This window comes from Sphingomonas flavalba (genome assembly GCF_047553045.1).
Lineage (GTDB): Bacteria > Pseudomonadota > Alphaproteobacteria > Sphingomonadales > Sphingomonadaceae > Sphingomonas_L > Sphingomonas_L flavalba_A.
On sequence record NZ_CP180208.1, the window covers coordinates 958732 to 1012672 of the forward strand.

Annotated in this window: 64 protein-coding genes and 1 tRNA gene (2 of these 65 running past the window's edge); 44 read left to right on the top strand and 21 right to left on the bottom strand. The window is 66.4% G+C overall.

Translation table 11 applies throughout. From position 1 onward, the window contains the following. The 5 genes in view from ACMT1E_RS04365 to ACMT1E_RS04385 are tightly spaced (at most 48 nt apart) and all read right to left on the bottom strand, a layout consistent with a single transcriptional unit that may run on beyond the window. Positions 1-71, bottom strand: the start of a protein-coding gene (locus ACMT1E_RS04365; protein WP_414902469.1) for a portal protein. 1618 nt of this gene lie to the left of the window's left edge; the window shows 71 of its 1689 coding nt (coding positions 1-71); it begins with the start codon at positions 69-71; its stop codon lies off the left edge, out of view. A gap of 22 nt (positions 72-93) precedes the next feature. Continuing rightward, positions 94-897, bottom strand: a complete 804-nt coding sequence (locus tag ACMT1E_RS04370) for a hypothetical protein (RefSeq protein WP_414902470.1) — start codon at positions 895-897, stop codon at positions 94-96. Between the two features lie 20 nt (positions 898-917). Next, positions 918-1145: a hypothetical protein gene (locus tag ACMT1E_RS04375; RefSeq protein WP_414902471.1), complete on the bottom strand. Its 228-nt coding sequence runs from the start codon at positions 1143-1145 to the stop codon at positions 918-920. Continuing rightward, on the bottom strand, positions 1145-2704 hold the full coding sequence (locus tag ACMT1E_RS04380) for a hypothetical protein (RefSeq protein WP_414902472.1): 1560 nt from the start codon (positions 2702-2704) through the stop codon (positions 1145-1147). The genes ACMT1E_RS04375 and ACMT1E_RS04380 overlap by 1 nt, the downstream gene beginning before the upstream one ends. Positions 2705-2752: 48 nt before the next feature. Continuing rightward, positions 2753-3508: a hypothetical protein gene (locus ACMT1E_RS04385; protein WP_414902473.1), complete on the bottom strand. Its 756-nt coding sequence runs from the start codon at positions 3506-3508 to the stop codon at positions 2753-2755. A gap of 1273 nt (positions 3509-4781) precedes the next feature. On the opposite strand from ACMT1E_RS04385, the gene ACMT1E_RS04390 reads away from it, so the two are divergent. Both ACMT1E_RS04390 and ACMT1E_RS04395 read left to right on the top strand, forming a co-directional pair. Continuing rightward, positions 4782-5315, top strand: coding sequence for a hypothetical protein (locus ACMT1E_RS04390; protein WP_414902474.1), 534 nt, complete (start codon positions 4782-4784; stop codon positions 5313-5315). Continuing rightward, positions 5312-5740: a hypothetical protein gene (locus tag ACMT1E_RS04395; protein ID WP_414902475.1), complete on the top strand. Its 429-nt coding sequence runs from the start codon at positions 5312-5314 to the stop codon at positions 5738-5740. Before ACMT1E_RS04390 ends, ACMT1E_RS04395 begins: the two co-directional genes overlap by 4 nt. A 36-nt stretch (positions 5741-5776) precedes the next feature. On the opposite strand, the gene ACMT1E_RS04400 is transcribed toward ACMT1E_RS04395, so the two are convergent. The 4 genes from ACMT1E_RS04400 to ACMT1E_RS04415 all read right to left on the bottom strand — a co-directional run bounded on the left by ACMT1E_RS04400 (position 5777) and on the right by ACMT1E_RS04415 (position 9724). After that, the gene (locus ACMT1E_RS04400; protein ID WP_414902476.1) at positions 5777-7672 is read right to left on the bottom strand and encodes a hypothetical protein; all 1896 of its coding nucleotides are present in this window, start codon (positions 7670-7672) and stop codon (positions 5777-5779) included. Then, positions 7669-8253: an NAD(P)-dependent oxidoreductase gene (locus tag ACMT1E_RS04405; protein ID WP_414902477.1), complete on the bottom strand. Its 585-nt coding sequence runs from the start codon at positions 8251-8253 to the stop codon at positions 7669-7671. Before ACMT1E_RS04405 ends, ACMT1E_RS04400 begins: the two co-directional genes overlap by 4 nt. Beyond that, on the bottom strand, positions 8250-9350 hold the full coding sequence (locus tag ACMT1E_RS04410) for a toprim domain-containing protein (protein WP_414902478.1): 1101 nt from the start codon (positions 9348-9350) through the stop codon (positions 8250-8252). Before ACMT1E_RS04410 ends, ACMT1E_RS04405 begins: the two co-directional genes overlap by 4 nt. 65 nt (positions 9351-9415) lie before the next feature. Further along, positions 9416-9724, bottom strand: a complete 309-nt coding sequence (locus tag ACMT1E_RS04415; protein ID WP_414902479.1) for a hypothetical protein — start codon at positions 9722-9724, stop codon at positions 9416-9418. Positions 9725-9831: 107 nt separating this feature from the next. Between ACMT1E_RS04415 and ACMT1E_RS04420 the strand changes: the two genes are divergently transcribed. The 18 genes from ACMT1E_RS04420 (at position 9832) to ACMT1E_RS04505 (ending at position 17666) form a co-directional block, all read left to right on the top strand. Beyond that, positions 9832-10182, top strand: coding sequence for a helix-turn-helix domain-containing protein (locus tag ACMT1E_RS04420; RefSeq protein WP_414902480.1), 351 nt, complete (start codon positions 9832-9834; stop codon positions 10180-10182). A gap of 171 nt (positions 10183-10353) precedes the next feature. Further along, the gene (locus ACMT1E_RS04425) at positions 10354-10755 is read left to right on the top strand and encodes a hypothetical protein (protein ID WP_414902481.1); all 402 of its coding nucleotides are present in this window, start codon (positions 10354-10356) and stop codon (positions 10753-10755) included. Continuing rightward, positions 10752-10904, top strand: coding sequence for a hypothetical protein (locus tag ACMT1E_RS04430; protein ID WP_414902482.1), 153 nt, complete (start codon positions 10752-10754; stop codon positions 10902-10904). Before ACMT1E_RS04425 ends, ACMT1E_RS04430 begins: the two co-directional genes overlap by 4 nt. Next, positions 10901-11353 (top strand): hypothetical protein, encoded by a 453-nt coding sequence (locus tag ACMT1E_RS04435; RefSeq protein WP_414902483.1) that lies wholly within the window; start codon positions 10901-10903, stop codon positions 11351-11353. Before ACMT1E_RS04430 ends, ACMT1E_RS04435 begins: the two co-directional genes overlap by 4 nt. Then, entirely contained in the window at positions 11350-11565 is a 216-nt protein-coding gene (locus ACMT1E_RS04440; RefSeq protein ID WP_414902484.1) for a hypothetical protein, read from the top strand. The genes ACMT1E_RS04435 and ACMT1E_RS04440 overlap by 4 nt, the downstream gene beginning before the upstream one ends. An 8-nt stretch (positions 11566-11573) precedes the next feature. Next, positions 11574-12164, top strand: coding sequence for a hypothetical protein (locus tag ACMT1E_RS04445; RefSeq protein ID WP_414902485.1), 591 nt, complete (start codon positions 11574-11576; stop codon positions 12162-12164). Beyond that, positions 12164-12442: a hypothetical protein gene (locus tag ACMT1E_RS04450; RefSeq protein WP_414902486.1), complete on the top strand. Its 279-nt coding sequence runs from the start codon at positions 12164-12166 to the stop codon at positions 12440-12442. Before ACMT1E_RS04445 ends, ACMT1E_RS04450 begins: the two co-directional genes overlap by 1 nt. A 268-nt stretch (positions 12443-12710) precedes the next feature. Continuing rightward, the gene (locus tag ACMT1E_RS04455; protein WP_414902487.1) at positions 12711-12971 is read left to right on the top strand and encodes a hypothetical protein; all 261 of its coding nucleotides are present in this window, start codon (positions 12711-12713) and stop codon (positions 12969-12971) included. Beyond that, entirely contained in the window at positions 12968-13801 is an 834-nt protein-coding gene (locus ACMT1E_RS04460; RefSeq protein WP_414902488.1) for a phosphoadenosine phosphosulfate reductase family protein, read from the top strand. The genes ACMT1E_RS04455 and ACMT1E_RS04460 overlap by 4 nt, the downstream gene beginning before the upstream one ends. Beyond that, a complete protein-coding gene (locus tag ACMT1E_RS04465) occupies positions 13798-14001 on the top strand; it encodes a hypothetical protein (protein WP_414902489.1) in 204 nt (67 codons plus the stop codon). Before ACMT1E_RS04460 ends, ACMT1E_RS04465 begins: the two co-directional genes overlap by 4 nt. Continuing rightward, on the top strand, positions 13994-14464 hold the full coding sequence (locus ACMT1E_RS04470; RefSeq protein ID WP_414902490.1) for a hypothetical protein: 471 nt from the start codon (positions 13994-13996) through the stop codon (positions 14462-14464). The genes ACMT1E_RS04465 and ACMT1E_RS04470 overlap by 8 nt, the downstream gene beginning before the upstream one ends. Beyond that, positions 14457-14666, top strand: coding sequence for a hypothetical protein (locus tag ACMT1E_RS04475; RefSeq protein ID WP_414902491.1), 210 nt, complete (start codon positions 14457-14459; stop codon positions 14664-14666). The genes ACMT1E_RS04470 and ACMT1E_RS04475 overlap by 8 nt, the downstream gene beginning before the upstream one ends. Next, a complete protein-coding gene (locus ACMT1E_RS04480; protein ID WP_414902492.1) occupies positions 14659-15030 on the top strand; it encodes a hypothetical protein in 372 nt (123 codons plus the stop codon). The genes ACMT1E_RS04475 and ACMT1E_RS04480 overlap by 8 nt, the downstream gene beginning before the upstream one ends. Next, positions 15027-15350, top strand: coding sequence for a hypothetical protein (locus ACMT1E_RS04485; protein ID WP_414902493.1), 324 nt, complete (start codon positions 15027-15029; stop codon positions 15348-15350). The genes ACMT1E_RS04480 and ACMT1E_RS04485 overlap by 4 nt, the downstream gene beginning before the upstream one ends. Further along, positions 15347-15685 (top strand): hypothetical protein, encoded by a 339-nt coding sequence (locus ACMT1E_RS04490; RefSeq protein ID WP_414902494.1) that lies wholly within the window; start codon positions 15347-15349, stop codon positions 15683-15685. The genes ACMT1E_RS04485 and ACMT1E_RS04490 overlap by 4 nt, the downstream gene beginning before the upstream one ends. Next, positions 15682-15936 (top strand): hypothetical protein, encoded by a 255-nt coding sequence (locus ACMT1E_RS04495; protein WP_414902495.1) that lies wholly within the window; start codon positions 15682-15684, stop codon positions 15934-15936. Before ACMT1E_RS04490 ends, ACMT1E_RS04495 begins: the two co-directional genes overlap by 4 nt. Positions 15937-16250: 314 nt before the next feature. After that, positions 16251-17489 (top strand): hypothetical protein, encoded by a 1239-nt coding sequence (locus ACMT1E_RS04500; RefSeq protein ID WP_414902496.1) that lies wholly within the window; start codon positions 16251-16253, stop codon positions 17487-17489. Between the two features lie 103 nt (positions 17490-17592). After that, a tRNA-Gln gene (locus tag ACMT1E_RS04505) sits at positions 17593-17666 on the top strand. Between the two features lie 64 nt (positions 17667-17730). Here ACMT1E_RS04505 and ACMT1E_RS04510 read toward each other — a convergent pair. From ACMT1E_RS04510 to ACMT1E_RS04535, 6 genes are all read right to left on the bottom strand, one after another. Then, positions 17731-18627 (bottom strand): YdiY family protein, encoded by an 897-nt coding sequence (locus tag ACMT1E_RS04510; protein ID WP_414902497.1) that lies wholly within the window; start codon positions 18625-18627, stop codon positions 17731-17733. A gap of 109 nt (positions 18628-18736) precedes the next feature. Then, positions 18737-19210 carry an RNA pyrophosphohydrolase gene (locus ACMT1E_RS04515; protein WP_414902498.1) on the bottom strand — a complete coding sequence of 158 codons (474 nt, stop codon included), beginning with the start codon at positions 19208-19210 and terminating at the stop codon, positions 18737-18739. Between the two features lie 11 nt (positions 19211-19221). Further along, on the bottom strand, positions 19222-20322 hold the full coding sequence (gene ychF / locus ACMT1E_RS04520; RefSeq protein ID WP_414902499.1) for a redox-regulated ATPase YchF: 1101 nt from the start codon (positions 20320-20322) through the stop codon (positions 19222-19224). An 86-nt stretch (positions 20323-20408) separates the two neighbouring features. Then, a complete protein-coding gene (locus tag ACMT1E_RS04525; RefSeq protein WP_414902500.1) occupies positions 20409-20930 on the bottom strand; it encodes a hypothetical protein in 522 nt (173 codons plus the stop codon). Between the two features lie 43 nt (positions 20931-20973). Then, positions 20974-21543: an aminoacyl-tRNA hydrolase gene (pth, locus tag ACMT1E_RS04530; RefSeq protein WP_414902501.1), complete on the bottom strand. Its 570-nt coding sequence runs from the start codon at positions 21541-21543 to the stop codon at positions 20974-20976. Positions 21544-21606: 63 nt separating this feature from the next. Further along, complete coding sequence (locus tag ACMT1E_RS04535; RefSeq protein WP_414902502.1) at positions 21607-22257, bottom strand: 50S ribosomal protein L25/general stress protein Ctc; 651 nt, start codon at positions 22255-22257, stop codon at positions 21607-21609. 255 nt (positions 22258-22512) lie between these two features. Between ACMT1E_RS04535 and rpsB the strand changes: the two genes are divergently transcribed. The 13 genes from rpsB to ACMT1E_RS04600 all read left to right on the top strand — a co-directional run bounded on the left by rpsB (position 22513) and on the right by ACMT1E_RS04600 (position 35050). After that, the gene (gene rpsB, locus ACMT1E_RS04540; protein ID WP_414902503.1) at positions 22513-23358 is read left to right on the top strand and encodes a 30S ribosomal protein S2; all 846 of its coding nucleotides are present in this window, start codon (positions 22513-22515) and stop codon (positions 23356-23358) included. 115 nt (positions 23359-23473) lie between these two features. Further along, entirely contained in the window at positions 23474-24403 is a 930-nt protein-coding gene (gene tsf / locus ACMT1E_RS04545) for a translation elongation factor Ts (protein WP_414902504.1), read from the top strand. 126 nt (positions 24404-24529) lie between these two features. Further along, the gene (gene pyrH / locus ACMT1E_RS04550) at positions 24530-25258 is read left to right on the top strand and encodes a UMP kinase (RefSeq protein ID WP_414902505.1); all 729 of its coding nucleotides are present in this window, start codon (positions 24530-24532) and stop codon (positions 25256-25258) included. 4 nt (positions 25259-25262) lie between these two features. Next, the gene (gene frr / locus ACMT1E_RS04555) at positions 25263-25820 is read left to right on the top strand and encodes a ribosome recycling factor (protein ID WP_414902506.1); all 558 of its coding nucleotides are present in this window, start codon (positions 25263-25265) and stop codon (positions 25818-25820) included. Positions 25821-25894: 74 nt separating this feature from the next. Continuing rightward, positions 25895-26563: an isoprenyl transferase gene (locus ACMT1E_RS04560; protein ID WP_414903271.1), complete on the top strand. Its 669-nt coding sequence runs from the start codon at positions 25895-25897 to the stop codon at positions 26561-26563. After that, the gene (locus ACMT1E_RS04565) at positions 26560-27345 is read left to right on the top strand and encodes a phosphatidate cytidylyltransferase (RefSeq protein ID WP_414902507.1); all 786 of its coding nucleotides are present in this window, start codon (positions 26560-26562) and stop codon (positions 27343-27345) included. The genes ACMT1E_RS04560 and ACMT1E_RS04565 overlap by 4 nt, the downstream gene beginning before the upstream one ends. Then, positions 27342-28505 carry a 1-deoxy-D-xylulose-5-phosphate reductoisomerase gene (locus ACMT1E_RS04570; RefSeq protein WP_414902508.1) on the top strand — a complete coding sequence of 388 codons (1164 nt, stop codon included), beginning with the start codon at positions 27342-27344 and terminating at the stop codon, positions 28503-28505. Before ACMT1E_RS04565 ends, ACMT1E_RS04570 begins: the two co-directional genes overlap by 4 nt. Next, on the top strand, positions 28502-29635 hold the full coding sequence (gene rseP / locus ACMT1E_RS04575) for an RIP metalloprotease RseP (protein WP_414902509.1): 1134 nt from the start codon (positions 28502-28504) through the stop codon (positions 29633-29635). The genes ACMT1E_RS04570 and rseP overlap by 4 nt, the downstream gene beginning before the upstream one ends. 62 nt (positions 29636-29697) lie before the next feature. Beyond that, on the top strand, positions 29698-32346 hold the full coding sequence (gene bamA, locus ACMT1E_RS04580) for an outer membrane protein assembly factor BamA (RefSeq protein ID WP_414902510.1): 2649 nt from the start codon (positions 29698-29700) through the stop codon (positions 32344-32346). Beyond that, the gene (locus ACMT1E_RS04585; protein WP_414902511.1) at positions 32346-32963 is read left to right on the top strand and encodes an OmpH family outer membrane protein; all 618 of its coding nucleotides are present in this window, start codon (positions 32346-32348) and stop codon (positions 32961-32963) included. Before bamA ends, ACMT1E_RS04585 begins: the two co-directional genes overlap by 1 nt. Next, positions 32960-33436 (top strand): 3-hydroxyacyl-ACP dehydratase FabZ, encoded by a 477-nt coding sequence (fabZ, locus tag ACMT1E_RS04590; RefSeq protein WP_414902512.1) that lies wholly within the window; start codon positions 32960-32962, stop codon positions 33434-33436. Before ACMT1E_RS04585 ends, fabZ begins: the two co-directional genes overlap by 4 nt. A gap of 85 nt (positions 33437-33521) precedes the next feature. Further along, on the top strand, positions 33522-33752 hold the full coding sequence (rpmE, locus tag ACMT1E_RS04595) for a 50S ribosomal protein L31 (protein WP_414902513.1): 231 nt from the start codon (positions 33522-33524) through the stop codon (positions 33750-33752). A 5-nt stretch (positions 33753-33757) separates the two neighbouring features. Then, a complete protein-coding gene (locus ACMT1E_RS04600) occupies positions 33758-35050 on the top strand; it encodes a M20/M25/M40 family metallo-hydrolase (protein ID WP_414902514.1) in 1293 nt (430 codons plus the stop codon). 18 nt (positions 35051-35068) lie between these two features. On the opposite strand, the gene ACMT1E_RS04605 is transcribed toward ACMT1E_RS04600, so the two are convergent. The 6 genes from ACMT1E_RS04605 to ACMT1E_RS04630 are packed head-to-tail and all read right to left on the bottom strand — an operon-like array spanning position 35069 to position 41147. After that, positions 35069-36325 carry an adenosylmethionine--8-amino-7-oxononanoate transaminase gene (locus ACMT1E_RS04605; protein WP_414902515.1) on the bottom strand — a complete coding sequence of 419 codons (1257 nt, stop codon included), beginning with the start codon at positions 36323-36325 and terminating at the stop codon, positions 35069-35071. Beyond that, positions 36322-36951: a dethiobiotin synthase gene (gene bioD, locus ACMT1E_RS04610; protein WP_414902516.1), complete on the bottom strand. Its 630-nt coding sequence runs from the start codon at positions 36949-36951 to the stop codon at positions 36322-36324. The genes ACMT1E_RS04605 and bioD overlap by 4 nt, the downstream gene beginning before the upstream one ends. Further along, positions 36948-38072, bottom strand: a complete 1125-nt coding sequence (locus ACMT1E_RS04615) for an 8-amino-7-oxononanoate synthase (RefSeq protein ID WP_414902517.1) — start codon at positions 38070-38072, stop codon at positions 36948-36950. Before ACMT1E_RS04615 ends, bioD begins: the two co-directional genes overlap by 4 nt. 59 nt (positions 38073-38131) lie before the next feature. Then, complete coding sequence (locus ACMT1E_RS04620; protein ID WP_414902518.1) at positions 38132-39316, bottom strand: pyridoxal phosphate-dependent aminotransferase; 1185 nt, start codon at positions 39314-39316, stop codon at positions 38132-38134. Then, positions 39316-40077, bottom strand: a complete 762-nt coding sequence (locus ACMT1E_RS04625) for an HpcH/HpaI aldolase family protein (protein ID WP_414902519.1) — start codon at positions 40075-40077, stop codon at positions 39316-39318. The genes ACMT1E_RS04620 and ACMT1E_RS04625 overlap by 1 nt, the downstream gene beginning before the upstream one ends. Next, entirely contained in the window at positions 40074-41147 is a 1074-nt protein-coding gene (locus tag ACMT1E_RS04630) for an LLM class flavin-dependent oxidoreductase (RefSeq protein ID WP_414902520.1), read from the bottom strand. The genes ACMT1E_RS04625 and ACMT1E_RS04630 overlap by 4 nt, the downstream gene beginning before the upstream one ends. A 201-nt stretch (positions 41148-41348) precedes the next feature. On the opposite strand from ACMT1E_RS04630, the gene ACMT1E_RS04635 reads away from it, so the two are divergent. The 11 genes from ACMT1E_RS04635 to ACMT1E_RS04685 all read left to right on the top strand — a co-directional run. After that, positions 41349-42731 (top strand): amino acid permease, encoded by a 1383-nt coding sequence (locus tag ACMT1E_RS04635; RefSeq protein WP_414902521.1) that lies wholly within the window; start codon positions 41349-41351, stop codon positions 42729-42731. 34 nt (positions 42732-42765) lie between these two features. After that, positions 42766-43923, top strand: coding sequence for an aminotransferase class V-fold PLP-dependent enzyme (locus tag ACMT1E_RS04640; RefSeq protein ID WP_414902522.1), 1158 nt, complete (start codon positions 42766-42768; stop codon positions 43921-43923). Between the two features lie 17 nt (positions 43924-43940). Beyond that, complete coding sequence (locus ACMT1E_RS04645; protein ID WP_414902523.1) at positions 43941-44918, top strand: ornithine cyclodeaminase family protein; 978 nt, start codon at positions 43941-43943, stop codon at positions 44916-44918. A gap of 79 nt (positions 44919-44997) precedes the next feature. Continuing rightward, the gene (locus tag ACMT1E_RS04650; RefSeq protein ID WP_414902524.1) at positions 44998-45480 is read left to right on the top strand and encodes a MarR family winged helix-turn-helix transcriptional regulator; all 483 of its coding nucleotides are present in this window, start codon (positions 44998-45000) and stop codon (positions 45478-45480) included. Between the two features lie 115 nt (positions 45481-45595). Then, positions 45596-46024, top strand: coding sequence for a VOC family protein (locus tag ACMT1E_RS04655; RefSeq protein WP_414902525.1), 429 nt, complete (start codon positions 45596-45598; stop codon positions 46022-46024). A 258-nt stretch (positions 46025-46282) separates the two neighbouring features. Further along, positions 46283-47098, top strand: a complete 816-nt coding sequence (locus tag ACMT1E_RS04660; RefSeq protein WP_414902526.1) for a PEPxxWA-CTERM sorting domain-containing protein — start codon at positions 46283-46285, stop codon at positions 47096-47098. A 120-nt stretch (positions 47099-47218) separates the two neighbouring features. Then, a complete protein-coding gene (gene argS / locus ACMT1E_RS04665) occupies positions 47219-48949 on the top strand; it encodes an arginine--tRNA ligase (RefSeq protein WP_414902527.1) in 1731 nt (576 codons plus the stop codon). Further along, positions 48949-49746: an SPOR domain-containing protein gene (locus ACMT1E_RS04670; RefSeq protein WP_414902528.1), complete on the top strand. Its 798-nt coding sequence runs from the start codon at positions 48949-48951 to the stop codon at positions 49744-49746. The genes argS and ACMT1E_RS04670 overlap by 1 nt, the downstream gene beginning before the upstream one ends. Positions 49747-49753: 7 nt before the next feature. Then, positions 49754-50761 (top strand): beta-N-acetylhexosaminidase, encoded by a 1008-nt coding sequence (gene nagZ / locus ACMT1E_RS04675; protein WP_414902529.1) that lies wholly within the window; start codon positions 49754-49756, stop codon positions 50759-50761. Between the two features lie 339 nt (positions 50762-51100). After that, the gene (locus ACMT1E_RS04680; protein WP_414902530.1) at positions 51101-52531 is read left to right on the top strand and encodes a TolC family protein; all 1431 of its coding nucleotides are present in this window, start codon (positions 51101-51103) and stop codon (positions 52529-52531) included. Continuing rightward, positions 52528-53941, top strand: partial view of an ATP-binding cassette domain-containing protein gene (locus tag ACMT1E_RS04685; protein WP_414902531.1) — the 5' portion only. It continues 689 nt past the right edge of the window; only the first 1414 of its 2103 coding nucleotides appear in the window; the start codon lies at positions 52528-52530; the stop codon falls past the right edge of the window. Before ACMT1E_RS04680 ends, ACMT1E_RS04685 begins: the two co-directional genes overlap by 4 nt.

Below are 53941 nucleotides of genomic sequence, written 5' to 3' on the forward strand. Positions count from 1 at the left end.
CGCGCGGTTTCCATCACCCCCTGCCGCCGCAGCAGGTCGTCGGCATTGCTGGTATCCGGCAACATGGTCATCGCCCGCGCCCCCGTTCGTCGGTCAGAAGATCAGGTGCCCGCCGGGCAGAAACGCCCGCCGCCCACCGCCGGCGCGCAAGCCACCGGAAATCGCGCATCGAACGCCGATCCCGTCGCCGCCGATCAGCCAGACCTCATCGATGTTGGCGTAGGGCTGGTCCCCGTTCAGATGCACCGGCTTGTCGTAAACCACGCGCCCGTTGTTGACGGACACGTCGCCGGCATCGATCGGAATGGGGCCGATCCACGGTACGAATGCACCGTCCTCGGCAAAACGCAGCCGGGCTTCGCCGCTCCAGGCGATCTCGGCTGCGACAACCGCACAGCCGCTGTTCGCGACCTGATAGTCCAGCGCAGCCTGCTCGCGCGCCCGCATCTCCGCTTCCTCCCTCGCTTTGGTCGCCGCCTTCTCCGCTTTGGCGCGCTTCTTGGCGGCGGCGTCCGCCTCCGCCTGATCGGCCAGGCTGGTCACGGCGTCCGCAGCACCCACCTTCTCGCCGCCGGCCGCCGCCAGTTCCCTGGCATGGAGAGCCGCCTGCTCCTGCACGAACGTGTCCAGCGCGCCCGGCAGGGCGGCGGCGACCGCCTTGCCGACGGCAGCGTCCAATTCTTCATGCGTGACAAAGGGCAAGCCGCCCGGCCAGCCCCCAGCGCCAGGAACCCCTTCGCCGTCCGCCCTATCGCTGGCATCGCCCACCGCCTTCACGTCATCGCAATCGATTTTCGCGACCGGATCGCCCGCAACGCCGCTATTTTCCGTGGTTTCGTCCGCCGCTGATTTCGCAGTCTGCGCAATTTTCGCCGGCTTTACCGCTGTCTTGGTCATGGTCCGTCTCCTTCTTCCGGTCACTGCCCGAGCAGCGTTTTCGCGCCAGGCGTCACCGCCTCCGCTCCGCCGCCGGTCAATTCATTGGCTCCGGCGCCCCGCCGGCGCCGCAGTTCATCGTCGCGCATCGCCGCTTCCGCGGCGGCATTACGGGTCGCCGGCATCGTCTGGGCCACCGGCTTCGGCTTGTTGAAAGCGCCGGCCAATGCCAGCACGGGCGACAGTGCGATTTTCGCGATATTGCTCATTATCTCACGCTCCCGGAAAAGTATCCCTGGCCATATTCAACCTTGCTGCGCGCCTTGCGCCGGTCATGGCGCGCATCCATGTCAAGTGTCGGGTTTCCACGTTTCTTGAAGCCGCAAATCAAATACTGCCCGGCATCGTGGACATGACTGAAATCATTCTTTTCCGGTTCGTCGCGCCACCGTCCGCCGCCGCTTGAAAGCTTGGTGCGCTGGATGACATATCCGTTGTTGAAGCCCCGTCGGAAATGACGGCAGGCAGGGGACACCAGCAGCCCCGGTTTCGATCCGACATTTCGTGTCAGGCAACCGCGCACCGCTTCCAGCCGGGGCGTCAATCGGTTGCCCTTGACCGGCGAAGGTTTGACCCGCTGGCCAAAGGCGCGGCCGAACGCCTGCGCCCAGCTCAGATCCTCTTCGTCCCCGCCATAGAACATTGCCGGATCGCCCCAGACCTCGCCCACCCGCGCGCGCGGCCACTGTGCGTCCATGAACGCGCGGGCCTCGCGTCCGAACGATGTCGGGCCAAGCTTCGCCAGCGACTTGCTGTCGTCGGCGTTGAACACGACAAGCTCGCCGATCACCCGAACCTGGCCGTCGTCGGCCTGCTGACCGAACAGGATTGCCGGGGTGCTGCCCCCGTCGACGCCCAGGCTGATCGGCACGCCCGGGATCGGCTTCAACGCCTCCGCCGCGACATGGAACCTGTCGTTGAATTCCGGGTAGACAGGCTGGCCGTTGTTGACCGCGCCGAATTCATTGTCGACGAACCGCCGGACCTCGTTGTCCGACATGCCGATCATCATGCGGTCGTAATAGCCCTTGGGCAGGTTATCGATATTTTCGGCTTCCGGCGTCCGGCCGCCCGGCTGTCGGTGGAATTCGATGCCGAACAGCGGGCCGTAGGCTTCGCGCAGCAGGGTCAACTGTTCCGGCGGAATATCCAGCCGCTTTTCGACCAGCAGGTCATAGGTCCAGTTGTCGACATCGGGCGCGTTCATGTCGGCGATGATGCCGCTCCACGCGCACCCGCCGTCTTTCGCCATCGGATAGCGCCCGACGCGGGGCAGGCCGTATTTCAGCACCTGCATGTCCAGCGTGTCGACCTCGTTCAGCCACAGCAGGGTCAGCGCCATGCCCTTGAAAACCTGTTCGGCCTTCAGGTCGCCCAGCGCGCGGAACAGCATCTCGATCTCGACGGCGCCGAAATTGGGGATGTCGATCAGCAGGCGATGCGTTTTCGTCTCGCCGTTGTAATTCGCCTTGGTTTTCGGAAACCACGCGAACCAGTCGGCCATCACGTTGGTTTCAAGCTGGGAATAGGTCGCGCGGATCACGCACACCCGGCAGCGGCGGATGCCGTCGGGACCGGCATTCTGCCACATCGCGGCGTTGACGATCTTCTGGAAGCACGACGTCGTCTTGCCGGACCCATATGGCCCCATGATCGTCGATATGAACGTCCGGTCGCGGCGGAAGCGATCGGCGACCGGCCCGACCGGCAACATCGTCACCGCCCGCGCCTCGCCGGCCGCTTCGTCAAGGTCGTCGATCGCCGTCACCGCGTCACCTGGCCGCTGGCCAGCGGCGAACAGGGCAGGGGGCGCCGGTCAGTCATTGACGCCATCGTCGTCGGCGTCGTCCGGCCCGGCGCCCTCGATCAGTTTCATGCCCTCGAAATCGATCGATTCCAGGCCGCCTTGCGTTACCGCGTCCTGCAACGCCTTCGGGTCCATGCCGGCGGGGGCGTTCAGGCCGGGGACCAGCAGCACCATGTCGGCCTTGCCGGTGACGCTCACCGCCACCGGCTGCTTGCCGTGGACATATTCCGCCGTCGCCCGCGCGGCCTGCACCTGCAGCGCCAGCGCCCTGACCGCCAGGTCGCCCGGCGTAGACCGCAGAACTTTCGCGATATCGCTCAGCCGGTCGACCAGCCGCTCGACCGCTTCCAGTTTCTTTCCGCTCGCTACGCCCGCTTCAGCCATCTGCGCGACGTGTTGCTCAACCTGGTCGGCCAGGGTCAGCAGCCGTTCCTCGCGCTCAGCCGCGTCGTCGGCCAACCGCAACAGCTCGACGACCTGGTCGAGCGGCATCGCGTAGACGCTGGCCATGAACATGACCGGGTCGCCGTGATTATGGGTAATCAGCTTGGCGAGCTTCTCGTTGCGCTTGTTGCCGGCGCCGCGGGGCCGACCGCGCCGTGCCTCGCCACGGCGGACGAGCTGGAACACGTTGGACGGCAGCCGCCCGGTTTTCGGATCGCGCAACAGGTCAAGCTGGGTGGCATCGGCATCCGCCCCCAGCACCGCGCCGCCTTCCGTGGCACCACGAAATGCTTGTTCCAGGCTGCTAGGCGCGGTTGACATCGACCACCCCCGCCGCATAGCCTCGCGACCCTCGCCCAGACGTCGAAAGCCGACGATGCACCCCGACCCGTTCGCCAGCATTGGATTCAGCGCCAACCGCAACCGCGGCTAGGTCCCTGCGCCGATCGTGGCTTCCCCGCGCCCCCGACCCCATACGGCCTCGAAAATTTTCGCGACCTGGCATCTTCAGGCAGGTGGTCGATGCCGGCCGGCCGGGGCGCTCTGAACCGTTTTCGTGGATTTCAGGTCGCCCGCGCGCGACCATCATCCGGACGATCGCCGCGCGAAAGGGGGGATGCCCCCCCGGCCCGGCGACCGCCCCGCCGGCCGGCCCCGCTGCCCGATCGAGGCACCTGGCACCCCCCGTCCTCAAATTTGAGATTAGACGACTGGCCCCCTGAATCGACGCATTTCCGGGCCTTACAGCCATCCCATGCGACGCCCGCCATGCGACGACGCCCGCGCAGCCCTCGCTAAACCGTTGATTTTCCGTCGCCGACCTCGAGCAGCCGGATCCGCCACCGCCGCCCAACTCGCCACGATCGCGGCGCCACCGCCGCCCAGCCAGGACCGCCGCCCCCCGCGCCAAAAAGGCCCGTCCCGGCGGCGCCAGCGGATATCCACCCCTTATTAAATTCGCAGGATGCTGATCGGATCGGCTCATAGGTCGCCGGATTTAGCATTATGCTGAACATCGGGCTAGTCGCGCCCCTTTAATTCCGTAGGTTCCGCGCAATTCCCTGCATCATCGATCCAGCGGGAATTATTATAGGCATGCATATCAGTTACTTAATGAAGTATCGTTCGCATATGTTCTGCAAAGTTCCCATAATGCCCTAAATCGCCTCGCGCGTGTGGCGCGCGCGTATGCGCACCCCCGAAGCTTCCCCTAGAACACGGAATTTTGGGAACCGCCCAAAAAACCCACAGTTTTCCGCCATTTTATGACGTTCCCCCGAGGGAACTCACCGTTCCGCAAGGAACTCCCCCGACCCATTCCCACCAGCAGATTAAAGGCCCATTCCTGCTCGCGCGAAATGGGTCAGGGTAAGATGGTCGGGAGCATGTGGAGGGAGATGCGGAAAGCGGCCGCACCGGCTCGGCTGCGCCGCGCCTGGCCGCTTGGGTGGGGCGTCAGCATGTTACTGTTCGCCGGGCGGTGGGTCAGGGAGAGGAAAGCAGCCACTTGCCACCCGCGCGAATGTCCTATATAGGACATGTATCGGCAAGGGATCGACCCGGCCGAACGCAAGGGCAAGGAGGCCCGGCAGGCATGATAATCGACACCTACAAAACCGCAGAAACTATCGCCCGTCAGCTCCGCGCCGCCGGCTTTCAGGTCGCGCGCGACGGATCGAACCTGTCGAGCAGCCAGTACGTCACCGCGTCGATGCACGATGCCGACGACGAAGCGATCGTCGAGCCTTACAAGATCCGCGTCTCCGATCACGATCTGCCGCCGTCATACGGGTCGGCGGACTATGATGTCGGCCCGCACAGCCTGGCCTGCTCGGACTGGACGCGCGTCGTCGTCCGGCTGTGCGAGATGGCTGGCGTGGCGGTGCCGGCCGCCACGCGCGGCGTTATCACCCGTGAAGCCAACAAGGCCGCCGAAGCCCGCCGCCGCGCGGCGGAAGCTGCCGCATGTTTCGCGCCGATCGCGGCGGCGCTGGAAGCGCGCCGGACGTGGGTCGATGCCGAGCTGGAGCGCATCGGCCTTTCGCACCTGACCGGCGTGCAGCGCAAGAAAGCGCGTTACGCGGCCGGCCAGCGCTATGACGCGCAGTTCAGCGAAGCATGCGCATGACTCGCGAAGAATTTATCTCAAACGGTGTCGCCTGGCATGGGTCGGCTGTCGGCTGGCAGTCAGCCCTAGCGCGCACGCTCGACGTTGATGCGCGCACGATTCGGCGCGCGGTCAAGGATGGCCCGACCGACAATCTCGCCCGCAGGCTACTCGGCCTGCTCGGCGATGGCGCGCCGGTGCGCGTGCCGGCGGAATGGATATGCGGCGATGGCAGCGACGGGCGCGAATATCTGGTTCACACGATGTCGCCGCGCTTTCTGTGTCTCGTCCTGTCAGAGGATGAATATGACGCGTTCGAGCCGCAGAGCGACGGCGATTATCAGGTCGATGAGCAGTGGTTGTGCGCCTTCCACTGGATCGACCGGCGGCCGGACAATCTCGCGCAATGGATGGGGCGCGCGGCCGACGCGCTGGAGGCTTTCTAGCAGTGTGGGAGCTTATCCATGCCAGGCGCCCGCGCCCTAGCCGCCAGATACCGCCAGCACATGCGCCTCGCGCCGCACCTCGTCCAGGTCGACCACCTCGCCGACGGGCACGATCGTGCAGCCCTCTGGCGATCCCAGGCCCAGATTGACCTTCTTGTTGCCGAACGCCCCGGGCAGCAGCGCCAGCGCCTGCATCCACACCCCGTTCTGCCACATCGATCCGGCGTAGATTTCCTGCACCGCCTTGTTGTTCTTGGCGGCGACGGCCAAGTAAATCTGCTGGTCGGCCATGTAAGCGGCCAATAATCCGGCGCGGCCGGCTTCGTGGCCCGGTTTGACATGCACAAGCTTCATCCCGTGCATCGCCAGCTTGCTTCTGGCCTCGCTGCGCTCCGTCCGGTTGATGATGTCGATCAACGCGCGCCCGACCCAGCGCGCCACATTTTCCTGCATTTCGCCGCCCCGTGCAGGCAGGCGATGCGACGCCAGGTGCCGCACGCACCGCTCGCTGGTGTCCTCCGCCTCCGCGCGCGCCCGGTCGATCGCCGGGGCGATCCGCTTGATCGCCGCCGCGCAGCGATATTCGTCCTCGTTCAGGTCGATGCGGTCGGGCGCGCTGTCATGCGTCAGCAGGTCGCCACAGGCCAGCAGCGTGCCGTACGTGTCCTGTTCGCGCCCGGAATAGCCCTGGCGCAGCATCTCCATCTGGTAGGCGTCCAGCGTCGCGTCATAGCGATGCCATTGCTCGACCAGCCGCCGGCGCAGCATCGCGCCCCAGCTCTTGATCTCGGCGGGCAGGGTGAGGGGAGGGGTCTTCGGCGGGAACTTGGTCAGATGCAGGATCGCCATCCGGTTTCGGTCCTGCGACGGCAGCTCATGGTGGTGGATCGAGGAGAACAGGAAGCAGCTCCGCGCGACGAACTGGCGCGATTCGTGGTTCTGCGTCCCGCGCAATGACGAGCTGCCGCTATAGGCCAGCCGCGCCAGCTTGACGATCTTGGTATGCACGTCGCTATTGCCGTCGTCCGGCTCGATTTCGTCGAACATCACCGCCAGCGTGTCCTGGTTGAGCAGCTGGCGCACGCCGGCCTCCGTGGCGTCCTCTGTCGCGATCGCCCAGTCGCCCATCAGGTCGCGCAACATGCGCTGCAGCGATGTCTTGCCGGCGCCGGAAGGGCCGGTGATCCATAAATGCGGGCGATTGCGCAGCGCCCCGCCCAGCGACGCCGCGCCCAGCCAGCACAGCATCAGATAGGCGTCGATGGCGCCGTTCTTCCACCGCCATGTTTCCAGCCGGTCGAGCAATTCATCGACCAGCGCGGCCGGCGCCGCGGCGTCCGCCGGCTTCTCCAGCGCCGGCAGGTTGGGGTAGACATAGCGGCCGAGAAGACCGGGCCGATGCCAGCTCGGCTGGGGCCGCTTGCGCCCGCGCACGCCGGGCTTGCCGCCGACCAGCATGCCGGATCCGCAATGCAGGACGATCTCGCCGTCATCGCCCCGGTGCGCGCCTCGGCCCCGCTCGCGGCCTATCGGGTCGAACAGCCCGCGCTTGGCGCAGGCAATAATCATCGCGCGCTGAACTTCCTTCTGGTTGAACCCGTCGATGATCCATTCTTTTTCTTTGGTCCGCTTGTCGGTGACTTCCTTGTGCTGCGGAAATCGGTTTTCCAGCCAGCGTATCTTTTCGCCGAACAGGGCGATGACTTCGCCCTTGCGGAATTCGGTGCCCAGCTCGATCAGCTGGGATGCGTGGTCGAGAAAGAAATAACGCTGCTTGAGATAGCCGAGTGGCGAAACCGGGCAATCCGTGCCCAGATCGGCCTCGTCATAGCCGTCGGCCGGCGCCGGCGCCGCGTCCCCGCGCAGGTCGGGCGCATCGCGCGGCGCCGAAGCGGCGGCGGCGATGTCGGCGATCGGGTCGGGGCCGGTCATGCGGCTTTCCAGTCGAGGAAGCCGAGCGTCGGCGCGCCGCTATGACCATGTTCCCACACGAACCACGCGAATGCGATGACGCCGTGCCCGTCGCCTTCCTCCTGCAATCGCCCGCGCTGCATCGGCACCCGCCGGGACATCACCCAGACGCGCGCCAGCGGCGTGTTGGGAAACCAGCGGCCCCGATCGACGCCTTCCAGGAAGGCAAGGCGCAGGAAAAGCGCGACCTTGCCGGTGGTCAGCTGCAACGCGCGGTCGGCAAATTCGACCGCCCATCGAAAGGGCGGGTTGGTGCAGATATTCGGCGCGATCGGGTTCCATTCCATCAGGAAGTCTCTGCCGCCTTCGCCATAGCCCCGGTCGATCAGGTCGGTGCTGACTACCTGATAGCCCGATGCTTCCAGAACCTTGCTCATATCGCCGGTGCCGCACGCCGGCTCCCATATCGCACCGTCGAATGTTTCGACGCGGAGCAGTGCCTGTGTCGCGCCCGGATGGGTCGGGTAAAAATCGTCCGGGTGCCGGGCGACCGGGTCGTCGGTTTGTGCCGCGGCATATGCGCTGCCGCCCCGCCGGCTCACTTCCGCTTCCCCATCAGCAGATCGTTGAAGTCCTTGTAACCGTCCGGCGGGAACATCAGCTGCACCTTGCGTCCGGCCTCCTGTTGCCGCGCCACCGCCCGCTCCAGCGCGTTGACCGCCTTGCTGTTCAGCGGGTCGTTCTGGCCGATCAGCACCACCGGCCCGGCTTGCTCAGGCACCACCAGCCCGCCGATATTGGCCAGCGCCACCCCGGCGACGATTCGGGCGTCCGGCTTGGCCATCGCCACCGACAGCCCGTCCTCTATCCCCTCGCTGATATAGATCGGGGTGCCGGCGTCGATCTCGCGCAGCGTCTTGCGGCACGCGCCCTTCCAGAGCGGAATGCATCCGCCCTGGTAATAGCCCATCGACAGCTTCGCGTCGGCGACGGCCGCCTTGGTCACCACGCCCTGCCGCGCCGCATGGTCCCAGCCGGAAATGTCCAGATAGGTCCGGTGGACGCCCATCAGCGACCCGTCCAGCGCCATGATGCAGGCGACCATCGCCGGAAATTTGCCGCCGCGTTCGCGACACCACACGTCGGGGCGGTACCGCAGCGCCCCCGGCACCCTGCCGAGCTGGGCGAAGTCGATGCCCCGGCCGCGCAGATAGGCCTCCGCCGGCGTGCGGTGGAGGCCGATCGCACCGCGCCACAACGCATAAGCGCGCGACCGCATCTTCGCCTTCTCGGCCTCTGCCGCGGCATCCGCCTTCGCGTCGGCCTCGCGCGCTTCGCGCCGCACCCGCTCGATGCGGGCGGGATCGGCATCGTCCAGCCCCAGGAACGACTTGGCCCAGGCGATCGCCTTGCCCAGGTCGCCGCCATACTCGCGCAGCGCGACCAGGCTCAGCATGTCGCCGCTATAATCGGCGCTGCCCTGATCGGCGCCAAAGTCCGTCCACAGCCCGATCCGGCCGCGCCCGACATTGACCTTCAGCGAATATTTGCCGGTTTTCACATCGTCGATGCTCGACGTCTCCCAGAACCCGCCGGCCCGCCGCCCATGCGGCAACAGCCGCGGCGCCAGCGTCGCCGCCCGCTCGTTCAGCATCGCGGCGATTTCGCGCACGCTGATGTCGGCCTGCCCCCGCGCCACGGCTCAGCCGCTCATGGCCGGATGGTGCCGCACCCGAAAGGGGAAACGGAGGCGGCGCAAGCACGTCATTGCCCCACCGCCATCCGCGGCGGATCGCGGTCGTCGGTGCAGCGCAGATTGGGCAGGTTGTGGAAATGGTCGGGGCGCACCTGGCCGCGCGTGAAGATATACAGCCGCTCCATGTTCACCATGTCCGGCCGCCGGTGCCCCGGCTCGTCAGGGTACATTTCCCAGCCGCGCCAGGTCTGGAACGACACGCCGAACGCGGCGGCGGCATCGGCCACCCGCCAGGCGCGGGAAGCGCCGGTTTGCGTGTCTTCCAGCCGCTGGGTCAGCCGCCAGAGCTTCAGGGGGTGGGTGCGTCGCTGTGCCATGCTGGGACGATTAAGCAAATAGCTTAACCGATTGCAAGGCTGGACGGTCGAAAATTCAGCAGATACGCTAAAGACCTATGAGCGCGGTGATTTTACATTTCGTCGCTATGGCCGACCTACCCAATCGCATCCGCGAGCAGCGGCGCGCGCTCCACTGGAAGCAGCAGGACCTGGCGGAGCGCGTCAATTGCTCGATCGCCCAGATCAGCGATCTGGAACGCGGCGCCCGCGAACTGTCCTATGCCTGGATGGTCCGCATCGCCCGCGCGCTCGATGTTGAGCCGGCCGACCTGCTTCTACCCGAACATAACAGCGGCAGCCTGACCAGTGCAGAGCGTGCGCTGGTTGAGCGTTACCGCGCCGGTTCGGACGATCAGAAGCGGCAGATCGAGCAGATGAGCGACATCATCGTGCCGTTCGTGCCGGAAACGCCGCGCAAGCGCGCCGGCGCCGCCTGACCTCCATCGCTGCCTGGCCGGGCGGCGACGTCACAATCTGTCCGCCTTTGGCGCCGCGCTGGAACCGTCTGGTGCGGCTGTTGGCGTTTCATTTCGCAATCCGCTTAAATTTCCCTTGAATATGATTTCGCAAATCGCTTAATCATATCGCCTCTCGTTACGGAGGCTGCTATGCGTACTGCTGAAATCATCCCCTGGCGCGGGGCCGCGCCCACCGCAAAGGGCGATCGGCCGGCGCCGCCGCCGCTACGCCGCAGCCTGGCGGACATCGACCTGCACGGCGTGGCGCGGCGGCTCGGCATGGAGGGTCGGGAACGGCGGACGATCATCATGACGGTCCGCCGCCTGATCGATCGCCACGGCTTCCCTTGGCCGAAGACCCCGCGCTTCCTGCGCGGACAGCGCCTGTTCGGCGCCGGCGCGGTCACCGCCTACAGCATCTGGTCGCGCGATGCGGTCGATCAGTGGTTCGACGACGATCTGCCGCCGGCCATGCTCGCCGCCGGTGACGCGCGCCGCCGGGCGATGACCCGCCGCGCGCTCGCTGATCGCGCGAAAGCGATCGCGCTGTGAAGCCCCGTCGTTGCCTTGAGCGGCGATGCATATTGTTCGTCGCCCGCCGGCAGCGCGCCCTCGGTCGCGTGCTGGTCTGTTATGCACTGTTCGCCGGCGTCTATTTTGTCGGCCAGCTCGCCCGCGCCTGGCTGGATGGGCGGCTATGAGCGAACCAATCCCGCGCTGGCAGGTCGAGCAGGAAGGCGCGACCAATGTGATCTACACCCAGCGGGTGCCCGATCATGTCGAGCATATGCCCGAAATCGGCGATGTTCTTGTCGGTCACGCCGACTGCATGGTCGCCGGCACGTTCGAGCAGAATGGCCGCTGCGATCGGCGCATCGCCATCTGGCTTGCCCGCCGCGCGCCGGGCGTCGGTCATGGCCTGATAATCGCCCTGCCGCCGGACGAAGCCCGCGCGCTCTGCGCCGTCGTCATGGAAGAAGTGCTGGCGATGGAGGCGGATGCCGGCGCGCAGGCCGCCCGTGTGCTTGCGCGCGCCGCGCCGCGCCGTGTCCGCCTGCCGGCGTGTTCGCTCACCGCCGATCGCCGCATCGCAACCGCGATCGTCATTGGCTGCCTGATCGCGCTCGTCGTTGCGGCGGTGACGCCATGAAGCGCCGCGATGGGACCGTCGCCATGCAGGAAGCACGCCTGACCGCGCTTCAGTCTGTCGAATGCCAGCGCCGCCTGACGCCGGATGAGCGGCAAGAACTGGACCGCCTGCTGATAAATCAATGGCAGCGCGGCCGGCGTGTTGCCGAACGCCTTTCGCGCGCGCGAAAAAAGGTGGAGACACTGGAATCCGCCCTGGCGGCGTTGCGATGATCGGCGCTATGGCCGCGCCGGCCCGCGCGATGGATGCGGAGCCGCATCTGCTTCTTCCGCAACCTCTCGATCCGCATTTTGCGGAATTTTCCGATGGATGCACCCACCCGCGCGACGTTCCCTTTCACGATCGCCGCGCGGAAATCATCCGCGAACTGGACCTGCGCCGCCGCACCTATGGCACGCTCGTGGAGCGCGGCCGCATTCCTCAGGCTGCCGCCGAACGCGAAACAGCCCTGATGGCGGCGATCGCCGACGACATGGAGGCGGAGCAGCGCTTTCAGGAAACCGGCATCTGGGCGCAGCCGGTTAATTTTGATTGGGTCGACAAGACCGCCTGCCTGCGCCGCGAAATATGCATCCGCCGCGCCTGGTACGCGCGCCGCATAGCGGACGGCAAACTGCGGCCCGACGATGCCCGCCGCCAGCAGGAACGGATCGAGGCCGTCCACTGGATGTACTGGCGCGCCGCCTTCTGCTGGACCTTGCGCGCCGATGAGGCGCCGCCGGACTGGGCGAACCCGCGGCCCGCCCCGGCCAGCGAGCGCGCCCGCAACCGCCTCCGCGCCCATTTCGCCCAGTTCGAAGGAGAAGCATGATGTCCGTCACCAAGAAACCAGCGCGCGACACGATCACATCTTTGCGGGGAAAGCTCGCCGAGGCGCACAGCCACAACAACTACCTGTTGGATCGGTTGGCGGCCGAACGGGAGAGAGCTGACGTGCTGGATTGCCGCCTCGGCATCTACGCGAGCATGTTGGACCGCTCGGGGATGCCGGCATTGGCCGTCGACATCAGCCGCCTGCTGTCGCTCGACGCCGGCACCAGTCGCGCCAGCGCATCATCCGATATCACCGCCGACGAGGTGCCGTTCTGATGGCCGCTTGCAAGACGACGCTATCCCCACGTCAGCACAAGCAATTGGGAAGAGAGTGTGCTCGCGGGACGGAAGAGATGCGAGCCCCCTCCATCACAACCTCAAACCCCGAATATGGTGGCGCGTTCTATATCGCGCGCGCGGCCCATATTGCCGGCGCCCGCCGGGACAAGACACTATGGTCGGTGCATATGTGCCCGACCTTGGCGGAGGCCGAAGAGCACGCCGAAAAATGGCGGGAGAATAACCGGCTGATCGAGGCCGGCAGATGCCGAACTTCGTGGAGCATCTGTTCCGCTCCTCGCCCCAGGACCAGCCGACCCCCGCTGGCCCGACATCATCGAGCGAGCGCCGCACCTTGAACCCGCTGTTCGTCGAATGGCTGATGGGCTGGCCCATCGGGTGGACCGGTTTAGGGCCGGTGGAAACGGCGTCGTCCCATTGGTGGCGGCGCATGCGTACCGCTCTCTCGCTGCTCGGCTCGAAGCCGATGCCTGACCAAGCCAGCCTGTTCGGGGAAGCCGCATGAAGCTGATCCCACAGATCTCGGATCTGGACGAGAAGATTGCTCAGTCGATGGCCATCATCGATCAAGCGCTGAGCGAAAATGGCAATGTCACGCACTTATTCGGCCTCTATTCGAGCGGTAACGACAGTGCGTGTTCAACCCACCTCGCGTCGCAGCATCCGGCTTTTACGCGGGCGGCGATGATAGACACGACGATCGCGATCCCCGAAGCCCAGGCGCATGGTCGCGCGGTGGCTGAACTCTTCCAGTGGCGCCTGATAGAATACCGCGCGCCGGTGCCGTACCGCGATATCGTTCTGAAGCACGGCTTCGCCGGGCCGGGCGGTCATCGCTTTATGTACATCCGGCTGAAAGAGCGCTGCGTCGACCGTTTGGTGCGCGAGCACAAGACGCAATGGCGGGACCGGATCGGGCTGGTCACTGGCGTCCGGCTTTCAGAGAGCGAAAGGCGCATGGGGCACGTCGTGCCGATCCGCCGCGACGGCTGCCAGCTCTGGATAGCGCCGATCTTGAATTGGACCGACGACGACAAAATCGAATACATGCGTCGCCACCATATCCCGCGCAGTCCGGTAACCGATAAGCTGTGCATGTCCGGTGAGTGCCTGTGCGGCGCGTTTGCCCGGAAAGAGGAACTGGTCGAAATCGACCTGCATTACCCCGCAACCGCAGCCCGCATCCGTGCTCTTGAAGCCGAAGCGGCCGCCGCTGGTGTTCACGCGAAATGGGGCACCCGGCCGCCGGGCAAACGCATAAAGCCCACGCTCGGCGGCATGCTCTGCTCATCCTGCAATCAGAGGAATTTCGCATTCATGGACGATGCCGCATGACGACTGAAGCAGACCGCGAGCGCGCCGCCGTGGTGGCGTTCTTGGATCGGTGCCTCAAGGAATCGTTGGTTGGCAAAACTCGGCCTGAATTCATTTGTCGGACCCCGGCCAAAGCGGCTGGCGTAATCGCACATTTCACCGCGCACCTATCGATGCTGATCGAGCGCGGCGACCATCTGAAAGGCAAGAGCGATGAGTAATCTCGGCTACGCCAGCATCGACGACATGGCCGCCTGGGCGCGCGCATGGATGCAGCGCCCGGTCGACTTCGCGATCGGCGATCCGACATATCTGAATAGGTGGTTCGTCATCCCCCGCAACGCCTCGCAGAACACCTATCTGCACCAGATCCTGCGCAGCGATGATGACCGCGCGCTCCACGATCATCCGTGGGACAACGTCTCGTTTTTGCTGATCGGCCGCTACGCGGAAATCACGCCGGAGGGGTCCTATCTCCGCGAGGCCGGCTCGATCGTTCGCCGGCGCGCGACCGATTCCCACCGCCTTGAACTGATCGACAGCGAGCCATGCGTCTCGCTTTTCACCACCGGCCCGAAGCTTCGCGAGTGGGGTTTCCACTGCCCGAAAGGCTGGGTGCATTGGCGCGATTTCACAGCCGGCGAGAACGGCGAGACCATTGGAAAAGGATGCGGCGATGACTGAACAACTACCCGACGACGTGATCGCCCTGGTCATCGCCGCGCGCAACGTCTGCTACGAGCTGGACACCGCAACGCCAGAATACAGCGCTCTCGATCAGGCGCTGGAACGGTTCGCCTCGCGGGTCGGCTGGGACGACGACGGCGGCTCGATACCGGATGCCCATGTCGCAGCTTGCTCCTGTGGAGGGCGGGCCGATGGGTGATTTTCACGACAAACCGAGATTCACGCTCGGCTATATCGACGACGCTGCGACTGCTCGCCGGACAGTGTATCGGTCGGACGGCAGCCTGCTTTCCGACTGCGTCAGCAACTACCACACCCCGACGAATGGCGTCCATCTGTGCGGTGTCACCGACGACGGCCAACAGCCCACGACGGTGGCGTCATATCCTATGAATCGTGCGGAAGCCCGGTCTTTTTGGGAGGCGGCGCGCGAGGTCGCCGAGTGCGCCGAAGATGAGTACGATTTCATCGTGGACCTGTGCATCAGCGATCAGATCTACGAGGATTTCCGCAGTAACCGCCAGCTTTGGCCCCGTGTAATAGAAGCGTGGAATTCGCTATGAGTGACGATCTGGACCGCGAGGCGCGGGTGTTGCTGAACACCACCGTCGGCGCTCGGTACGGCGTGGACGACCGTATCACACCAACTTCCTCCGCCATTCGCGCAATCTCCACCGCTCTCACCCGCGCCCACAAGGCAGAGGCTGAGGTCGAGCGGCTGCGGGAAGCGAACGGTCAAGCGATCATGTTGATCGACGAAATCAACCTGCGCGCGTCCTCACGGCAGTTCTACGGCATCAATCAACCATTGAGCTCGAAACTCGCCACGGTTCGGGCAACGCTCGCGCGCGCCGTGATCGCGAAAGCAAAGGAGCGGCCATGACCACGCAAGCACCGATCGAACCGACGCAGGCGGATCGCGATCTCGCGCTAAAGATTTGCAAGGAGTTGCGCCAAATTTGGAAGGAGTGCGGCGAGAAGACCGTCCTCGACCTTGGTGTGTTGGTCAGCGCTATAACCCGCTACCGCACCGCCGCAGAGCGTCCGTTGCTTGAGCGCGCCCACAAGGCAGAAGCCAAGGTCGAGCGGCTGCGGGAGGCGCTGCGCTTCTACGCTGACCCCGACAACTGGCTGGCAAGCATGTGGCTATCCCCGTCGCCCGCGGTGGCGGACAGAGGGAAACTGGCCCGCGCCGCGCTCGAAGGAGACGGGCGGTGAGCCAGATTCTCGTGACCAAGCCCGGCGCCATCACAGCCGCGGATCGGAAAGCACTACGTGCAGTCGACATAGTAGCGATCGAAGTCGACGACCCATCCGACGTCAGGCTGCTTTCACCGGAAGGGGCGGAACTGTCGGGAAATGACATGGCTTTCGCGGCCATCGCCGCAATCGTGAAAGTTGGATACGGGCACCGCGAATTCGTGAGCAACATTTTCACCATACTTGCAGAAGGACGCGAGCAGGAATGAGTAATAGATCCATGCTGACAATCACTCTAAGCGGCCAGCCGGGGTGTGGAAAAACAACCGTCGCGAATTGGTTGAGGAAAAACCTCCCGCGCTCGCTTCACCCGATCTATGAGGTCGGCGCTAAGCGCCTTCACGTCACGATCGTGGACGGAGAAGATAAACACCAGATCGAAATCAAGATATGAATGAGGGCGGGGGAAGGGCCATAGTGCCTGAAACGGTTCGCCGCCGACGGCCGGGCCACACCTTCACTTGACCACCGACTCGCTCGACGTTTAGCGTCCTTCACCTCGTTTCCTCTCGCCGGAACGATCATGGCCCGAAAAAACCAAATACCTTACCTATCATCGCAGCTGCTCGCGGATGGGCGGGTTGTTTGGCACTGGAAACCTAGCCCGCGCCTGCGCAAACTCGGCTGGAAGAACCTCGCGCTGGGCGACGACGCGGACAAGGCGATGATACAGGCGCTCACCCGCAATCGCGAGCTGGCAGCGTGGGAGGCGGGCGCGCAACGGGCGGCAACGGCGGCGCCACAACGCCTGCGCTTTCACCAGCTGGTCGATACCTACAAACGCTCGCCCAGCTTCACAGACCTTAAGCCGTCGTCCCAGGCCGAATACAGTTCGCGCCTGCGGTCTCTCGAAATCTGGGCCGAAGATGGCCAGACCATCGTGCGCGACATCGATCGGCAGATGGTATTGGACCTTCGCCGAACGCTCCTGACCGGCAGTAAATACCGCGCCGCCGCGCTGCTCCGGGTTCTGTCATTGCTCCTTCAATTTGCTGAGGACGATGGGCTGATCGCGGCCAACCCGGCCCGCCACATCCGCATTCCGACGGCGCCGAAACGCACCAAGAGGGTGTTGGTAGAGGATCTGCCCCACCTGCACGCCGCCGCCGCCGCGCTCGCGCATCATCATATCGATATCGGCCTGACACTCGGATTCTACACCGTACAGCGTGAAAGCGACCTGCTCGCGACAACCGCATTCCGCCTGCGCGCGCTGGACGACATCAGCGATCAGGCCCGCGCGGCCCTGGCGGGGCCGGACGGACAGGTCACGGCCATCCAGTTGCAGCAGGGCAAGACGGACGCATGGGTCGGCATCCCGCTGGCGCCGGCGGCACGTTTAGACGTCGAAGCGGCACTGGCCGAACAGCGGGAAGGGCGCGTCGCCAGCACGCATCTGATCCGCTACCCTGGGCAGGATAGAGGGTGCCCGGCCTGGCTGTTCCAGCGCCATTTCCGCGCGGTCGTGAGGCACGCGGTTGAACAGGCACGATCGACTGGCCTGCAGGAACTGGCCGAGCGGCTGAACGGCCTCCAATTCCGCGACCTGCGCCGCTCCGGCATGTGCTGGATGCGGGATTTGGGCGTGCCGGTGCCGCTGATCGCCGCCCTCAGCGGCCACAGCATCGAGGAAACCCAGAAGATCCTCGACACGTACATGCCCCGCGACACGCGCGCAGCAGCGGAAGGCATGGCGATGGCCGTCACGCGGCAGGCCAAACGGGATGCCGCCGCAGCCGGCGCACTGTCGGATCAGCGATGATATCGCGCGGCAGCGTCGCACGTGCGACGCAGAAATCGTCGCACGGCGTCGCGCCAAACCCCCTTGACCCGCAGATTTCCGCGCCTTAGAGCCGCCTCTCCGATGCCCCGTCGTCTAACGGCAAGACTACGGACTCTGACTCCGTCAATCGTGGTTCGAATCCACGCGGGGCATCCAGTTCCACCTTTGAGCGCTGCCGCGCGCGGGTCATGACGGCGCGATCCGTCCGCTGGACCCGCAGCTAGAAGTCGTAGACCAGCGAAGCGCGCGTCTGGGTGTCCAGCGTCTTGCGACCGGCTGGCGGATTGCCTTCGTATTGAAGGTTGTAGGATAGCCGCGCCGACAGCGGGCCGATCAGTTTCGCATCAAGAGCGCTGGTCGAAACCACGGTGTTGTTGGTCGCGTCGAAATAGGCGGCGCTGTCGTTTGTCAGTTTCAGCGAAGGTGAAAGCCTGAGCGCGATGCTGGTCGATCCGCGCGCCGCCGGGCTGTCTTCCCTGGTGCCGTCAATGAAGCTAGTGAAGCGGAACGCCGGGCCGGCATTGACGTCGATAGTCAGCGCCGGGGTCGATACGGCGCGGTAGCCGATGCCGAGCGCGGCGGAATAGCGGCTGTCGTAACCGAGGAACGGGTCGCGCTCATATTGGGCGACGCCGGCAACGGATAGCCGTTCGTTGACTTTGTAGCTCGGCTCCCAGGACGCGGTATAAGCTTCCCGCGTCTTGGTGCCGTTGTCCTCCTGATAATCGGCGCGCATGCGCAGGCGATGGCGCCAGTCCAGACCTTCGCGCCGGATGTCGACGCCGGCGGACAGGCCGATCGCGTCGCTGTTGCCGCTATTCCGGAAACCGCCGATGTCAGCGCGGCCTTTCCACAGATCGAGAGGGCCGGCCTCGACCAGCCGTTCCTTGCGGGCGGCGCTGCGGGCCTCTCGCCAGGCGGTGACGCGGGCATCGACTTCATCGGCGGCGTCGGGGGCGGCGAGACGGACATATTTGGCGACGGTGACGATATCGCCCTCACTGTTCGAAGCCAGCGCTGCTTCAAGCATCTGGCGCAGCGGGTCGGGTAGGCTCGCGGCGGCGGGCATGGCGTGCAGGAGCACGCAGATGGCGGCGGCGGGGGAAAATTTACGCATGGGCTCCTCGATACTCATGGCACAGCGTGCGTCTGGCAACGCGCCGGTGGCGCGCGGCCTGTACGATGGTGCCGCTCCTCCGGAACGGCCGGAATTTCGGGCGCCTCCCTCAGATAAGGGAACGGAACGCTTTCAGGACGTCCTCGTACAGCGTCTTTTTGAACGGAACGATCATTGCGGGCAAGTCTTCCGGGGCGGCCCACCGCCACGCGCGGAATTCCGGGTGCGGCGTGGCGATGTTCACATCGGCGTCCGTGCCGGTGAAGCGGGCGAGGAACCATATCTGCCGCTGCCCGCGCCAACGGCCCTTCCACAGCTTACCGACCAGATCCTGCGGCAGGTCGTAGAACAGTTCCTCCCGGTGGCGGGCGACGAGGTCGACATGGCGCGGGGCGATGCCGGTCTCTTCGTTCAGTTCGCGCAGCGCCGCGTCTTCGGCGGCCTCGCCCTCGTCGATGCCGCCCTGCGGCATCTGCCACGCCTCCAGCTCGTTATCGAGCCGCTGGCCGACGAATACACGGCTGAGCGGATTGAGCAGCATCACTCCGACGGCGGGGCGGTAGAGCAGGGAGCGGTCGTTCATCGGCGAGGTGCCTATACGTTGAAGCGGAACAGCAGAACGTCGCCATCCTGGACGATGTAGTCCTTGCCTTCCGCGCGGAGCTTGCCGGCGTCGCGAGCGCCATTCTCGCCGTTGCAGGCGAGGTAGTCGGCATAGGCGATGGTTTCGGCGCGAATGAAGCCGCGTTCGAAATCGCTGTGGATGACGCCGGCCGCCTGCGGGGCCTTCGCGCCGTTCTCGACCGTCCAGGCGCGCGCTTCCTTCGGACCGACCGTGAAGAAGGTGATCAGGTGCAGCAGCGCATAGCCGGCGCGGATGATGCGAGCGAGGCCGGTTTCCGAGAGACCGAGATCGGCCAGGAAGGCGATGCGATCCTCTGCAGGCAGTGTCGCGATCTCCGCCTCTATTGCTGCGGAGACGACGACGGCCTCCGCCCCTTCGGCCTTCGCCTTGTCGAACACGCGGGCGGACAGGGCGTTGCCGTCGGCGGCGTGCGCCTCATCGACATTGCAAACGTAGAGTACGGGCTTGGCGGTCAGCAGCTGCGCCTGTTCGAAGCAGCGCTGTTCGTCGGCGTCGCGCGGCGACGTCAGCCGCGCGGGCTTGCCCGCACGCAGCAGGTCGAGCGCCTGGCCGAGAACCGACGCGGCGGTCTTCGCTTCCTTGTCACCCTGCTGGGCTTTCTTGACCAGGTTTGGCACGCGCTTTTCAAGGCTTTCGAGATCGGCGAGCATCAGCTCTGTCTCAACCGTCTCGGCATCGGCGATCGGGTCTACGCGCCCCTCGACATGGGTGACGTCGCCATCCTCGAAGCAGCGCAGGACGTGGACGATTGCGTCGACCTCGCGGATGTTGGCGAGAAACTGGTTGCCGAGACCTTCGCCCTTCGAGGCGCCGCGGACCAGCCCGGCGATGTCGACGAAAGCGAGCTGGGTCTCGATGATTTTCGCCGAGCCGGAGATTGTGGCCAATTGGGTAAGCCGCGAGTCCGGCACCGCGACCTGACCAACATTCGGCTCGATCGTGCAAAACGGATAATTGGCCGCCTGAGCAGCCGCCGTTTCAGTCAGCGCGTTGAAAAGGGTGGACTTGCCGACGTTCGGAAGCCCGACGATGCCGCAGCGGAAACCCATGAAATATCCCGTGATAGTGCGCCGCCCCGCCGACGCGATGGTGGTCAGATAAGCTGATCAGGCGCGCAAGGCCAGTCCGCGCGGTATCAGTTGCGCGGTGTTTCGGTGATCCGCGGGTGCGGAAGGCGCGGCGGGTTGCTTGGTGTCGCGATCGGTGTCGCTGACGGTGCGCGGTTGCCGGCTTCGCCCCGGCCGGGGACACGCGCGGCGGGTAACTTGCGATCGGCGTCGTTTGGGGTGACTGCTCGCCGTTCGACCGGGGGGACCGGCTTGGTTGCGGATGGCAATGCCTGTCGATTGGCGCCCCGGTCGGCCTCGTTTCCTGTGCGCTGAACGGCATCTATATGCTTGATATCAGACATGCTTCGTTCCGCGGTGCTGCGGATCGTGCCGTCGATCGGCGTATTGTCCTGCGCGGGCCTGGCTGCGGAAGGTGCCGCGGTTGCGGCGGATGGGCTGGATGTTGCGGTCGGCTCGGGTGCGGGGATCGCGGGGGAGGGAGGGGTGGTTTTTTCAGCTTCGCCGACCGGCGCCGTGCTGCGTTGGCAGGCCGAAAGCATCAGCGCCGGAGCGACGGCCAGCATCATGATGGGGAGCAAGCGGAGCATGTGTTTTCCTTCGTCTTCCCGTGGCACGGGCGGTGCGGCGGGGCTAGCCCTGCAGCCGCAGCGCGACAGCGTTCATGAATCGCGCATCGTCGCCCTGCGCCAGCCATTCCGCCTCCGCCGCGACAGCGCCGAGCATGTCAGCGAGCGGATCCATTTCCGCCTTGGCGAAATTGCCAAGGACGTAAGGCGTCACCCGATCCCGGTGGCCGGGGTGGCCAATGCCGAGACGGACGCGACGGAAACCATTGCCGATATGCGCCTCGATCGATCGCAGGCCGTTATGCCCGGCGGTGCCGCCGCCGGACTTCACCTTGACCTTGAACGGTGCGAGGTCAAGTTCGTCATGGAAAACAGTGACTGCGCCGATGTCGAGCTTGTAGAAGCGCAGCGCCTCGCCGACTGAGCGACCACTTTCGTTCATGAAGGTTGCGGGCTTCAGCAGCAGCAGTTTTTCGGTGCCGATCCGGCCTTCGATCGCCCAGCCCTGAAAGCGGGTGCGCGGCGGCAGAAATCCGGCCACGGCTTCGATCGCGTCGACCGCCATGAAGCCGATATTGTGGCGGTTCAGCGCATATTGGGCGCCTGGATTGCCTAGGCCGACCCATATTTGCATGGTCAACGCCTTCCTGTCGCCGCCCCGGCCTGGGCAGGGGCGGCGATCATCGGGTGTCGGATGTTACTCGCCGTCCGACTGCTTGGCGGCGGGAACGTCGCCGGCACCCGGCGCTTCCTCTTCATTGTCGCCTTCGGACGACTTCAGCGCCGACGGAGCGACAACGGTAGCGATGGTGAAATCGCGGTCGTCGATCGTCGGTGTCGCGCCTTCCGGCAGGATGACATGCGAGATGTGGATCGAGTCGCCGACGTCGCGGCCGGTCAGGTCGATGATCACTTCGTCCGGGATGCGCGCCGCGTCGCAGGCCAGTTCCAGTTCGTGGCGAACGACGTTCAACACGCCGCCGCGCTTGATACCGGGGGCCTTGTCCTCGTTGATGAAGCGCACCGGCACCGCGACGGTGACCTTGGCGTTTGCCGAGACGCGGAGGAAGTCGACATGCAGCGGCCGGTCGGTGACCGGGTGGAACTGGACGTCCTTCGGCAGGGTGCGGATGGTCTTGCCGCCGATTTCGACCATAACCAGCGAGTTCATGAAGAAGCCGGTATGCAGCAGCTTCATCAAGGCCCGCTCCTCAACGTGGATCGGGGTCGGCTCCTGCTTGTCGCCGTAGATCACGGCAGGGACGCGGCCAGAGTTGCGCAGGGCCCGGGAGGCTCCCTTGCCAGCCCGGTCGCGCGTCTCGGCCGACAGCGTCAGCACATCGCTCATCGCATGTCTCCAATTCGCTTGGTTTTGAACACTCCCGCCATGCCTCCAGGGATGACCATGGCGCGGACGGCGGGCGCATAGCGGGCAGGTGGGATAAATGCAAGGGAAGGAGGGTGGCGAGTCCGGCCGCGCTTGCATTTCCGGGCCGACCCGGCTAACGGCCCGCCCTATTCCACATGGAAGGCGCTCATACCGGTGCCGGGCCTTGTCCGGTCACTGCTTTCCAGAGGTCAAACCGGGTAAGGAGAACAAGTTATGGCGGCTCCCACCGTCTCCCTGCAGGCGTTGCTCGAAGCGGGCGCGCATTTCGGCCACCAGACGCACCGCTGGAACCCGAAGATGAAGCCTTACATCTTTGGCCAGCGCAACGGCATCCATATTCTCGACCTGTCGCAGACGGTGCCGCTGTTCGCGCGCGCCCTCGACTTCGTGTCGCAGACGGTGGGCGCGGGCGGTAAGGTGCTGTTCGTCGGTACCAAACGCCAGGCGCAGGAGCCGATCGCCGAGGCGGCGCGCCGCGCCGGGCAGCATTATGTCAACCACCGTTGGTTGGGCGGCATGCTCACCAACTGGAAGACGATCAGCAACTCGATCAAGCGTTACAAGGCGCTTGAGGAGCAGCTGGCCGGCGACACGGTGGGCCTGACCAAGAAGGAAGTGCTCCAGTTGACCCGCGAGCGCGACAAGTTCGAGCTCTCTCTGGGCGGCATCCGCGACATGGGTGGCATTCCCGACGTGATGTTCGTCATCGACGCGAACAAGGAAGAGCTGGCGATCAAGGAAGCCAACACGCTGGGCATTCCGGTCGTCGCCGTCCTCGATTCGAATGTCAGCCCCGACGGCATCGCCTTCCCGATTCCGGCGAACGACGACGCCAGCCGCGCCATCCGTCTGTATTGCGACGCGATCGCCACGGCCGCGACCCGTGGCAATCAGGGTGGTCAGGCCGCGCGCGGTATCGACATCGGCGCGTTCGCAGAACCGCCAGCGGAAGTCGCTCTGGCGGCGCCGGAAGCGCCGGTCGCTTCCGCGCCGGTGACCGAGGATGAACAGGTTCCCGCCGCAGCCGCGGCCGAGACCGAAGTACAGTCGGACGCCTGAGGGCCGCGCCGGGGTCTGGCCCGTGCGGGGCGTCGACCCACGATTGTCACACAGCGTGGGCAGGGCGCCGGAAACGGCGCCCGCCTGTTGCGTCATTGAATGAAAGGATCGGACCATGGCGGAGATCACTGCCGCGATTGTCAAGGAACTGCGTGAGCGCACCGGCGCCGGCATGATGGATTGCAAGAAGGCGCTGGCGGAAACCAACGGCGACATGGAAGCCGCGATCGACTGGCTGCGCACCAAGGGCCTTGCCGCTGCTGCAAAGAAGGCCGGGCGCCAGGCTGCAGAAGGGCTGGTCGGCGTTGCCGTGTCCGGCAAGAAGGGCGCTGCCGTCGAGGTCAACAGCGAAACCGATTTCGTCGCCAAGAACGAGCAGTTCCAGGCTTTCGTTCGCGACGTGACCAGGCTGGCGCTGGCCGGCGATGACGATGTCGAGGCGCTGAAGGGCGCGGCGATGCCGCAGGGCGGCACTGTTGCCGATGTTCTGACCCACAATATTGCGACGATCGGCGAGCACCAGTCGCTGCGCCGGGTGCGGACGCTGAGCGTCGAGCAAGGCGCGATCGTCTCCTACGTCCACAACGCCGCCGCGCCGGGCCTCGGCAAGATCGGCGTGCTCGTCGCGCTGGAAAGCGCTGCGTCGGAAGACGTGCTGTCCGGGCTGGGCAAGCAGTTGGCTATGCACATCGCCGCCGCTAGCCCGCAGGCGCTGGATGCGGAGGGCCTGGATGCCGACGTGATCGAGCGTGAGCGCGCGATCGCGGCGGAGCGGGCCGCCGAATCGGGCAAGCCGGCTAACATCGTCGAGAAGATGGTCGAAGGGGCGATCGCCAAGTTCAAGAAGGAAGCGGCGCTGCTCAGCCAGCTGTTCGTCATCGACAACAAGACGCCGGTACAGGACGTCGTCGCCGCCGCCGCCAAGGACGCCGGTACGCCGATCGTGCTGAGGGACTATGTCCGCTTCCAGCTTGGCGAAGGCATCGAGAAGAAAGAGAGCGATTTCGCTGCCGAAGTCGCTGCCACCGCTGGCATCAAGGGCTGATACCGCCTTTATTCTGCATAACCCCGCCCGCGCGCCATGCGCGGGCGGGCAATACTCTTGGCAGCCCGATACGCGCTGACTAAGGTCGCGCGCGCTAATCTTTTCCAGATCGGATCGTCCTTCCCCATGACACGCCCGCGCTTCAACCGGATCCTGCTGAAGCTGTCGGGTGAAGTGCTGATGGGGCAGGGCCAGTTCGGCATCGATCCCGACACCGTCGCCCGCGTGGCCGGCGAGATCGCCGGAGCGAAGGCGGCCGGGCACGAACTGTGCGTCGTCGTCGGCGGCGGCAATATTTTCCGCGGACTCGCTGCGGCGGCGAAGGGCTTCGAACGGACCAGCGCCGACTATATGGGCATGCTGGCGACAGTGATGAACGCGCTCGCCGTGCAGAACGCGCTGGAGCAGATCGGCGTTGACACCCGTGTTCAGTCCGCCATCCCGATGTCGACGGTATGTGAGCCGTTCATTCGCCGCCGGGCGGAACGGCATATGGAAAAGGGCCGGATCGTCATCTTCGCCGCCGGCACCGGCAATCCCTATTTTACCACCGACAGCGCCGCCGCCCTGCGTGCGGCGGAAATGAATTGCGACGCGCTGTTCAAAGGCACGTCGGTCGACGGCGTTTATGATGCCGACCCGAAGAAGGTGAAGGGCGCGCGGCGTTATGATAGGGTCACCTTCAACAAGGTCCTGTCGGACGATCTGAAGGTGATGGATGCCAGCGCCGTCGCGCTGTGCCGCGACAACAACATCCCCATCGTCGTGTTCAACATCCGCGAGCAGGGCAACCTGCTGAAGGTGCTGAAGGGCGAAGGTACCGCGACGATCGTCCAGAATAGCGAGGAGAGCTGAACCCATGGCCGCATATGACAAGGCCGATCTAGAGCGCCGGATGCGCGGCGCGGTCGAATCGCTGAAGCACGACCTGAGCGGGCTGCGCACCGGCCGGGCGAGCACCACCCTGCTCGATCCGATCACGGTGGAGGTCTATGGCGCGCAGATGCCGCTCAACCAGGTGGCGACGGTGTCCGCGCCGGAACCGCGCCTGCTGACCGTGCAGGTGTGGGACCGAGCGAATGTCGGGCCGACGGACAAGGCGATCCGCTCCGCCGGGCTTGGCTTGAACCCGATCGTCGACGGGCAGAACATCCGCCTGCCGATCCCCGACCTGACCGAGGAACGGCGCAAGGAACTGGCCAAGCTGGCGAGCCAATATGCGGAAAAGGCGCGGGTCGCCGCGCGCAACGTTCGCCGCGACGGCAACGACGCGCTGAAGGTCGACGAAAAGAAGGGCGTCTACAGCGAGGATGAGCGCAAGCGCCACGAAAACGAGGTGCAGAAGCTGACTGACGCGACGATCGCCGACATCGACTCCGCCGCATCCGCCAAGGAGAAGGAAATCCTCGGCAAGTGACCTCTGCCAGCGCGAGCGCCGCGCAGCCGGCACCGGGCGGGGGGGACGGTGCGCCGCGCCATGTCGCGATCATCATGGATGGCAATGGCCGCTGGGCGAAGGCCCGGCACCTGCCGCGCGTCGCCGGCCACCGGCGCGGAGTAGAGGCCGCTCGCGCCATCGTCCGCGCGGCGGGCGAGCTGGGCATCGGCGTGCTGACCCTCTACGCTTTCTCGTCGGAGAACTGGCGCCGGCCGGCGTCGGAAATCTCCGACCTGATGAGCCTGATGCGTCGCTTCATCCTGTCCGACCTCGACGAACTGGCGCGGGCCGGCGTGCGGTTAAGGGTGATCGGCGATTATCGCGCGTTTGAACCCGAACTGGTTCGGATGATCGACGGCGCGATCGAGCGGACGGCCGAAAATACTCGCCAGACGCTGGTCGTCGCGCTCAATTACGGCGCGCGGGATGAATTTGTACGGGCGGCGCGGACCCTTGCCGCGCAGGTCGGAGCGGGAAGGCTGACGCTGGAGGCGATTGATGTCGCCGCCGTCGACGCGGCGCTCGACACCGCCGAGCTACCCGCACCCGATCTGGTGATCCGCACATCGGGTGAGCGCAGGCTCTCCAATTTCCTGCTGTGGCAGGCGGCTTATGCCGAACTGCTGTTCGTCGACACGCTGTGGCCGGATTTCGACAAGGCAGCGCTGGCCGCGGCGATCGCCGATTTCCGGCAGCGGGAGCGCCGGTTCGGCGGGCTATGAGCGGCGGTCGGACATCTGGCGGCGAATTAGGCCGGCGCACCGTCGTTGGCGTCGCTTTGATCGCGGTCGCGCTGCTGGCGCTTTACGGCGGCGGCTGGGCACTGTGGCTGCTTGGCGCGATCGCCGGCATGGCGATGCTGATCGAATGGGCGGCGCTGGCCGGGGCGTCGCGCGCCCACCGCCAGCTTGCACTCTATGCCCTTGTCGTGCCGCTCGCCATCATGTCGCCGTGGGCGGCGGGGCCGGACGGTTTCGCGCTCGGGCTGGTCGGCGCCGCGGCGGTGTTTGTCGCCGGGGTGACGCGCAGCAGCCGGCTGGCGCTGGGCATCGCCTATGTCGGCGTGCCGATCTTCGCGCTGCTGTTCATCCGTGCGCTGCCGGCCGGGCTGCTGCTCGCCTTCTGGACGCTGGCGCTGGTCTGGGCGACCGACATCGGCGCCTATTTCGCGGGGCGGGCGATCGGCGGGCCGAAGCTGCTGCCGGCGGTGTCGCCCAGCAAGACCTGGGCCGGGCTGATCGGCGGCATGGCGGCGGCGCTGGCGACGGGGCTGGCGTTCCACCAATGGGGCGGGCTGGACCTGGGCCTGGCGCTGGCCAGCCCGATCCTCGCCGTCCTCGCCCAGATCGGTGACCTGTACGAAAGCGCTCTGAAACGCGTCGCCGGGGTCAAGGACAGCGGCACGCTGCTGCCCGGCCACGGCGGGGTGATGGACCGGCTCGACGGGGTGGTGACGGTGGCGCCGGCAGTGGCGCTGTTGCTCGCAGCCGGGGTGGTGCAATGAGCCGGCGGCGCATCTCCATCCTTGGCGCGACCGGGTCGGTCGGCGGGTCGACGCTGGACCTGATCGCCCATGACCGCGACCGGTTCGAGGTCGTCGCACTGACTGCCCACCGCGATGTCGACAGGCTGGCCGATGCGGCGCGGGCGACCGATGCGCGATTGGCGGTGATCGGCGATGAGGCGTTGCTCGGCGCGCTGCGCGAGCGGCTGGCCGGTACCGATACGGAGGCAGCGGCCGGCGACGCGGCGATCGTCGCCGCGGCGGGGCTGGATGCCGACTGGACGATGGCGGCGATCGTCGGCAGCGCCGGCCTGCGCCCGGTGATGGCGGCGATCGACGCGGGTGCGACGGTGGCACTGGCCAACAAGGAAGCGCTGGTCTCCGCCGGCGCGATCATGACCCGCGCCGCCCGCGCCGCCGGGGCGACGCTGCTGCCGGTCGATTCCGAGCATAACGCCGTGTTCCAGTGCTTCGATCATGCCGCGCCCGAACGGGTGGCGCGGATCGTGCTGACCGCCAGCGGCGGACCGTTCCGAACCTGGAGCGCGGAAGCAATGCGCGCGGCAACGCCGGAACAGGCGGTCAAGCATCCCAACTGGTCGATGGGTGCCAAGATTTCCGTCGACTCTGCGACGATGATGAACAAGGGTCTGGAACTGATCGAGGCGTTTCACCTGTTCCCGGTCGGGGAGGAGCGGCTGGATATCGTTGTTCACCCGCAATCGGTTGTCCATTCGATGGTCGAATATGTCGACGGGTCGGTGATCGCCCAGCTCGGCACGCCGGACATGCGGACGCCGATCGCCCATGCCCTGGCCTGGCCGGACCGGATGAAGACGCCCTGCCAGCGGCTCGACCTGGCGCGGATCGCCCGGCTCGACTTCGAGGCCGCCGACACCGTCCGCTTTCCGGCGATCGCGCTGGCGCGCGCGGCGCTGGCGGCGGGCGGCGCGCGCCCGGCGGTGCTGAACGCCGCCAATGAGGAGGCTGTGGCCGCTTTCCTTTCGCGGCGGATCGGCTTCCTCGATATCGCCGCAATTGTGCGCGATACGCTGGACGGTTATGACCCGCCGGCTCCGCATAGGTTGGACGAGGTGTTCGCGATCGACCGCGAAGCCAGAGCCAGGGCCCGCGCGGCGATGGAGGTGTTAGCCGCGTGACCCAGTATCCGGGCCTGCTTTTGACGGTGATCGCCTTTTTGCTGGTGATCGGACCGCTGATTTTCCTCCACGAACTCGGCCATTATCTGGTCGGACGCTGGTTCGGCGTGCGGGCGGATGTTTTTTCGATTGGCTTCGGGCGCGAGATTTTCGGGATCACCGACCGGCGCGGCACCCGCTGGAAATTTGGCTGGCTGCCGCTGGGCGGCTATGTCCGTTTTGCCGGTGACATGAACCCGGCCAGCCAGCCCAGTGCTGAATGGCTGGCATTGCCGCCGGACGAGCGCAACCAGACTTTTCAGTCCAAATCGGTATGGCAGCGTGCGGCGATTGTCGCCGCAGGCCCGGTCGCCAACTTTCTGGTCGCGCTGGTCATCCTTGGTGGTTTCGCCGTGGTCCACGGCGAACCACGGACGCCGGCCGTCGTCGACCAGGTTGTCGCGCAGTCCGCCGCGGATCGGGCGGGGTTGCGCAGCGGCGACCGCATTCTGTCGGCCAATGGCCGGACGGTCGACACCTTCGGTGACTTGGCCCGCTATGTCGTGTCGCGACCTGATGAGCAGGTGGCGTTGGATGTCGCCCGTGGCGGCGCGACGCTGAACGTGCCATTGGAGATCGGCGTGCGGATCGAGCGCGACCGGTTCGGCAATGAATACAGGCTTGGGGTTCTGGGCGTGCGTTCGGCCCAGCCGGTCATCGTTCCAGTCGGCCTGATCGAGGCTCCGGTCGTCGCATTCCGCCAGACGGGCGCGATTTTGCAGATGATGGTCGACGGGCTGGGCCAGATCATCACCGGCCGGCGGCCGGTCAGCGAGATGGGCGGGCCGCTGAGAATCGCCCAGATTTCCGGCGAGCAGATGGCGGGCGGGCTGACCGCCTTCGTCGGCTTTATCGCGATCATCTCGATTAATCTCGGATTCATCAACCTGTTGCCAGTTCCGATGCTTGATGGCGGTCACCTGTTCTTCTACGCGCTGGAAGCGATACGGCGGCGGCCGGTTGAGGCCCGGGTCCAGGAATGGGCTTACCGATCGGGCCTGCTGGTGCTGCTATCGTTGATGCTGCTAGTGACGTTCAACGACCTGTCGTCCTTCGGCCTGTGGCGCGGCTTAGCCGGGTTGATCGGTTGAATGGGTTCGGGCAGTGCCTGTTTTCCTTGTTTCCAGTTGTTAGGGTGGGATGCGTGACGGCAATGAAGGCAAGGATCGGGTCTAGGCGGCATCACGTCCCGGCACTGTTGATCGGGACGATGCTGGCCGGCGCCTGCGCGCCGGCATGGGGGCAGGCCCTGCCAACGGACGTTCCGGCGACTGCGCCGACAACCACCGTTCCGGTGCCGGACACCGTCAGCGGCACCATCACCCGGATCAACGTCACCGGTTCCCAGCGGCTGGAACCGGATACTGTCCGATCCTACGTCAAGCTGCGGCCGGGCGAGGCCTATAACCGCGAGAGCCTGGACCAGGCGCTGAAGGACCTGTTCGCCACCGAGCTGTTCGCCGATGCGACGATCCGCGCCGATGCCGGGGGCGTCATCACTATCGAGGTGCGCGAGAACCCGGTCATCAACCGCATTGTTCTGGAAGGCAACAAGCGGCTGAAAGAAGACAAGATCCGACCGGAGATCCGCCTTGCCCCGCGTCAGATCTTCACCCGGTCCAAGGTGCGTGCCGATGTCGCACGGATCATCGAGCTGTATCGCCGGCAGGGGCGGTTTGCCGCTGTGGTTGAACCGAAAATGGTCCAGCTCGACCAGAATCGCGTCGATATCGTGTTCGAGATCACTGAGGGCGACAAGTCCAAGGTCCGCCAGATCAACATCCTCGGCAACACCAAGTTCTCGGCCGGCGAACTGCGGTCGGAAATGGCGACCAAGCAGTCGCGCTTCTTCCGTTTCTTCTCGTCCAGCGACACCTATGATCCAGACCGGCTAGCCTATGATCAGGGCAAGCTGCGTCAATTCTACCTGACCAACGGCTATGCCGATTTCCGGGTGATCTCCGCTATCGCCGAACTGACCCCGGACAAGCGCGATTTCATCATCACCTACGTTGTTGAGGAAGGTGAGCGCTACAAGTTCGGCGAGGTCGAGGCTGAAAGCGATATCCGCGACTTCAAGGCGGAAATGGTGAAGCGCCTGATCCCGATGAAGACGGGCGACTGGTACGACGCGAAGCGGGTCGAGGATACCGTCGACTCGATCACCCAGTCTGCCGGCTTATTTGGTTACGCCTTCGCGCAGGTAGAACCGCAGTTCCGCCGCGACCCGGAAGCGCGTACGATGTCGCTGACTTTCCAGGTTGCTGAAGCGCCGCGCGTTTATGTCGAACGGATCGACATCAACGGCAACACGATTACCCAGGACAAGGTCGTTCGCCGCGAGTTCCGGTTGCAGGAAGGGGATGCGTTCAACAGCTTCCTGGTCAAGCGGTCGCAGGACCGGATCAATTCGCTTGGCTATTTCCAGGAGAAGCTGGAGGTCAAGCAGTCGCAGGGTTCGGCGCCAGACCGGGTGATCCTGACGACCAATCTGGAAGAAAAACCGACCGGCGAGCTGCAGCTGTCAGCCGGCTATTCCAGTCTGGAACGGTTCATTATCAACGCGTCGATCACCCAGCGCAACTTCCGCGGCAAGGGCCAGACGCTGCGTGCGTCGGTCGATTATTCCGCCTATTCTAAGTCGATCCAGCTCGGCTTTACCGAGCCGTATCTGTTCGATCGCAACATCGCGATCGGCGGCGATATCTTCCGTCGTGACCTGAACTCGTTCAATTTCGTCAATCGCGACCGCAACACCACCTATTCGCAGGTGACGACCGGTTTCCAGATCCGCGTTGGCGTGCCGTTGACCGAATACTGGCAGGCACAGGCCCGCTATGGCCTGAGCTTCGACGATGTCACCCTCGACAAATACCGCTTCTACCTCGATGGGCAGTGTAGTCCCCTGCTCGCCGGCCGCTATCTGTGCGACGCGCTCGGCAAGCGGACGACGTCGTCGATCGGCTATTCTCTGGTATTCAACAACCTGAACAATGTGCTGCGGCCTAGCAAGGGGCAGCGCTTCGCGATCCATCAGGATTTCGCCGGGCTGGGCGGCAGCGTCAAATATCTGCGCAATCGGATTGAGGGCGCAAAATATTGGGGCGTCGGCGGCGGCTTCATTTTTTCCGTGCAGGGTGAGGGCGGCTATATCATGCCGCTGGAAAAGGGCGCGGCCGGTGTCGATCCGATCCGGCTGGTCGACCGGTTCTACCTCGGCGAGCCGCAGATGCGCGGCTTCGACATCCGCGGGATCGGTCCCCGGGTGAAACGCTATCCGCTCGACATCACCACGACGCCGGGCACGCCGATCCTGATCACCGACAAGAACCAGGTGACGGACGATGCGATCGGTGGGCGCTATTACTACATGGCCCGTGCCGAGCTGGAGATTCCGCTGGGTTCCGGCGCGCGCGACATGGGGCTGCGGCCGTCGGTGTTCGTCGATGCCGGGGCGGTGTGGGGCGTGAAGGCGCCGACGCCGATCCTGAATGAGAACGGCATCAACATTCCGGTTCGCGACAGCGCTGGGAATCCGCTCTATTCGGACGGGACCGCGACCGGCTCGACGACGCTGCCGGTGCGGCAGGACGGCACCGCCAACCCGCCGCTTACCCAGTTCATCTCGCCGTTCCGGGAAATCTTCTATGGTGACACGCTGAAACCGCGCGTCTCCGTGGGCTTTGGCGTCAACTGGAACTCGCCGTTCGGCCCGTTCCGCATCGATATCGCCAAGGCCCTGCTCAAGGAACCGGGGGACGACACCAAATTGTTCACTTTCAACGTAGGAACGCAATTCTGATGAAAACCTTTCTGATGACCGCGGCGATTGCCGCCGCCGCTATTCCCGCCGCTGCTCAGGCTCAGGTGGCCGTCGCCGACCTGCAGGGCGCCGTTCAGCAGTCTGCGGCGTTCCAGACCGCAACGACCCAGATGCGGACGACCTACAAGGCGCAGATCGACGCCTTCACCACCCGGCAGACCGCGCTCAACGGCGAACTGCAGCCGCTGATCACGGCTTTTCAGGAAGCGCAGAAGAAGCCGGGCGCGAACGAAGCTTCGTTGAAGCCGCAGTTTGACGCGATCCAGACCAAGCGCAACGCGATCCAACAGCAGCTGGCGCCGCTGTACCAGCCGATCGCCCGCGCCCAAGCCTATGTCGAAGAGCAGATCGTTGCCAAGCTGGATCAGGCGACCCGCGCGGCGATGACCAAGCACCAGATCAAGGTGTTGCTGCGCCCCGATGCCGCCTTCGCCTATGAGCCGACCGCCAACCTGACCACGGCTGTCGTGACCGAACTGAACACCCTGATTCCGAACGCGAGCATCACGCCGCCGGCGGGTTGGGAACCTGGTCAGGAAGTAGCTCCGCAGGGTGCCGCTCCGGCCACGCCGCCGGCGCAGCCGCAGGGTCGATGACGGGGGATACGGGCACTGCCGCCATCGGACCGCTGGATATCCGGCGGGTGATGGCGGCGCTGCCGCACCGTTACCCGATGCTGTTGGTCGACCGGGTCGAGGAGATCATCCCCGACCGGTCGATCGCGGCGATCAAGGCGGTGACGATCAACGAGCCGTTTTTTCAGGGGCATTTCCCCGGCCGGCCGATCATGCCCGGCGTGCTGATCGTCGAGGCGCTTGCCCAGGCGGCGGGCGTGCTGGCGGTGGAATCGCTCGGGCTCGCCGGGTCCGGCAAGCTGGTCTATTTCATGGCGATCGACGGCGCCAAGTTCCGCGTGCCGGTGGAACCGGGCGTGCTGCTGCGGCTGGAGGTGGAATTCGTCCAGAAGCGGGCAAGCGTGTGCAAGTTCGCCGGCCGCGCCCTTGTCGACGGCAAGCTGGCGGCGGAGGCCAATTTCACCGCGATGATCGCCGATCCGCCAGCCGTCTGATCGGCTTGCCATCGCCCCCGGCAGCGGCTAGGGCCGCGCTTCCATCCTGGCTGGTCGGAAACCAGCCGCGCAAGGAGCTTGATTCATGAAAAAAGACACGCACCCCGATTACCACTTCATCAAGGTGCAGATGACCGACGGCACCGTCTACCAGACCCGGTCGACCTGGGGTAAGGAAGGCGACACGCTGCAGTTGGATATCGATCCGACCGTCCACCCGGCGTGGACCGGCGGCAAGTCGTCGCTCGTTGACAGTGGCGGACAGGTTGCGCGCTTCAACAAGCGCTTCGGCGGCCTCACCCTCGGCAAGAAGTAAGCGGCATGCGGCGGCACGTTCTTTTCGGTGTCGCCGCTGCGCTGCTGCTGGCCAGCAGCGCTCATGCGGCGCCTGCGGTCAGGGGCGGTGATGCTCCGGTCAAGGCTATCGTCGCCTCGCCGCAATGGAAGGCGGCGCGTGACGCGCTGAAGGCCGGGCACGACCGCTTCGTGTCCGACATCGTCACCATCACCGAAATCCCCGCGCCGCCGTTTGGTGAGGAAAAGCGCGGGGCGGCGGTGCGGGCGATGTTCGACCAGATCGGCCTTTCCGACGTGCGTGTCGACGCGGTCGGCAACGTCATCGGGCTGCGCAAGGGCACCGGCGCGGATAACGGGCTGGTCGTCATCGCCGCCCATCTCGACACCGTGTTCCCGGCTGGCACCGACGTAAAGGTCAAGCGGGAGGGCACCGTGCTGTCCGCCCCCGGCATTGGTGACGACAGCCGCGGCGTCGCGGCGCTGATCGCGATCGCGCGGGCGCTCGACGCCGGCAAGATCAGGACGAAGCGCGACATCCTGTTCATCGCCAATGTCGGTGAGGAGGGGCAGGGCGACCTGCGCGGCGTTCGCCACTTCTTCGGCAACGATCCGCTGGCCAAGCGGACCAGCGCTTTCTTTTCGGTCGATGGGACGGATGCGTCTCGCATCGTCAACGGCGGTGTCGGGTCGAAGCGATATCGTGCCATTTTCCGCGGTCCGGGCGGCCATAGCTACGGCGCCTTCGGCCTGGTCAACCCGATGGTCGCGATGGCGAAATCGGTGGCGGCGCTGTACGAAATTTCTCCGCCCAAGGACCCGAAAACCACCTATTCGGCCAGCGTCACCGGCGGGGGCACCTCGGTCAACTCGATCCCGAACGCAGTGTTCATGGAATTCGACATGCGGTCGGAAAGCGCGGCGGAACTGGCCGCGCTGGACGGCAAGTTCCGCGCGATCGTCGAGCAGGCGGTGGCGGATGAGAACGCGGCCCGCTCGACCCGCGCCGGTACGATCAGCGTCGAGCTGAAAGTGATTGGCGAACGGCCCGCTGGCCAAACGCCGGACGACTCGTCGCTGGTTCGCAACACGCAGGCGGCGATCCGCGCGGTGGGCTTATCACCCACGCTTGAAGCAAGTTCGACCGATTCGAACATCCCGATGAGCATTGGCGTTCCGGCGGTGACCATCGGCTCTGGCGGTATCGGTGCGCGCGCCCACGCGTTGGACGAGCATATCGACGTCGCCGAGCCGCTGAGCAGCCAGGGGCTGATCGCCGCCCTTACCTCGCTGGTCGCCGCCGCCGGCCTCGCCCGTTAGAGCGCCGCTGCGCGGCAGTCAGTCCCGCGCGTTCAGGAAGGCCTCTGCGGTCCGGTAGATCGCGTCGAGATCCGTCTCGTCAATGCAATAGGGCGGCATGACATACATGGTGTTGCCGAGAGGGCGGAGCAGGACACCGTGGTCGATCGCGTGGTGCAACAGGCGTGGGCCGACCGCCGACAGATAGTCGCCCTGCGCGACGTCGATCTCGAACGCGGTGACGGTGCCCAGCCGGCGCGGATTGCGCACCGCCGGATGGGCGGCGATGCGGTCGAGCTGGCTTTGCTGCGCGGCGCCCAGCGCGGCGACCCGGTCGAGCACCGGGTCCTCGCGCCAGATGGCCAGGTTGGCGCGGGCGGCGGCGCAGGCGATCGGGTTGGCGGTGTAGCTTGAAGAGTGGAAGAACATGCGGGCGCGGTCGTCCGATCGGTGCGCCTCGAAGATCGGCGTCGTCGCCATCGTCACCGCCAGCGGCACCGCGCCGCCGGTCAGCCCCTTCGACAGGCAAAGGATATCCGGCACGACGGCGGCCTGCTCGCAGGCGAGCAGGGTTCCGGTGCGGCCCCAGCCGGTCATCACCTCGTCGGCGATGAACAGCACGGCGTGCCGCGCGCAGATCTCCCGCATCTCGGCGAGGATGGCGGGGGTGTAGACCAGCATCCCGCCGGCGCCGAGCAGCAGCGGCTCGACGATGAACGCCGCCGGCGCCGGGGTGGCGCGGCAATAGTGTTCCAGCGCGTCCAGCGTCGCCTGCTCCCGCCCGGCGGCGGGGAAGGGCACGGTGCCGACGTCGAACAGCAACGGCGCGTAGGGCCGGTTGAACACGCCGCGCTCGCCGACCGACATCGCGCCGATCGTGTCGCCGTGATAGCTGTGCTCCATCACCAGGATGCGGTGGCGGTCGCTCGCCTGGTTGGCCCAGAAGCCGAGCGCCATCTTCAACGCCACCTCGACGCTGGTCGAGCCGCTGTCGGAAAAGAACACATGGGTCAGCGCCGGCGGCATGATCTCGACCAGCCCGCGCGCAACCGCCTCCGCCGGCTCGTGCGTCCAGCCGGCGAAGATGATCTGGTCCAGCTTTGCCGCCTGCTCGGCGATCGCCGCCATGATCCGCGGATGGTTGTGGCCGTGGGTCGTCACCCACCAGGACGATATCGCGTCGACGATCCGCCGCCCGTCGGCGGTGTGGAACACCGCGCCTTCGGCGCGGGTGACGAGGGGGATCGGCTCGCCCAGGCCATGCTGGGTGAACGGGTGCCAGATCGGCGAGGTCATGCGGCAAAGTCCGACAGGGTGAAGTGGGCGGCGAAGGCGGCGGCCAGCGTGTCGCGGTCGAGCGGGTCGAGAATAGGCAACCGGCCGAGGCGCCGGACGCCGCCGAACGCCGCAATCGTCGCCTCGCTGTCCTCCACCGCGTCACCGACGAAGGCGATGCCGATGATCGCTATGCCACGCGCGCGCAGCGCCGCGATCGACAGCAGGCTGTGGTTGATCGTGCCGAGCGCGGTGCGCGCGACCAGCACCACCGGCAGGCCCCAGCGCGCGAACATGTCGGCGTAGAGCAGATCGCGGGTCAGCGGCACCAGCAGCCCACCGGCGCCCTCGATGACCAGCGGCCCGTCGACGGGCGGCGGCGCCAGCCGTTCCGGCGCGATCCGCACGCCGTCGATCTCGGCGGCGCGGTGCGGCGAGCAGGGGGTAGCAAGGCGGTACGCCTCCGGCATTATCAGGCCGGCGGGCAGGCCGGAAAGGCGGGCGACGGTCGCGCTGTCCGAATCCTCGTCCAGCCCGGACTGGACCGGTTTCCAGTAATGCGCGCCCAGCGCGCCGGCCAGCGCGGCGGAAAACACCGTCTTGCCGATGCCGGTGTCGGTCCCGGTCACTATCAATCGCGCGCTCATGCCAGTGCCTCCGTCAATGCGCCGGCCAGCGCCGCGACATCGGCCGCGCCGATGTTCAGGGTCAGCGATATGCGCAGCCGCGCGGTGCCGGGCAGCACCGTCGGCGGGCGGATGCCACGCACGTCGAAACCGGCGGCCTGCAGCGCGGCGGCGGCGCGCATCGCCCGGCCGTCGTCGCCCAGCACCAGCGGCAGGATCTGCGATCCGGTCGCCGCGACGCCGCACGGCGCCAGCGCCGCCTCCGCCGCCGCGATCAGCGCCGCCAACTGCTCCCGGCGGTCCGGCTCGGCGGCAAGCAGGCGCAGCGCGGCGCGGACGGTCGCGGCGATCAGCGGCGACGGCGCCGTCGAGAAGATGAAGCCCCGGCCGCGATTGACCAGGAAATCGCGCATCGGCGCCGGCCCGCACAGCAGCGCCCCTTCGCAGCCGAGCGCCTTGCCGCAGGTGCGCAGGGTGATGACGTTGTCGCGCCCGTCCAGCCCGGCGGCCAGGCCGCGCCCGTCCGGCCCGAACACGCCGGTCGCGTGCGCCTCGTCGATCAGCAAGATCGCGTCGTGCCGCCCGGCGACGGCGGCAAGCGCGGTGAGCGGCGCCCGGTCCCCGTCCATGCTGTACAGGCTTTCAACGCAGATCCACGCGCGCCCGGTGCCACCGCTCCGGCGCCAGCCGGTGATCGCGTCGTCGACGGCGTCGGCGTCGTTGTGCGCCGCGCCCCGGCATTCGGCACGGCCAAGCCGCATCCCCTCATGCGCGCTGGCGTGGATCAGCGCGTCGTAGACGACCAGGTCGCCGCGCTGCGGCAGGGTGGCGAGCAGGGCGGTGTTGGCGGCGAACCCGCTGGAAAAGAACAGCGCGCTCTCCGCGCCGAAGAACGCCGCCGCCTCCGCCTCCAGCGCCTCATGTTCCTCATGGTTGCCGCGCAGCAGCCGCGACCCGCCGGAACCGGCGGGCACCCCGCGCGCCAGCGCATCGCCAACGGCGGCGGCCAGCTGCGGCGATCCGGCGAGCGCCAGATAGTCGTTGGACGCGAAATCGCGGCCGGTGCGCGGGATCAGCCGTCGTCGTCGGCCTTGCAGCTCCAGGTTCGTCAGGTCCCGGCGCTGCGCATCGTAGAGTGTCATCGCCGGCCGCTATACGCTCGCGCGGCGCGATGGCGAGACAAGAATAGCTGGGGTGGTGCCTAGCTGAGCGACGGCCGCAACTTCTCCATTGCCGTCGCCAGCGCTTCCGGACTGCGACAGAAGCACAGCCGATAGAAGCTTTGCGAGCCCGGCCCGAAGAAGCTGCCCGGCGCCAGGCCGACGCTGGTGCTCCGCAATATTTCAAGGCAGCCGGCCTTGGAATCGGGGATGCCGTCGATCTCGAAGAACGCATACATGCCGCCGGGCGGCCGGCTGGCCATGCGGACACGCGGCATTGTGTCGAGCGCGTCGCAGACGATCCGCATGCCCTGCTCGCAATAGCGGTTCATATCGGCGACAAACCCTTCGCCCTGCTCGATCGCGGCAATCGCCGCGTCCTGCAGGAAGGTGGTGGTGCCGCTGGTCACATATTGGGTGATGACCGCCAGCCGTGCGGCAACCGACGGCGGGTGAACCAGCCAGCCGAGCCGCCAGCCGGTCATTGCCCAGGATTTGGAGAAGCTGTTGACGATCAGCAGCCGGTCCTCCGGGTCGGCGACGGTCAGCAGCGACGGCGCTACCGGCTGGCCGAACACCAGCCGGTGATAGACCTCATCCGCGATCAGCCAGACGCCCAATTCGCGCCCCAGTTCCAGCAGGCGTATCTGCACGTCGAGCGGGATCATTGCGCCGGTCGGGTTGCCGGGCGAAGCAAAGAAGATCGCCTTGGTCCGCCCGTCGCAGGCGGCGCGCACTTTGTCGATGTCGAGCGACCAGCCGCCGGGGCCGTAATCGAGCCGCACGGAACGTACCTCGCCGCCGACGATCTCGACGATACCGCCGATGTTCGGCCAGACGGGGTCGATGACGATGACATTGTCGCCGGCGTCGACCAGCATCTCGATCGCCAGCATGATCGCCGGCATCCCGCCGGACGTGACGGTGATCCGGTCCGCGTCGAGCGCGGTGCCGAGCAGGCGGTTGTGGTAGGTGGCCAGTGTGTCGCGCAGCGGCGGAATGCCGTTCTGGTGCGAATAGAAAGTGTGGCCGGCGCGAATGCCGGCAAGGGCTGCTTCACCGATGAAAGCGGGGGTCGGCAGGTCGCCTTCGCCGAACCATAGCGGGATGATCGACGTCTTGTCGAACGCCTCCTTCGCGATGTTGGCGATGTTGTCCAGCGATATGGCGGCAATCTGCGCGCGGATGTCGTGGCTGGCGGGAAGGGTGCGGTCGAAACGGGACATCAGGCTGACAGGCTCTCGCTGGTGGATGAAAGCGCGGCGGCGAAGCCAGCCCGCGCCAGGTGGATGTCGTCGTCGGCGACGACGAACTGGAAACCCTGCTCCAGGCGCGCGCGCGCCGCCGCCGGGCCGGGGGTGAAGATGCCGCACGGCACCCCGGCCTCGCGCGCCGCGGCAAGGATGGCGGCGATCGCGGTTTCAAGCGGTGGTCCGTCCCCGGCCAGGGCAAGGCCCAGGTCGCCGGGGCCGACGAACAGCATGTCGATGCCCGGCGTCCGCGCGATCGCGGCGGCATTGTCCAGCCCGGCGCTGGTCTCGATCATCACCGCGACCAGCGTCTCGGTCCGGCTGGCGGCAAGATAGGCGGGGAAGTCGCGCAGCGGCCTCATGCCGCCGCCCGAACGGGCGCCGCCGGGCGGGTAGTGCGCGGCGGCGACGGCGGCGGCGGCTTCCTCGGCGGTGTCGACCAGCGGCACGATCACCCCGGCCGCGCCGGCGTCCAGCGCCTGGCCGACCGACGCCGCCTGCTTGTCGGCGACGCGGGCGAGCGGCGTCACCCCCGCGGCGGCGGCGGTCGCCAGCGCGACATGGGTCGTCGCGACGTCCCACAGGCCATGCTGCAGGTCGAGGACGATCGCGTCCGGCGCCTGCTCGGCGGCGATCTCCGCCAGCGCGGGCGAACCCAGGCTGAGCCACAGGCAGCGCGCCGCCTCGCCCGCGCGCAGCCGGGCAAGCGTGCGGTTGGGAAAGGGCGATGCGGTCATTGCCGGATGCCCGCGTCGGCCAGCAACGGCAGCACGCCGTTGATGAAGCCGGGAAGTTCGTCGAGATAGTTGACGAAGCTGATCGCGGTGCCGCCGAACCCGGCCTGGTGGATCCGGACCAGTTCCGCCGCGATATGCTCCGGCGTGCCGACCAGCGGATAGGTGCCGGCGCCGGCGGCGAAGCGTTTGGCGTGGAGCGTATAGGCGGACGGATCGTGCGATCCCGACGTCGCCTGCTTCATCGCCATATAATGTTCGACGGCGCCCTTGTCGGCCTCGCGCACGGCGATGCGGTCGTAATACTCCTCCGCCTCGTCCTGGCTGGCGCGGCAGACGACGTGGCAGGCGGTGAACACGCCGAGCGGCCGGCCAACCGCCTCGCCGCGCGCCTTGACGTCGGCGATCGTCGCCGCCGCGTCGGCGATCTCGACGAAGGTGGTGAAGATGTGGTCGCTGGTGCGCGCGGCGAAATCCCGCCCGGCGGGCGAGAAGGCGGCCGACAGCACGGTCGGGCGCGGCCGCTGGAGGGAGAGGGGGGCACCCTCGACGCCGCGCAGCTTGTAATAGGCGCCGTCGAAATCGAACGGCCCTTCGCCGGCCAGGATGCGGGAAAACACCTCATACCATTCATGGCCCAGCGCATAAGGCTGATCGGTCCTCTCCATGCCGAACATCGCGAATTCCGGCGCGTTCCAGCCGCAGACGATGTTGAGGCCGGCGCGGCCACCACTGGCGTGGTCGATCGTCGCGATCGCCTTCGCCGCCTGCACGGGGTGGACGAACGGCGCGTGGACGGTGGCGAACAGGGTCATCCGCTCGGTCGCGGTGGCGAGGGCGGCGGCCATCGTCAGCGTCTCGAACGAGTGATGGCGGGCGTTGGTCGTGCCGCCGAACCCCTTCCACCGCGCCAGTGGCAGGAAGAAATCCAGCCCGGCGCCATCGGCGAGGCGGGCGAGGGCAAGCAGGTCCGGCCAGGCGGCGCGCCAGCGCTCCGGCACGGTGGTAACCGCAAGGCCGCCGTCGGCGTTGGCGCCGAACAGGCCGAGCTGGAAGGGTTGGGTGTCGATCATGCTGTGACAAGCGCCTTATTCCGGTCCTTGCTAATCAATATGAGTTTGCATAGAGTTTGCCAAGGGGCAGTGACGCGCCGGTAAATGGTGGAACGGAGTGCATCCGATGCCCGCCGATGACGAAACGGACTAGGCAGGTCAGCTTGGCTGCCATACAATTCACATGAATCGGAATATAAATTGCGATGGCGGGGAGGGGCGTTGGCGAACCGGGATGAGATAGCCGAGCGCGAGCACGGTTTGCAGCAGAGCCTGAGCCGCCGCCAGATCGTGATGATCGGGCTGGGCGGGGCGATCGGAACCGGCCTGTTCGCAGGCAGTTCGCTTGCCATCGGCTATGCCGGGCCGGCGGTGATCGTCAGCTACGCGATCGCGGCGCTGATCGCTGCGGCGATGGTGTTCAGCCTGTCGGAAATGGCGGTGGTTCACCCAAGCGCGGGGTCGTTCGGCGTCTATGCCGAAACCTATCTGAATCGCTGGTCCGGCTTCGTCGTCCGCTATACCTACTGGATGGCGCAGGTCATCGCCGTCGGCGGGGAGGCGACGGCTGCCGGCGTCTACATGACCTTCTGGTTCCCGCATATTCCGGTATGGGTATGGTCGGTCAGCTTCGCGCTGATCGTCGTTTATTTCAACGCGCGGTCGGTGAAGAATTTCGGCACGATCGAATATTGGCTGGCGCTTATCAAGGTGTCGGCGATCGTCATCTTCATCATCCTCGGCGCCGCGACGATCTTTGGCATCGGCATGCCGGCGACCGGCCTGCACAACCTGACCGGCCTGCCCGGCGGGTTCATGCCGATGGGGTTCAGCGGCGTCTGGATGGCGGTGGTTGTCGGCATTTTCTCGTTCAGCGGGATCGAGGTGATCGCGGTCACGTCCGGCGAGACGGCGAACCCGGAAAAGGCGATTCCGGCGGCGCTGCGGACGATGGCGATCCGGCTGTTCCTGTTCTACGTGCTGGCGCTGACCATCGTCGTCGCGTTCGTGCCGTGGACGGAAACCGGCGCGACCAAGGTCATCACCGCCAGCCCGTTCGTGAAGGTGTTCGAACATAGCGGCATCATGCACGCCGCCGGGATCATGAATTTCGTCGTGCTGAGCGCGGCGTTGTCTAGCATGAACACCAATGTCTATCTGTGCTCGCGCATGCTGTTTTCGCTGTCGCGCGACGGCTTCGCGCCGCGCATGCTCGGCAAGCTGACGCGCAGCGGCACGCCGCTGGTGGCAACGCTGCTTTCCGGCGGCGGCATCCTGTGCGTGTCGGCGGTGTCGAAACTGACGCCGATGGCCTACACCTACCTGTTCGGCATCGCCCTGTTCGGCGCGATCGTCGTCTGGATGATCGTGATGTGCAGCCATATCGGCTTCCGCCGCGCGAACCCGCCGGAAACCCTGCCGGTGCGGATGCCGTTGTTCCCCTATCTGCAGATCGTCGGCCTGTGTCTGCTCGCCGCGATCCTGGTGACGATGGGGCTGGATGATACGGCGTGGAACGTATCGTGGCTGGTCGGTGTGCCGTGGTTGCTCATGTTGTCGCTGGCCTATTGGCTGTGGCACCGCCGCCAGCCGGACCGGGCATGAGCGTAGCGCGGATTTATACGGGCGAGGGGGTGAGATGACAGTCGATTTCGATGCGCTGCGGCAACGGTTTCCGCTGCTGGCGCGCAAGACCTATCTGAACAGCGGTTCGTATTGCGCGCTGGCCGACAGTGTGAAGCAGGCGTTCGAAGCCTATATGGACGATCGGCTTGCGGTTGGCGCCAACTGGGATGTCTGGGTCGAAAAGAACGAGGCGGTGCGTGCCTGTGTCGCCCGGCTGATCAATGCTGAACCGGACGAGATCGCGGTGACGGCGTCGGTGTCCGCCGGGCTGAACGCGCTGGCCAGCGCGCTGGATTTCACCGGGCCGCGCAACAAGGTGGTGGTCACCGATTTCGAATTTCCGACCGCCGCCCAGATCTGGCACGCGCAGGTTCCGCGCGGGGCGGAGGTCGTGCATGTCGACCGCGACGCCGACGGTTATATTCCGGTTGAGCAGTTTCTGGATGTGATCGACGAGCGCACCGCGCTTGTCGCCGCAACCCAGGTCTGTTTTCGCAACGGTGCCCGGCTGGATGTCGGTGCAATCGGCCGGCTGGCGCACGAACGTGGCGCGAAGATGCTGGTCGACAGCTATCAGGCGGTCGGATCGCTGGAAATCGACGTCCGCGCGCTGGACGTCGATTTCCTTGTCGGCGGCATGTTGAAATACCTGCTCGGCACCGCCGGTATCGGCTTTCTTTATGTTCGTAAGGCATTGATTCCCGATCTCGTGCCGACGAACAGCGGCTGGTTCGCGCAGGACGATATCGTCGCGATGGATATCACCGCGAACCGGCCGTCGCCGACGGCGCGTCGTTTCGAGGCCGGTTCGCCGGCCGTGGTCAATTGCTACGCGGCGGAAGCCGGGCTGAACCTGTTGCTCGATATCGGGATGGAGGCCATCGCCGCGCGCAACCGGGCGCTGAGCGGCCAGTTTATCGAGCGGCTGCTGGCGATTGGCTGGCCCAGCGTCACGCCTCATCTGGATGCCAGGCGCGGCGCCACTGTCGCCATCCCGTCGCGTGATGCGAAGGGGCTGTGCGCGGCATTGATGGAACGGGACATCGTCACGTCTTTCCGCGACGACAATGTTCGTGCGAGCTTCCACTTCTATAACAATGAGGCCGATGTCGATTCGGCGATTGCCGCGCTTTCCTCGCTGAAGGCGCAATTCGGGCCAAACCAGGAATGAGGCGGTAACGGGAGCCGATGACCATCAGGATCATTCGCGACGCAGAGGTCCGGGCGATGTTGCCTGTCGACCGTTGCATCGCCCTGATGGACGAAACGATGCGTGCGGTATCCGCGGGGCACGCCGTCCTTCCGTTGCGTTCGGTGATGGCGCTGCCCGGTGGCGGGGCGCTGGGCAACATGCCTGGCTCTCTTGCCGACCCGGCCTGTTTCGGGGTCAAGCTGGTCAGCCTGTTTCCCGGCGACGGTGACGCCGGCTTCTCCCATCCCGGCGTGGTGCTGCTGTTCGAACCGGAGCATGGCCGGATCGAGGCAATCGTCGATGCGAGCGCGATAACCGCGATCCGCACCGCGGCGGCGAGCGGGCTGGCGACGCGGCTGCTTGCGCGCGATGATGCGGGCGACCTGGCGCTGCTAGGGGCAGGCACTCAGGCGCGCAGCCATTTGCAGGCGATGCTGGCGGTGCGAGCGTTGCGGCGAATCCGCGTTTGGGCGCGTGACGGGGGGAAAGCGCGCGCCTTTGCCGAGAGCGAGGGCGCGGCCAATGGTATCGTAATCGAACCGGTGGCCGATGTCGGTGCGGCGGTGACCGGCGCCGATATCATTTGCACATTGACCGGCGCACGCACGCCGATCCTGTCCGGCGATCAGGTGGCACCGGGCACCCACCTTAACGTCGTCGGATCGAGTGTGGTGACCGCGGCGGAGATTGATGCGGCGTTGGTCGCGCGGGCGCGGTTCTTCGTCGATTACCGTCCCTCCGCCGAGGCGGAGGCAGGCGAATACCGGATGGCATTGGCAGCCGGGGCGATTGGACTCGACCACATCGTCGGAGAAATCGGCGCGGTGGCGAGCGGCGCCTGTGCCGGCCGGAGCGCGGCGGAGGATGTCACGCTTTACAAATCACTGGGAATCGCCGCCCAGGACCTTGCGGCGGCGCGTTTCGTGCTTGATCAGGCGCGGCGGCGGAATACCGGCGTCGAGGTGTCGTACTGACCGGATATGGCGGCACAGGACCTGCCACGGTGGATGGATGTGTTCTGGCGTATCGGATTGGCAATGGGATGATGACGGGATGAGCAAAGCGCGCGCGCGGGCGGCAAAGGATGATCTGGAAATTGGCGATGGCTGGCTTGAAGAATTCATGCCCTATCGGCTGTACCGCGTGGTCAACCGCCTGAATCTGCGCCTGCAGAATCGGTTGAAGGCGATCGGTATCAGCCCGTCGCAATGGCGGGTGCTGAGCGTGCTGCGCTCGCATGGCACGCTGACCATCGGCAAGATCGTCGAACATACGTTGATGGAACAGTCGACGGTTAGCCGCGTGATCGACCAGCTGGAAAATGACGGCCGGGCGACCCGGCGGACATCGGCCGCGGATTCACGGATGATCGAGGTGGTGCTGACCGAAACTGGCGTCGACGCGTTCGAAAAGATCCTGCCGGCGGCACGGCGGCACGAGCGGATCGCGATGGAAGGCTTTTCCGCCAGGGAGATCGCAACGCTGCGCGCGTTCCTTGCCCGGCTTGAGGACAATATCACCCAGGACGATTACTGACGCGCGGTTTGCGCCGCACAACGACGATTGCGGCGGCCTGTCCTTTCCAATACCGAACGGAAATGAGCGGCGGATCGCTCAGGAGGAGTTCGGCGGATTGTTGGCCCATCCACCGTTGTCTGTCACGGAGCTGCGCGCGGCCTGCCGCGTCGACGGGGTCATCACCCTGTTCTATTATGCGGATGTGTCGGCGGCGGCCCGCTGGTACGAGCAGGCGGTCGGTTTCGAGAAAGTCCTCGATTACGGCTGGCTGGCGATTTTCCGGATCATCGATCGCGCCTATGTCGGACTGGTGTCCGGGGAGGTCGGCAGTCAGCAGCCGATAGCCGGCGTCAACAAGGGCGCGATGGTGACGATCGCAACGCGCGAGTTGGAGCGCTGGCACCGCCATCTGGTCGACACCGGCGTCGCCGGGGTGGAGAGCCATCTGCAACGGGGCTGCGACGGCAATACGCTGGAGTTCAAGCTGCGCGACCCCGGCGGGTATACGCTCGAATTCTTCCAGTGGCTGGAAACGCCGCCCGGGATGCGTGTGGATGACTGATTCGTGCGCCGGTTTCGCGAATTCTGGTTGCGATGTTGGTGTGTAATATACGTATAGTTTTACGTGCATTGCGTATAGATTATATTTTTTTCTCTAAAGATAATGTCGATCCCATTAACAATGGTGATGACTCTCGCATGAATAATTGGCTCGTGACCTGGTACGGCACGCCATTTGCTTGGTGATATCTGCCTGAAACAGGAGGGTATCATGAAGAATCAAGGCATTATAACTTGCGTATTTTCCGTGGGGGCGCTGATGCTTGCATCCGCGGCGCCAGCGGCGACGGTCAGCAGCTCCAGCTACGGTGTGTCCGCGAACCTGAATGTCGTCGGAGCATTGAACGCCTCGCTTGGGCCTGTGTCGGCGGCGTCGGGCTCGGCGCCCGGCAGCTACGACGTCAGCAACAGCCTGCTGACGCTGAATCAGTCGCTGGCGCTGATCGCGACGCCGCTGGTGTCGGCCGGTGAGCAACTGAGCGGCGGCCTCATCACAGCAACGGCGATGTCGGACTATCCGGCGACGCCGCGTGGCAGCGCCAGCGCGACGGTTGCCGATCTGTCTGCCGGGCTATTCCTAGACACGGTGCTGTTGCCGCCGGCGCTGATCGCCGGGATTGATTCGAAAACGGTGCAGTCCAGCGCCTGGGTCGATGCCAGCGCCGGGTTGAGCGTTGGCGGATCGACGGTGCTGGAGCAGCTGGCGCTCGGCGGATCGGTGCTTGGAACGCTTGGCATTGGCGGCGGGCTATTCGCCAGTCCGGCGGCCAATACCGTGCTGGTCGATCTGCTCGGTTTGAGGATCGTGCTGAACGAGCAGATGGTCTGGGGCGATGGTGTTTCCAACCTCGGCATAGCGACCAACGCGATCCACGCGTCGTTCGACAATTTCCTGCTCGGCACGCAGTTGCTGAACGGAGACATCATCATCGCGCATTCGCAGGCCGAGATTACCGGCTATTCGGCGTCTGCGGCGGTTCCAGAGCCGGCGAGCTGGGCAATGCTCATCGCCGGCTTCGGGCTGGTCGGTTTCGCAATGCGGGCCCGCCCCCGGTCGCGCATCGTCACGGCCTGACCAGCGCCCCGGACGCCGGCCCTCACCCACGCCGGCGCCCGGGGTAGGCCGCGGCCATTCTTTCAACCGCGCGCATGATCGTCTATCGGCCGGGTTTCGATGATCGGATGAACGGAACCCGTGACCCTTTACGCTCGCTTCGCAGCCGAACTCGGCGCCATTCTCGACAGGCTTGAACAGGACGGCGTGCTGCCCGCCGGGTTGAGCCGCGCCAATATCGCGGTGGAGCCGCCGCGCGACCCGTCGCACGGCGACCTGGCGATCAACGCGGCGATGGTGCTGGCCAAGCCGGCCGGGACCAATCCGCGCGCGCTGGCCGAGGCGCTGGTCGAGCGGTTGCGGGCGGTGGGCGGAGTCGAATCGGTCGCGGTCGCCGGACCGGGCTTCATCAACCTGACGCTGAACGACGGTGTCTGGCGCGCCGAGCTGGCGGAGATCCACGCGCGGGGCGGGGACTATGGCCGGTCGACGATCGGCGCCGGGCGCAAGGTCAATGTCGAATATGTTTCCGCCAACCCGACCGGGCCGATGCACATGGGGCATTGCCGGGGAGCGGTGGTCGGCGACGCGCTGGCGAGCCTGCTGGAATATGCCGGGCATGAGGTGATCCGGGAATATTATGTCAACGACGCCGGGGCGCAGGTCGACGTTCTGGCGCGGTCGGCGCATCTTCGGTACCGCGAGGCTCTCGGCGAGGTTATCGGGGAAATATCAGAGGGGCTTTATCCCGGTGACTATCTGAAGCCGGTGGGGGCGGCGCTCGCGGCGGAATTCGGGGATCGTTACGTAGGCGTTCCAGAGTCCGAATGGCTGGTGCTTTTCCGCGAGCGCGCGGTGGCGGCGATGATCGTGCTGATCAAGGCCGATCTGGCGCTGCTCGGCATCCACCACGACCTGTTTTCGTCCGAGGCGGCGATCCACGCCGAAGGCAAGGCCGAGGCGGCGATCGCCCGGCTGCGCGAACGCGGGCTGATCTACGAAGGCGTGCTGGAAGCGCCGAAGGGCGAGACGCCCGACGATTGGGAGCCGGTGGAACTGACCCTGTTCCGCGCCACCCAATTCGGCGACGACCAGGACCGGCCGGTCAAGAAGTCGGACGGGAGCTGGACCTATTTCGGTGGCGACCTGGCCTACCACGCCCAGAAAGCGGAAGGCGTCGACGCGCTGATCGACATCTGGGGCGCCGACCATGCCGGGACGGTCAAGCGGATCAAGGCGGCGGTCGCCGCGCTGACCGGGGACCGGGTCCAGTTCGACGTCAAGCTGATCCAGATGGTCCGGCTGCTGCGCGGCGGCGAGCCGATCAAGATGTCGAAGCGGGCGGGCAATTTCGTCACGCTGGCCGACGTGGTGCGCGAGGTGGGCAAGGACGTGGTGCGGTTCACCATGCTGACCCGCAAGGCCGACGCGCAGATGGATTTCGATTTCGCCAAGGTGGTCGAGGCGTCGAAGGACAATCCGGTCTTTTACGTCCAGTACGCCCATGCCCGCATCCGGTCGATCGGCCGGCGGATCGCCGAAGCCGGGGTCGATTGCGCCGGGACGCCGAAGCTGGAGCGGCTGGACCGCGAAGAGCTGGCGCTGGTCGCGCTGGCCGCGCAGTTCCCCCGGATCGTCGAGGCGGCGGCCATCGCGCGCGAGCCGCACCGCATCGCCTTCTACCTGTTCGATCTGGCGGCGGCGTTCCATGCCTATTTCAACATGGGCAACGACCGGCCCGACCGGCGGGTGCTGATGGCGAATGATGTGGAAACCACTTGTGCGCGGCTTTATCTGGCGAACGGAATCGGGCAGATCATCCGCAATGGCCTGGCCATCATGGGGGTCGCCGCGGTCGAGGAGATGAAGTGATGACCGACACCGATCGAGACGGCCTGTCACTGCGCGACGAGGATCGGCTGCCCTGGCTGGAGCCGGTCGACGACGAGGATTATGACGACGAGGGCGTTTCGCCGCTGCGTGTCGCCGTGTTCGTGCTGCTCGGCCTGGCGCTGATCGCGCTGGTCGTCGGCGGCATATACTGGTTGCAGAACCGCAGCCCGGCGGCGGAAGGCGAAGGCGGCCTGATCGCGGCACCGGCCGGCGATTACAAGGTCAAGCCCGACGAGCCGGGCGGCATGGCGGTCGAGGGGCAGGGCGACACCACCTATGCCGCCAGCCAGGGCGCGGCGCCCGACGCCCGGCTGGATCTGGAAGCGGTGCCGGAAGCGCCGGTCGTGCTGCCGCAGCCGGTCGACGCGCCGCCCGCGCCGCCGCCGGTGGCCGCCGCGCCCCGGCCGGCCCCGGCCAAGGTCGCGTCGGCGACGGTTCCGGCCAAGCCGGCGCGGTTGCCGACCCCGGCGGCGACCCCGGCCCGGCGGGCGACGCCGACCCCGGCGCCAACATCCGCTGCCACCCCGGCGCCGGCACGCAGCGGCGGATCGACGGTGCAACTGGGCGCTTTCGGATCTGAAGCGATCGCCAATACCGCGTGGAAGCGGATGGCGGCGCGCTTCGCCTTTCTGGCGCCGCTGACCCCGAACGTCACGCAGGCGACGGTCAACGGCAAGGTGTATTACCGGTTGCAGGCCAGTGCGCCGGGGCAGGCGCGCGATATTTGCGGGCGGCTGAAGGTCGCCGGGGAAAGCTGCATCGTCGTCGGCAATTGAGCCGGCGATGACCCCGGCCATTTTCGGCATCGCCGGTGAGACGCTGTCCGCCGACGAGCGCGCCTTCTTCCGCGATGCCGACCCGGCCGGCTACATCCTGTTCGGGCGCAACACGGTGGCGCGGGACCAGTTGCGCGCGCTGACCGATGACCTGCGCGCGCTGTCTGGCCGCGACCGCCTGCCGATCCTGATCGATCAGGAAGGCGGACGGGTGGCGCGGATGAAGCCGCCGGAATGGCCGGCCTTTCCCGCCGCCGGGCGGTTCGACGCATTGTACGAGGTCGCGCCGATCTCCGCGATCGAGGCGGCGCGCGCCAATGCCCGCGCGCTGGGCCTGATGCTGGCCGAGGCCGGGATCAGCGTCGATTGCCTGCCCCTGCTCGACGTGCGCCAGCCCGGCGCATCCGACGTGATTGGCGACCGCGCGTTCGGCGCCGACCCGATGCGGGTGGCGGCGCTGGGCCGCGCGACGCTGGACGGCCTGGCCGACGCCGGTGTCGTCGGCGTCGTCAAGCATATGCCGGGACATGGCCGCGCGCTGGTCGACAGCCACCACCTGCTGCCGGTGGTCGACGCCGACGCCGAGGCGCTGGAGAGCGACCTGGAGCCGTTCATTCGGCTGGCCGACGCGCCAATGGCGATGACCGCCCATGTCGTCTACCAAGCCTGGGACGCCGAGCGGCCGGCGACGCTGTCGCCCACCGTGATCGGCGACATCATTCGCGGACGTATCGGCTTTGACGGGCTGCTGATGTCCGACGACATCGACATGAAGGCGCTGTCCGGCGCGCCGGCGGAGAATGGCGCGACGGCGGTGGCGGCGGGGTGCGATGTCGTGCTGAATTGCTGGGCGCGAATGGACGACATGATTGCGACCGCGGCGCGGCTGCCGGCGATAACCGAGGCCGCCGCCCGGCGGCTGGACCGGGCGATGGGGCTGCCGGCGCCGGCGGTTGTGCCGGCCGATCGGCCGGCGCTGATCGCCCAGCGCGACGCGCTGCTGGCGCTGGCCTGAGCGCCGTTTCGCACCGAAGAATCCTCCTGCGTGCCACAGGGCGCGCCGGGATTCGGACGAGGCCCGTGCCGGGCGCTGGCGCGGGCGATGGAATCGGGTTAACCACGATGCCGATCGGGATGTGTTCGAAGATGAATCGCCAGCGGGTCGCCATGTTCACCGAACCGCCGGGAGGCGCGAGGATGAAGGGCGGACCTATGGAATCAGCGAGGGCAGGCGGCGGCCGGGTGGTGGGCCGCTGACCGCATTGGCGGCGGGTGTGATCTTGACGTGTCGGCAAGGGTTGCCGGTTATGCCCGGCCGGCGGCTGGCCGGGCGGCGGGTGATGGAGTTGCGAGTGTGGCGAGCGTGATCGGGGCGTTCGGACGGATCGCGGGCGCGGGGACACCCCGGCGCCTGGCCGCCGCATGTTGCCTGGCCGCCATCGGCTGGGTCGGGGCGCCGTTGGTGGCGCAGGACGTGCCGGTCGAGGCCGCGCAGCCGTCCGACCCGAAACCGGCGATGGCGCCCCCGGCGACGCCGATGCCCTATGGCCCGGTCATGCCGGGCGAAGAGAATGTGGCGGCGACACCGTTGCCGCGCCCGCCGGCGATCAGCCCCGAACTGGCCGCTGCCGCCGATGTCGCCGTCGACACCTATCCGTCGATCGCCGCCGCCAAGGCGCAGATTCGCGCCGCGCGCAGCGATATACGCGGCGCCAAATGGTTGCAGTTTCCGAGTGTTTCGGTCGAGGTGCTCGGTTTTACCGGCGGGCGGCGGGCGATAACCGGCGACCGCGACATCACGTCCAACCTGGTGGTCGACCAGCCAATCTGGGCCGGGGGGCGGATTTCCGGCGGCATCCGCAAGGCCGAGGCGGAGAAACTGGTTGCTGACGCCCGTCTTCTGGAGACGGTGCAGGCCATAGAGCTGCGCGTGGTCGATGCGTATTTCGCGATTGCCGGCGCGGCGCGGGAAGCGGCGATCCTGTCCGACAGCCTGGACGAGCATAACCGGCTGGTCGATTCGATCGCGCGGCGGGTGCAGCAGGAGGTCAGCCCCAGCGCCGACCTGGACCTGGCGCGATCGCGTACCGCCCAGCTGGAGCAGGAATTGACCACGGCGGAGGCGCGGCGGCAGGCGGCGCTCAGTCAGTTCCGCGCGCTGGTCAGCGACCCGGCCTTCGCGCTGGGCAATGTGCCGGCATACGACCCGGCCGCCCATCACCCGAACCCGGCGCAGGCGGCGGAGCAGGCGCTGACCTGTAGCCCGACGCGGCAGCGCAGGCTGGCCGAGGCGCAGGTGGCGAAGGCGGAGGTCGATGTTGCGCGCGGCCAGTTGATGCCGCAACTGAGCGCCGAATACTCGCGCAACGAGATTACCGGCGACCGCGTTGGCCTGGTGCTGCGCGCGCGGACCAGCGGCGGGTTTTCCGGCGTGTCGGCGCTGGACAGCGCGCGCATTCGCCGGGATTCGGCTGATCTGGAAGTCGGCGCCGCCGAGCGGGCGCTGCGCGAGGCGATCGGCGTCGATCTGGTCGAGAATGCATCGGCGCGCGGGCGGATCGCCAGCGCCGGGGCGGCGGCGCGCAATGCCCGGATCGTCACCGAATCGTACAAGCGCCAGTTCAACGCCGGGCGCCGGACCTGGCTCGACGTGATGAACGCGGTGCGCGAGGCGTCGTCGCTGGACCTGGCCGAGGCGGCGGCCGAAATATCGGCGATGCAGACGGCGGCGCGGGTGTTGCTGCGGACCTGCCGCTGGCAGCCGGACGGCAGCGGCGGGCAATGAGCGGGCTGATCCACCTTATTCCGATGCTGGCGCGGCAGCGCGGCATTGACCTCGACCCTGACTGGCACGGCGGGCTGGGCGATGAAGAGGGCGGGCTGGACGGCCGCGACGGGCTGCGCCGGCTGGCGACCCACGCCCGCTGGCCGGCGCCGCGCGCGCTGACCGGGCGGCCGAAGGCAGAGGCGTTTCCGCTGCTCGTCTACACCACCGCGCTGGGCTGGGCGATTGCCGAGCAGTGGGAGAATGCGGACGAGATCCGCATCGCCACCGAGCGCGGCAGCGCGACGATGGGCTGGGACGACGACGCGACTTTCTTTGCCGTGGAGCTGCCCGATCCGGTGCGGCGCGGGGCGACGCCAAGGGCGGTCGACATTTTCTGGCGCGCGATCCTGAGCCGCAAGGGGGTGCTGGGCAGTGCCGCGCTTGCCACCGTTGTCGCCAACATCATCGCGCTCGCCACCTCGCTCTATTCGATGCAGGTCTATGACCGGGTGATCCCGCGCGGCAATTTCGCGACGCTGTGGGTGCTGACCGTCGGTGTCGTCGTTGCGCTGGCGATCGATTTCGCGCTGCGTTCCGTGCGCGCTTTGATGATCGAGCGCGAGGCGGCGCTGATCGACACGGAGGTGTCCGAATTCTTCTTCGCCCGGTCTCAGGCGGTGCGGCTGGATGCGCGGCCGCCCGGCGTCGGCACGATGGCGAGCCAGTTGCGCGGGCTGGAACAGGTGCGGGCGCTGATGTCGTCCGGATCGCTGTTCCTGGTTGCCGACCTGCCGTTCGCGCTGCTGTTTTTGCTGGTCATCGCCGCGATCGGCGGGGCGATCGTCATCGTTCCGCTGGTCGCTTTCCCGATCGCGCTGCTGCTCGGCTGGCTGTTCGCCTGGGCGATCAAGAACGACACCGACAAGGCGCAGGTCAGCGGCAACCGCAAGAACGGCCTGCTCGTCGAGTCGCTCGATTCCGCCGAGACGGTGAAGGCCAACCGCGGCCAGTGGCAGATGCTGGGGCGGTGGAACCGGCTGATGGACGAGGTCCATCATTACGAAGATCCGGTGAAGCGCTGGTCGTCGATGGCGGGCACGATTTTCAGCTCGATGCAGCAGATCGCCTATGTCGCGATCATCGCGTTTGGCGCGGTCGAGGTGGCGGCCGGCAACCTGACGATGGGCGGGCTGATTGCCTGCGCGATCATCGCCGGGCGGGTGAACGGGCCGCTGGTGACGATGCTGCCCGGCTTCATCGTCCAGTGGGGATATGCGCGTTCGTCGCTGCAGGCGCTGGACGGGGTGCTCGCCTTGCCGATGGACGATGCGGCCGGGACGATCAGTCTACGACCGGAGCGGCTGAACGGGCCGCTCAGGCTGGAAGGGGTGAAGTTCGCCTATCCCGGCACGCGCGACACGATCGACG

What these genes read in the sequence shown, in the direction of transcription:
- ACMT1E_RS04370 (WP_414902470.1), bottom strand. Translation starts at nt 897, where the DNA reads ATGACCAAGACAGCGGTAAAGCCGGCGAAAATTGCGCAGACTGCGAAA.
- ACMT1E_RS04375 (WP_414902471.1), bottom strand. Translation starts at nt 1,145, where the DNA reads ATGAGCAATATCGCGAAAATCGCACTGTCGCCCGTGCTGGCATTGGCC.
- ACMT1E_RS04385 (WP_414902473.1), bottom strand. Translation starts at nt 3,508, where the DNA reads ATGTCAACCGCGCCTAGCAGCCTGGAACAAGCATTTCGTGGTGCCACG.
- ACMT1E_RS04390 (WP_414902474.1), top strand. Translation starts at nt 4,782, where the DNA reads ATGATAATCGACACCTACAAAACCGCAGAAACTATCGCCCGTCAGCTC.
- ACMT1E_RS04395 (WP_414902475.1), top strand. Translation starts at nt 5,312, where the DNA reads ATGACTCGCGAAGAATTTATCTCAAACGGTGTCGCCTGGCATGGGTCG.
- ACMT1E_RS04400 (WP_414902476.1), bottom strand. Translation starts at nt 7,672, where the DNA reads ATGACCGGCCCCGACCCGATCGCCGACATCGCCGCCGCCGCTTCGGCG.
- ACMT1E_RS04415 (WP_414902479.1), bottom strand. Translation starts at nt 9,724, where the DNA reads ATGGCACAGCGACGCACCCACCCCCTGAAGCTCTGGCGGCTGACCCAG.
- ACMT1E_RS04420 (WP_414902480.1), top strand. Translation starts at nt 9,832, where the DNA reads ATGGCCGACCTACCCAATCGCATCCGCGAGCAGCGGCGCGCGCTCCAC.
- ACMT1E_RS04425 (WP_414902481.1), top strand. Translation starts at nt 10,354, where the DNA reads ATGCGTACTGCTGAAATCATCCCCTGGCGCGGGGCCGCGCCCACCGCA.
- ACMT1E_RS04435 (WP_414902483.1), top strand. Translation starts at nt 10,901, where the DNA reads ATGAGCGAACCAATCCCGCGCTGGCAGGTCGAGCAGGAAGGCGCGACC.
- ACMT1E_RS04440 (WP_414902484.1), top strand. Translation starts at nt 11,350, where the DNA reads ATGAAGCGCCGCGATGGGACCGTCGCCATGCAGGAAGCACGCCTGACC.
- ACMT1E_RS04445 (WP_414902485.1), top strand. Translation starts at nt 11,574, where the DNA reads ATGGCCGCGCCGGCCCGCGCGATGGATGCGGAGCCGCATCTGCTTCTT.
- ACMT1E_RS04450 (WP_414902486.1), top strand. Translation starts at nt 12,164, where the DNA reads ATGTCCGTCACCAAGAAACCAGCGCGCGACACGATCACATCTTTGCGG.
- ACMT1E_RS04455 (WP_414902487.1), top strand. Translation starts at nt 12,711, where the DNA reads ATGCCGAACTTCGTGGAGCATCTGTTCCGCTCCTCGCCCCAGGACCAG.
- ACMT1E_RS04460 (WP_414902488.1), top strand. Translation starts at nt 12,968, where the DNA reads ATGAAGCTGATCCCACAGATCTCGGATCTGGACGAGAAGATTGCTCAG.
- ACMT1E_RS04465 (WP_414902489.1), top strand. Translation starts at nt 13,798, where the DNA reads ATGACGACTGAAGCAGACCGCGAGCGCGCCGCCGTGGTGGCGTTCTTG.
- ACMT1E_RS04470 (WP_414902490.1), top strand. Translation starts at nt 13,994, where the DNA reads ATGAGTAATCTCGGCTACGCCAGCATCGACGACATGGCCGCCTGGGCG.
- ACMT1E_RS04475 (WP_414902491.1), top strand. Translation starts at nt 14,457, where the DNA reads ATGACTGAACAACTACCCGACGACGTGATCGCCCTGGTCATCGCCGCG.
- ACMT1E_RS04480 (WP_414902492.1), top strand. Translation starts at nt 14,659, where the DNA reads ATGGGTGATTTTCACGACAAACCGAGATTCACGCTCGGCTATATCGAC.
- ACMT1E_RS04485 (WP_414902493.1), top strand. Translation starts at nt 15,027, where the DNA reads ATGAGTGACGATCTGGACCGCGAGGCGCGGGTGTTGCTGAACACCACC.
- ACMT1E_RS04490 (WP_414902494.1), top strand. Translation starts at nt 15,347, where the DNA reads ATGACCACGCAAGCACCGATCGAACCGACGCAGGCGGATCGCGATCTC.
- ACMT1E_RS04500 (WP_414902496.1), top strand. Translation starts at nt 16,251, where the DNA reads ATGGCCCGAAAAAACCAAATACCTTACCTATCATCGCAGCTGCTCGCG.
- ACMT1E_RS04510 (WP_414902497.1), bottom strand. Translation starts at nt 18,627, where the DNA reads ATGCGTAAATTTTCCCCCGCCGCCGCCATCTGCGTGCTCCTGCACGCC.
- ACMT1E_RS04515 (WP_414902498.1), bottom strand. Translation starts at nt 19,210, where the DNA reads ATGAACGACCGCTCCCTGCTCTACCGCCCCGCCGTCGGAGTGATGCTG.
- ychF (WP_414902499.1), bottom strand. Translation starts at nt 20,322, where the DNA reads ATGGGTTTCCGCTGCGGCATCGTCGGGCTTCCGAACGTCGGCAAGTCC.
- ACMT1E_RS04525 (WP_414902500.1), bottom strand. Translation starts at nt 20,930, where the DNA reads ATGCTCCGCTTGCTCCCCATCATGATGCTGGCCGTCGCTCCGGCGCTG.
- pth (WP_414902501.1), bottom strand. Translation starts at nt 21,543, where the DNA reads ATGCAAATATGGGTCGGCCTAGGCAATCCAGGCGCCCAATATGCGCTG.
- ACMT1E_RS04535 (WP_414902502.1), bottom strand. Translation starts at nt 22,257, where the DNA reads ATGAGCGATGTGCTGACGCTGTCGGCCGAGACGCGCGACCGGGCTGGC.
- rpsB (WP_414902503.1), top strand. Translation starts at nt 22,513, where the DNA reads ATGGCGGCTCCCACCGTCTCCCTGCAGGCGTTGCTCGAAGCGGGCGCG.
- tsf (WP_414902504.1), top strand. Translation starts at nt 23,474, where the DNA reads ATGGCGGAGATCACTGCCGCGATTGTCAAGGAACTGCGTGAGCGCACC.
- pyrH (WP_414902505.1), top strand. Translation starts at nt 24,530, where the DNA reads ATGACACGCCCGCGCTTCAACCGGATCCTGCTGAAGCTGTCGGGTGAA.
- frr (WP_414902506.1), top strand. Translation starts at nt 25,263, where the DNA reads ATGGCCGCATATGACAAGGCCGATCTAGAGCGCCGGATGCGCGGCGCG.
- ACMT1E_RS04560 (WP_414903271.1), top strand. Translation starts at nt 25,895, where the DNA reads ATGGATGGCAATGGCCGCTGGGCGAAGGCCCGGCACCTGCCGCGCGTC.
- ACMT1E_RS04565 (WP_414902507.1), top strand. Translation starts at nt 26,560, where the DNA reads ATGAGCGGCGGTCGGACATCTGGCGGCGAATTAGGCCGGCGCACCGTC.
- ACMT1E_RS04570 (WP_414902508.1), top strand. Translation starts at nt 27,342, where the DNA reads ATGAGCCGGCGGCGCATCTCCATCCTTGGCGCGACCGGGTCGGTCGGC.
- bamA (WP_414902510.1), top strand. Translation starts at nt 29,698, where the DNA reads ATGAAGGCAAGGATCGGGTCTAGGCGGCATCACGTCCCGGCACTGTTG.
- ACMT1E_RS04585 (WP_414902511.1), top strand. Translation starts at nt 32,346, where the DNA reads ATGAAAACCTTTCTGATGACCGCGGCGATTGCCGCCGCCGCTATTCCC.
- fabZ (WP_414902512.1), top strand. Translation starts at nt 32,960, where the DNA reads ATGACGGGGGATACGGGCACTGCCGCCATCGGACCGCTGGATATCCGG.
- rpmE (WP_414902513.1), top strand. Translation starts at nt 33,522, where the DNA reads ATGAAAAAAGACACGCACCCCGATTACCACTTCATCAAGGTGCAGATG.
- ACMT1E_RS04600 (WP_414902514.1), top strand. Translation starts at nt 33,758, where the DNA reads ATGCGGCGGCACGTTCTTTTCGGTGTCGCCGCTGCGCTGCTGCTGGCC.
- ACMT1E_RS04605 (WP_414902515.1), bottom strand. Translation starts at nt 36,325, where the DNA reads ATGACCTCGCCGATCTGGCACCCGTTCACCCAGCATGGCCTGGGCGAG.
- bioD (WP_414902516.1), bottom strand. Translation starts at nt 36,951, where the DNA reads ATGAGCGCGCGATTGATAGTGACCGGGACCGACACCGGCATCGGCAAG.
- ACMT1E_RS04615 (WP_414902517.1), bottom strand. Translation starts at nt 38,072, where the DNA reads ATGACACTCTACGATGCGCAGCGCCGGGACCTGACGAACCTGGAGCTG.
- ACMT1E_RS04620 (WP_414902518.1), bottom strand. Translation starts at nt 39,316, where the DNA reads ATGTCCCGTTTCGACCGCACCCTTCCCGCCAGCCACGACATCCGCGCG.
- ACMT1E_RS04625 (WP_414902519.1), bottom strand. Translation starts at nt 40,077, where the DNA reads ATGACCGCATCGCCCTTTCCCAACCGCACGCTTGCCCGGCTGCGCGCG.
- ACMT1E_RS04630 (WP_414902520.1), bottom strand. Translation starts at nt 41,147, where the DNA reads ATGATCGACACCCAACCCTTCCAGCTCGGCCTGTTCGGCGCCAACGCC.
- ACMT1E_RS04640 (WP_414902522.1), top strand. Translation starts at nt 42,766, where the DNA reads ATGACAGTCGATTTCGATGCGCTGCGGCAACGGTTTCCGCTGCTGGCG.
- ACMT1E_RS04645 (WP_414902523.1), top strand. Translation starts at nt 43,941, where the DNA reads ATGACCATCAGGATCATTCGCGACGCAGAGGTCCGGGCGATGTTGCCT.
- ACMT1E_RS04650 (WP_414902524.1), top strand. Translation starts at nt 44,998, where the DNA reads ATGAGCAAAGCGCGCGCGCGGGCGGCAAAGGATGATCTGGAAATTGGC.
- ACMT1E_RS04660 (WP_414902526.1), top strand. Translation starts at nt 46,283, where the DNA reads ATGCTTGCATCCGCGGCGCCAGCGGCGACGGTCAGCAGCTCCAGCTAC.
- ACMT1E_RS04670 (WP_414902528.1), top strand. Translation starts at nt 48,949, where the DNA reads ATGACCGACACCGATCGAGACGGCCTGTCACTGCGCGACGAGGATCGG.
- nagZ (WP_414902529.1), top strand. Translation starts at nt 49,754, where the DNA reads ATGACCCCGGCCATTTTCGGCATCGCCGGTGAGACGCTGTCCGCCGAC.